Below are 57671 nucleotides of genomic sequence, written 5' to 3'. Positions count from 1 at the left end.
AGCATGCTATTGTCCGTGCCGTTCAGGATGCCCAGGAACCAGGTCTTTCCGCTTCTCCTGGCGAATAAGGCCAATTGTCCGATAGCGCTTGGAGCGAGCACGCGGGTTTCATCCCATACCGAAGGGATCGCCTTCAGTAGATCAAGCACGGGCCGGACAGACGAATCCTTGAGCAGAAATTTCGGATTTTCGGCAATCACCTGCATCGGAGAAGTGAATACAATGGCCGTTGCGAGCTGATGCGCATGCGTGGTGAGACCAGGGTTGGAAAAACCGACTGGCGTATAATCGCCATGCCCCGCCACAAACCGGGTGAACGGCAGCGCCGCATTATGCCAAGCCGGAATCGGCCCTTCCTTCATTTTGTTTAATTCAAGGCCGCGGATCCCTTCCCTGGAAATCTCGTTCGGATACGTTCTGGACTCGCCTGTCGGCTTCGATATCCCATGAAAGTTAATCATCAACTTGCGCTCCGCAGCCAGCTGCAGCGCGTTGATCTCGAAATCGATCGATGCTTTGGATTCGCAATCAATAAAATCGATTTTTACGCCTGCCACTCCCGAAGCGCGAGCTTTATCCAGAAAATCTCGCATATTGCGCCAATCGTTCGCCGGACTGTCGATTTCCTTGGACCTCTTCCAGACGAACACGCCGATGCTCCGATCCACCGCATAGTTTGTTACTTGCCGCAAGTCTTCCCATGGGTCCTGCCATAGCTCCCAACCTTCGTCTATCGTCGTATATTCGAAGCCGAGCTCCTCCGCGCAATCGATCATTTCCAGCTCTTGATCGGGCGCTCCCGTCCCTAAGCTCCACCAGCGCCATACGGAGCGGCCAGGTTTAATATATTCGGTCTCACTGAACAGCTCAGGAGAAGGAGAAGGATTAAGGTTCGTAAGCAAATCGCAATTAACGAGTCCATTCAAATCTGGGCTATAAAGCGTGACGCGCCAAGGCGTTACGATATCTCCCTCCAGTTGAAAGCCTGCGCTTCCTTCCGTAAAGTTAGCCTGCACCGCCCTATCCCCGGTTGCCTCCAGGCGCATGCCGCTGTAATGATACAAGGCGGCTTCCATAATCGCCGCATAGCCTTGCCCGTCCGGCAGCTCGATCACCATCGGGGTCCCCTGTACCGGACCTTGGCTGGAGACTGTCGAGAGCTGCTGGGCATCGACCTTGATAAACTCTCCCGCGTAGCTTTTCAGCTTCCAGTCATTGTTGCGTTCAAAGATCCATATCCCGCTTCCCTCCGGAATGCGCCAGCTTGACGCTTCGCCATGTACGGTACGGTTTCCCTTACCAGGGATCACGTACCGGTAAGCCGCCCCATCCTCATAAGCTCTGATCTGCAGCTCATACGCGGTTCCGCTTGCCTCATGCGACAGGGGAAGCTTAAGCTCGTTATAATGGTTGACGGCCTCCGTATGACACCCCCGGGTCGGATAAGTTTCCATCACCGTCTGCTGGCAGGGTTCACCCGCTATGCAGCCCGATCCTAAATCGTTGCCGTCAATTGTAATGCCCAGAGAGGATGTCTCGATGACAGCCGATTGTTTAATGCTGACGTCGTACTGCAATCGGCTGCCGCCGCCTGTATAAATGGCTATCTCCAGGCCGCCCTTTGGGCTTGCGAGGTTTATTTGCTTAATTGGACTAATATGCTGGACCATGTTCATTCTCCTTTGTGCCTATGTTGGTAATGTATTCGGTGCTTATGTGCCAAGTATAGTGAATCACTCGCATGGAAGACCATTCATAATCCCATGATAAATTCAATTATTTAACGATGCGCGAGCAGCCCGTTCAATCCTGCACAGGCACGAACATCACGGCGTCCGCTCTATGTGCCATCCCCTCGGTTACGGTCAATGTAACGCTGCCCGCCGAGCCTGCAGGGAATGAGTAAGTCCCGAGCGAAATCCACTGCTGGCCGCCGTAACCCTGATCCACAACCGCTTCATGGTTAGCGTCTTCGGCTGTCACCGTATACTTGGCATAATTGGTATTGTTATAAAAGGCAGGGTTCCAGACCCATACCTCATAATCGCCCGCCTCCGTCATATCCGGCATCCATCGCGCCCAGTCGCCGGGCGATGAGGAGAGGCGCGTTTCGCGGTCATCGCTGCCGAACGCTTCCGTTACCGTCGACCAGGAGCCGGAATCCGAATACCCCGCATCGCCATTATCTACGATGACCGAGCCGGCCGGGAACGGACCTTGGTCTTCTTTCTTGTAATACCTGAAGTAATCGAAGGTTACCTCGCCTGGCAAGCTCGCTTCATCCACCGGAAGGGTATAAGCGATCGAAGTGAGCCATACATTTTGACCCGCGGCATGCGGACCCGGGTAATCCATCACTCTAATCAATTCGCCATCGATAAAAAATTTCACATGCGTAGGCGTCCATTCCCAGCCATAAACATGATAGCCGTCTGCCGAGTTTACGCCACTGTATTCCTCATAGCTCCCGAATACTACATGCGCGTCACCCGGATACCAGTGATGTCCGGCTGTTCGGATCAATCCCGGATCATGCGAATCGATTTCAAATCCGTCGATTTCATTCACCTGATTATCGGAGGCGCCGTATACAACATCATCACCATCCAGGACGGCTACCCGTTCATTTAATCCCGCCTGCCAGAAAGAGGTGTGAAAGCCCGGATTGCCCCATAGCTTTGCTCTTGTTTCGTAATATCCATAGTCCATTTCCCGCTTGCTGATGACTCCGCCAGCCGTATACTCGGCTCCGTTCGAACGCTCCTTCTTCAATGCGATATGCAGCTCGCCATCGCTGACCGTAACGTTTTCCTTACGGTTGTCGCTGTACCGGGAGACCCCGTAACGGTAATACCACTCCTCTTCATTCACCCCGCTGCCCGAGAATTCGTCGGCAAACTCCAGCGCATAGCCCGAATCCGGTTCGAAGGGCGGCTGCTCCAAGCCTATCTCGTAAGCTAACGACCTTTGGCCGTCCTTCGACGTTACTTCCACTTTAACGGATTCCGGCATTGAAGCCCTGTCTATCGTAAGCGATTCCGTTAGATTTCCGTTGATCCTTATCGACTGCCCCTCATCCGCTTTAATTGCTGTGACCGTTACATCTGTATTGGCCGTGACGGTATAACGCTTCCGATACGGCTCAAATGCCAGCTTCCCTTCCGACACCTGAAGGCCGGCCAGCCTTTCATAATCGCTGGCTAAGTCTGGAGAAGGAGGCTCATCTCCGTACACTTCCAAGGAATATAATCCCGTATAAGCCAGTTCCCTCGCCTTGTCGGCGTAGTAGCGGACATAACGGGCTGTTACCGGCTCGAATGCAAGGATTTCCAATATTGCCGGCGAGCCGTTCCTGACGTATAGATCCGTCCACTGCTTGCCATCATCCGAGGCTTGTAGCTTGAAGCCGCTTGCATCCGCCGGATTGTAAAGCGTCAATACCGCTTCATCGAGCGTATAACGGTTCCCCAAATCCACCTCCAGCCATACATAGGGATGTGCGTCAAAGGATAAGTTTCTCCAGGCCGTTGTTCCGCTGCCATCCAAGGCGGCGCTAGCAGGAGCAAGCAAATAAGCTTGAGATGCCAACGCCGGCTTGCCTGCCGCATAATCGCCGCTTCCTGCATACACCGTGTAGGCTTTCGTTATCGAGCGGTCCTCCGCCTTCACAAGGACAGGAATAGTATGAACGCCAGGCGTTAACGCGATCGGAGACGAGGCCGTTCCGCTGTTAACCTTCTCGCCGGCTACGTAGATTTCCGCATGGGGATCGTGTGATGTCGGCACGAGCGTCATGCTGTCGGCTCCGTTCGGCGCGCCGTATGCATATTCCGTTACGGCAGGGTCGAACACCGGCGGATCCGCAGCCGGCGATACCAGGCCTGATGCTCCCGCCCTAAGATCGGCCAGCATCGCATCCGTTCGTTCGCGATAGAGATTTAAAGTGTACTGCTGAATGGTTGCCGCGTCGGGCGCGGTGACTCTTACGGCGATGGCATTGTTTCCTTCCTCGAGTGCAATCGGCACTGTTGCGGTGCCATTCTGCACATAAACGCCGTTTACAGTTACGAAAGCCTCCGGATGATTCGGCTTTACCGTTAAACGGACCGTCTCCGTGCTGCCCTTTACGCGATGCGTGAACACATCCAGCCCCTTGCTCCGCTCGGCTTCCGTTTCATCCACCAGCAGCTGGCGCAGCTTCGCATTGCTGCTGGAGGAGGTCGCGCGCTTCAAGGTAAGCGTATAACGCTTCTGAAATACTTGATTTTGCGCCGTAACGATAATCTCGACTTCGTTGTTCCCTCTTGCCAACAGGATCGGAATGGATTCGGAAGGGGGAGTGCTAACAATCATTCCGTTCACAGAAACCGAAATGGCAGCCGAATGATCTACGGCGATGGCGTCCAATGTGACCGTTTCCGTCTCACGAGGGAACAAGTAGGCATACGCTGCCCGGCCGTCTTCCAATATCGTCGTGTTATTGAGTGTCAGCGACGATAACGCGGCAATCCGTGAATGCAGCTTCTCGAATTTGACGGCATCCGCATGAACGAACGAACCGGCCGGGGAGGATGCATCCCGCTTCAATCGGACATATTCCTCGTGTCCTTTGCCCATAAAGTCGTATATGCCTAGCTCAACCCATTCACCTGAAATGCTTGTAATATCAGCCAAGTTGATTTCACGAGCTTCGGACTTGCCGTCCCGGTATACCTCTACCTCGGCAATGCCGTAAGCGGATGGGCGTTTCGGCACAAATACGGATACGCGGTACGTGCCGATGCCAAAGGATTGCCCGCTTTCTTGGGGCGTCCATTTCGCTTCCGCCGCGCTGGCGGAGGTGAAGTGCGATTTCCCTGCATAGCCGCTTACCGAGCTTGACGAGCTGTAACTGAATCCCGTCTGCTCGAAGCCCTGCACGGTCACCGGGAATCCGTCCTTCGTTCCATTCGTATCATTGTCGATCACGAAGGCAGCCAGCACCGCCTCCTCGGATGCGGCAGCCATCCCTCCCGATCCGCCAAACGGTGCGATTAGCAGCAGCAAGCTGCACGCCAAGTAACAAATGAACAGCTTTTTCTTCAGCCTTTCTATGCGCATGAGCCTCATTCTCCTTTTCATTCAACTGACTACACGGAAATTGGCCCGAATACAGGAAGCGGTATTCCGAGCGCATCGATAAGGTTGACAAGCGGATGAAAGCCTGAGCCGTGGAACAGCTTGGCAGCAGCAGGTACCTCGCGTTCGAAGCAAAGCTCCACTCCAAGCTTATCCGCGGTTAAAGCTGCTTTCGGCAGCCAAATCTCCCCATCCGCTTCCAGAAGAAATCCGAATGCCTGCTTCACCGGCAGCAGCGTCCCGTTAAGCTCGTTTGGATCCATACGCAGCGTAAGCGCCGTCCTTGCATGATCCCATTCGAAGCTTGCCGGGCGAGGTCCGCTACCGGAACGGATCCCATGAACCATGCTTAATGCCTGCCAAGCAAAACGTCTCCCGATCCGTCGTAAGGATGTGGCGTCCACATGGATAGGATCCGACAATACGGCATCGATCGCGGGAACCATGGCCGCATAAGAGTCATGAGCTACGAACCGGAACTGTTCGTCCTGAATCCGGTTCCACCATTGCGAATGTTTCTCCCAGGTGTGGTACCGGGACAATTGGGCATATAAAAACGGAAGCTCCGGGTTGTTCAGATCCTCTCTTAAGTGCCGAAGAAGCTGGGTTAACCGATCGGTGTAATGGGGAGTAGCCGTTTCATTCGCATCGCTTTCCCCTTGATACCAGAGGAGTCCGGCTATTTTTCCGCCATTTGCCCGTACTCTCCTTAATAAAGCGCCGTATAAGGACTTCCCTTCCGCCGACTTGAGATCCGGGTCCCATTGCTCCATACTGGTTCCGCCATGAGCGCACATCATTAGTCCGACAGGAATCCCCGTCTGCCGGAGCAGCTCCTTCCCGAAAGCGACGCCAAGCCCCGCTCCCTTCACCCGGTTCCTTCTCTCACCTGCTGCGGCCGCTTCGCGTTCCTCCGGCGGCACGCCCCAATTTACGGGATCGACGGATTCCTTCAGCCAGGTAAGCGGGTCCTTCGCTATGTCCCACCGGTCTCCCATATAAAAGCAGCTGACGCCTATTGCCGGCTCCTCTAAATCCGTCAAATAGCCGCAGCCCTCCATATTCGACTGACCGGCAAGCACCCACAAATCGCCGACAAAAAGAGGCTCCAAAGTCGTCTCCGCCATCACTTCCCCCGCTGCAAGACCGACGACCCGTATTTGCAGCACATGCTCTCCTGCCGGAACGTTTCGAATGACGCCATGGTACGTATCGGTGCATGCGAATGAGCCTAAGCTCGACCAAACAGACCTCGCGGAGTTCCCCTTCAACCGCGTCATGATTGCACCCGAAACGGATTCACTCAGCCGCAGCGTTACCGGAATGTCCGCTGCTTCCCTTTCATTCCGCTGATATACACGGTGAGGGACCGGGCCTTCCACCTGCAAATCGTACCGCATTCTTATCCTCCTTATCGCCTTGATACTTGAAGCTGTGTCAGATTATACGGGCTGCGGGAAACGGACAACATGAAGGATGCCACGATTTTTTCATGTATTTCATGAAGGCATCAGTCGGCAATCAACGAGCAATCAACTGAAACCCTCATGCTCGAACCACGCAAAAAAGCCAACCCCTCGTTACGGATTGGCTTCGTCGGATGAAGAGAACTCTCCTCCGTTCTATCGGTAAGGCTCGAGACCCGCGCAGTTACCGGCTGTCGGTCGTTAATAAATCCGAATTTCAATCACTTCGGCGCGAGGACCGCCGTTCATCGCTTCCACGACGCAGCGCAGCTTTGCGGCGCTGTTCGCAGCGGAATAAGCATCCTTGTCTGGCAGCGCCCGGAAACAGAAAGGTCGGCGCACCAGATTTTTCATTCCCCATAGCACAACCAACTCGTCATGGCGGTTATCCTCCAGCTCTATCGTAGCCCGCGCACCGGCCCCCCGTTCAAATGCAAGCACACCTGTTAGCGGATCATTCGAGAGATGGAGCCGCACATACTCATTTGCCTTGATGATGACAAATGCATTCTGAGCTTGCTCCGGTTTCCAGCTCGGCATTACGGAAATCCACTGCAGTTCACCGGCGCTTACCTCGGAAGCACCGCTCGCCTCAAGCCTGTGCGGGACATAGTTTTCCCGTGCTCCATACCTCCACCTGAAGCGTCGTCTTCTGCTTCACGTCAACCAGCAAATCAAGCTGCCGCAGCTCGGTGGATATGGGCAAGAGCAGACTGGCATTGCTCGCCAGCGGAAATGTCTCCGCAGGCGTTTCCACCGCCAACCTACGCAGCGTGCTTGATGCGCTGACCGTGGTTTGGCGTGCAATTACAGAGCTTCCCATCATTTGGACGAGTCTATGCAGCATACGGCGGAGTATTCGTTATTCTTGCTGTGCTGTGGGGATGGCTGGTCGATAAAAAAACACCCGATATGTACAATTGGATCGGAGCCGCTGTTTGTGTTGTAGGAGTCTCCATTATGCTTTGGGCTCCTAGAAGTTAATACGTTATTCTGCCCGTTAACTTGAAGCTCCGTCAGTCTAACACTTAATTTTTCTAGTCTAAGACTTTATTTTCTTTTGACATTTAGCAGATAAGTCAATTAATAAGCAATAAAAAAGCCAACTCGAAGGGTGGCTATMACTCAAAAAGAGTGCAAAAGTATAGATAGGAGTGGAGAGATTTATTGTCGAATTTTTTCGTATTTTGCGCAGCGCCACAGCCTGCAAAAACTAACATCATTGCCAGAACCATAGATAAAACCATATAACTTTAATCATCCTTAACATAAAACACCCTCCTTGGTTATAAACAGTTATAACTAAATATATCTAAATTTAATTATATAGTTAAACACTTTTGTAAATGCCATTAACAAAAAGGACGATATTCCGGATCGTCAAATGACGTCGGATATCGTCCTTTTTATAGGAAACTATCGCTTACAGGATGGCGGTAACGTTCAGCTGTTTAATGAACTTCCTCCACAAACAGATTCGTGAGCGAACCAAGCTTCTCGATTTCGATCGTAACCGTATCGCCTGGCTTCAGCCACACCCGCTTCGCCTCCGGGTAACCGAGTACGACTCCCTCGGGCGTTCCGGTAAGAATGATGTCGCCGGGGTATAAGGTCATATGCTGTGACACGTAGCTAACGATTTCATCACAGCGGAATACCATATCCGATGTATTCGACTGCTGGCGTACTTCACCATTGAGCGTGGTGCTGATTGACAGATTGTTAGGATCATCAATCTCGTCCCCAGTGACCAGATAAGGGCCGAGCGGACTGAACTTGTCCAKGGATTTGCCGAGCAGCCACTGCGGCGTGCGCATCTGCAGGTCCCGCGCAGACAAGTCGTTGACGCAGCAATAACCGAACACATGCTCAAGCGCCCGCTCTCTCTCTACGTACTTTGTTTCCTTGCCTATGACGATAACCAACTCGGCCTCGTAATCGACTTGGCCCGTTACCTTTGCCGGGAGAGGTATAGCTTCACCATGGGCAGCTAGGGTGTTATCAAATTTGTTGAACAGAATGGGATACTCTGGAATCGGTGCATTCGTTTCTAGCGCATGCTTGCGGTAGTTCAGCCCGACACAAATGATTTTTCGCGGAGCAGCAACGCACGGACCGAATGAAATATCTTCTTCACGATACAGGGCAGCGGAGAACTTTTCCGGCGAAGCGGCAGCTTCCTCAACGAACCGTCTCAACGCGAGCAGTGCATTCGCTCCTCCCTCGATGACTTCCATGACCTGCGTCGGTACGCGGGGCTCATCCTTAATTTTCAGAGCCTCTAGGACATCCAGCACGCCTGTATCCAATTTGATTCCTAAACGATCGCCATCTTCTTTTTGAATCACCAAAAGCTTCATATATAACTTCCTTTCGTATATGGATTATCCAAACGGCCGGCGGGCTAGGCGTTCTTGCCGAAAACGACGCCTCCGTCGACATAAAGCGGTGAGCCCATCATGAAGCTCGACTCTTCCGATGCAAGGAACAGCGCCGCCTTTGCCACATCTTCGGGTCGGCCCAATTCATTGCTGAGCTGCCGTGTTTTTAGAGACGCGATTGCAGCCTCAGGATCTTCATACGAGGTGCGGAGATAGTTTTCTACGAACGGCGTCAGAATGGTTCCAGGCAGAAGTGCGTTTACGCGGATATTGTACGGCGCATAATCGACCTGCATCGATTTGGTAAGCGCCAATACCGCTCCCTTTGTAGCTGAGTAGGAAGCACGTTTCGCAAGTCCAATTTCCGCAATGCAGGAAGACATGTTAATAATCGATCCGCTCGTGCGTTCCATCATGTGGGGAAGCACATATTTGCTAGGCAGATATACCCCGCGAATATTGACCCGAATGACACGGTCCCAGTCTTCCGGCTCCACCTCGTGGAGCGCCCCCACGCCGCTGATGCCGGCATTATTGAATAGTACATCGATACGGCTGTATGCCGCCAAAGTCTCGTTCACCATGGAGCGCACGGAATCCGGATCTGTAACGTCCGCATGCACAAACCAGGCCCGCCCCCCTTGCGACTTGATTTCTTCGACCGTTTCCCGGCCTTTGTCCGCATCCAGATCGTTGACGACGACAAACGCGCCTTCCCGCGCAAACAGCAGTGCCGAGCTCCTGCCGATGCCCGATCCGGAACCGGTTATGAGCGTCACTTTATTCGCTAATCTCATGTTTAAACGTCCTCTCTCCGATTGGATTCTATACTCCCAGCTGCCATGAAGACGAATCGGCCATTCCTAAAGGCTGGGGCCGATACGATTAATACTGAATTCTTGATGACCCAACGTTTCCGATTTCGTCCATTTCCCATCCGCTACTTCCACAATCTCGCGCCATATCCGTTCGCCCGCAGTCTCCAAGCTTATCGTTCCGTCCAGCATCGCGCTGACGTCGACGTCCATGTTGTCCTCCATACGTTCGAACATCCGCTTGTTGCCCGTTATTTTGATGACCGGCACGACAGCCGCTCCCGTAGGCGTTCCCCTGCCTGTCGTGAAGCAAACGATGTGGACGCCTCCCGCCGCCATGCCCGAAACGCATTCGATATCGTTGCCCGGCGAGTCCATGAAGTAAAGTCCTCCCTCCGGTATCTGTTCCGCGTATTCGATAACTCCTTTGATTGGGGCTTTTCCGCATTTGCTGATGCAGCCGAGCGATTTCTCTTCGATGGTGGATAGTCCGCCTTGGATATTGCCGGGACTCGGATTGCCGCCTCGCATGTCAGTGCCCATCCTCTCCACCTCTCGTTCGAAACGGCTGACAATGTGGTAAAGCATCTCTGCTGTATCCGGTGTTGCACAGCGCTGTGCAAGCACATGCTCGGCACCGATGATCTCCGTCGTCTCGCCGATGACGACCGTTCCACCCGTTGCGATTAGCGAGTCAGCAGCTGCGCCAAGCGCCGGATTCGACGCCAAGCCGGAAGTCGCGTCAGAGCCGCCGCATTTCACGGCTACTTTCAGTTTGGAGAGCGGGATTGGCACTTTTGGTTGGCGTTCAAGCTCCCCCATCATTCGTTTTGCTATTTCAGTTCCTTGCTGAATCGCTTTAACCGAGCCGCCGACCGATTGAATATCAATCACTTCTACGGGCTTGCCGGTCTTTCGGATCTCGTCCGCAAGCGCATAAGGATCAACTACTTCGCAGCCTAGACTTATGACGATAACCCCGCCTACGTTCGGGTTTTTGCCCGTCCCTGCAAGCACCTCGAAAGTACGTTCTTTATCTGCACCGATTTGGCTGCATCCATGCTGATGCGGAATCGCCACGGTACCAGGAACAAGCTGCATGATCCGGCTGCAAACCTGATTGGAACAAATGACCGTTGGAATGATGAGCAAATGATTGCGGATCCCGATATCCCCGTTCGGCCTTTCATACCCCATAAATGTATTCATGCCCCCGCCTTTCCGGCCTTATCGCCTCTGCCCCGTATTCCTTCAATATTATGGACATGAACATGCTGCCCGACCATGATTGCGGAGCTGGAACGACCAATGATTTCCCCGTATTTCCGCACGTCCTGTCCTGCGTCAATCGCATCAATCGCCAGCTTATGGCCAAACGGGATCGCATCAATCACCGTTATTTCATGAATGCCTTGATCATCTCTGTAGCGGACCGTTTCTCCTGACGTGACATCACGCAGCAGCGTAGCAACATGATCCCGCTTATCCCTGATCAATGCGTCGACGCCTTTTGCTATTTCTTGCATCATGCAGCATCCCCTTTGCTTTTATGATCGTTGACGATAAATCGCCTTATAAACAAGGTTTACAACAGTTAGGTTCATAATAATCGAGCTTCGAGGATATGAAAATAGCGAAAATACGCTTATGTGTACCTTATTTTGACTATTACTCTCCTAGCATTTACACTATAACCAAACACGATATGTTTTCTCAGCTTGTCAATCAGGGAGGGTCCGCCATTTGAAACCTATTCGTAAGCAATTCGATGCTTCCGCTCCTTTCCCGCTCGAATTCAACTACCTTGCATTAAAGGATTCGCATAACGAGCTACCCAATCACTTGCACGATTGGCATGAAATCGTCTATGTCCATGCGGGAAAGGGTGTTTTTTTTATTGACGGGTCTTTCTATGCCATGGAGCGCGGCGATTTATTCCTTCTGCCCGGCAACACCGTCCATCGCGCATTGCCGGAGGAAGAAGCTCCTTTGACGGTGAGCGCCATTTATTTTCATGGTCGTATCGCGCAGTGGAACTCGTTCGGCGATACCTTTTCTTACGTCCAATGCTTCGAGCAGGCAAACAAATGGAAGTGTCATAAACTGAGTGTGGATAATGCCGACCGTGACTTTATTGAGACCATTCTGGTTAATATCAACAGAGAGCTGTCAGTCGATAGACCGGGGCACCGACATGCCGTCGTGCTCCACCTGCTCCAGTTGCTGCTTCTGCTTAATCGGCAAATCCCCGTTCCAACGGCAGAAGGGAAAAATACGGGAGCTCCGGAGTGGATGAGGACGACACTGCGTACAATCGACGAGCACCCATTCGACGACATCGGCTTGTCCACTCTGTCCGCCAAAGCGGCAGTGAATCCTTCCCATTTTACACGTGTCTTCAAATTACTTACGGGAATGACATTAACCGAATATGTCACGGCTAAACGGATTAGCCGCGCCAAGGAGCTTCTCCTATCTTCGGATGCGCCAGTCTACGCAATCGCGAATGAGTGCGGCTTCGAGAGTCTGCCGCATTTTCATCGCACATTCAAAAAACTAACAGGCATGACCCCTTCCGGCTATAAACGAAGAAGCCAGGCGCCTGACATTCCTCACTTGTAATAAAAAGATTTTTCAGCGCGAGCCCACGTATGTTAGTTTTATGCAAGTTTCGCTTAGTTTCGTGTATGTCGTATTGGCTGCGCATCTCCTATAATCGGTGTAGAAATTCAAATCACCATTTTCCAGGAGGTTACCGATTATATGAGCAGCTCACCCATTTTACTGAATGACGAACAAATGAGACGATTTATTACGGAAGGTTTTCTAATTTTAAACACTGATTTCCCAGAAGCCTTTCACCGTGAATTGACCGATGAGCTCAATCGCGTATACAAGGAAGAGGGAAACCCGGGCAACAATTTACTGCCGCGCTTCCGCGAAATTCAACAAGTATTCGATCATCCCGTTATTACGGGCGCATTGACTAGCGTTCTTGGCCCGGACTATATGTTGCATGCTCACCGTCATGGTCATTACAATGCCCTGCCCTCTGCCGGCGGTTGGCATAAGGACAGCTACTGGGGCTATTCGAAAATGCGCAATCATCATCCATGGTGGGCGATGGTCATGTATTTTCCGCAGGATACCCCGCTTGAGCTAGGACCGACGGGCTTGATGCCTGGCACGCAAAATTATCAAACACGCACCTTTGCTGCAGACGAAACGCCAGGAGAAGCTTACGCTAGCGGGAAAGCCGGCACGTTCGCGCTCATCCATTACGATATTTGGCATCGCTCCACGCCTAATGTGCTCGGGAATGCCCGCTACATGTTGAAATTCGAGTTTATGCGTACTGTAGCTCCCACCGCGCCTTCTTGGAATAATCAAACTGCGGAATGGACGGAGCCAGCCGGTCTCAAGCTTCCGATCGGCCGTCACGAGACGATGTGGGAGGAAACGTGGAACTGGCTCTCCGGCAGCATCGGCAGCCTGGCCCATACGGCAGCTTCGGATGAAGAGCAAATCAGTCAGCTTGCCAAGGCATTAGAGGATACGTACGAGCCTAACGCGCTGAATGCGGTCTATGAACTAGCGAGGTATGGCGAGAAAGGGATCGAAGTGCTGTTGAAAGGACTCCATCATGAGCGTGTGGACGTATCACGCTTGTCCGCTTATGGCCTGGCTGCTGCGGGTGCCTCAGCAATTGATGGATTAAATGATGCACTATTAAGCGAACGCGAGGAAACCGTCAAACATGCGGCGTTTGCGATCGGGGAGCTGCGCCACTTGGCTGAAAATTCGCTTCCGGCGCTTGGCCGTCTCATATCTCACCCCTCCGCTTCGGTGCGAAGCACGGTGGCTGAAACGTTTGGCATGATTGGCGGTTCCAGCCAAGCAAGCGTCGATGGGTTGATTCGATGCTTGCAGGATGAGGATACTCAGGTTCGTTTTACAGCAGGCCTTTCATTATCACTCTTACGCTCCGCTGCCGCATCGGCCGTTCCCGCTCTAGCAGCTGCGCTTAATGATGAGAATCGCTACGTTAGGGCGCATGCGCTCGAAGCCCTCCGTTACATTGGCACGGAAGAAGCCAAGGACATTTTGATCAAGTCGTTGTTTAATGCCCGCTGGTGTACGACCACCACGCCGGCTAACGCTTTCTATCCTTAAAGCTAAGAGGTAATAGGCTATCCCACTTTTGGGATAGCCTATATTTTTTTAAGGGCTGCTTCTTTTATAAGTTTAGGAGAACCGCTTTTTCCGTGTATAATGTCGTTCATAGGCGGCGAGGTTATTCGTTCAAATACGCTTGCTCACCTCTTTCGCTGACTTTTGGCCGATCATGAATGATTCGAATTCCTCACTGGCGATCGAGACGACCTTGAAATCGCTGTTTAGCTTTTTTCCAGCCCCGTCCAGAAGCTTTTTGAATAGCCTGGGGGCTTTCTTCCACTGACTTAGCATCCGTCTTTCCTTTCGGCACCGGAAGCAAACCCTTCGTTATTTTTTGACCGACTTCCTTGAGATTTTTCTCTGTGATGCCTTTGTTTATTGGGAAGCCTAGCAATTCCGGGGAACTTTGCATGTCCACGGACAACAAAAACTTAACGAACTCCCAAGCTTCCCGCTGTGCCTTGGTCTTGCTGTTTATTCCGAGTATGAAAGGGGATATGAACTAGCCGCCAAGAAGATATCCACTGACTCAACTCAACCCCAAAGAGCTCCTGTCCGAAATCACCAATTACAACCTCCTTCTCACGGTCAACACATATATCTAGGTATAAATTTTCGATTTTCTCAATCTTTAGCTTCAATTTATCGACGTAATGATCTATGAACTTTGCATAAATCACCTTACTAGGAATAACATCAGGTCTACTCATTCAGCATTGTATCAAATAACCATCTGGAACTGTTCCCAACTGGACCAAGGAGCGCCATGGGTCGTTGAAACGAGCACAATAGATTGAATTCTAGTCGTTTTCGCAAAATCACGGAACTAAACTAAACAAAAGCCACGTCACAAAGACGTGGCCATTGACTCTACGATAGAATTTCTAAAGACTCTATTAACTATGACACGTTATCTCTTCGCCTTATAAAACTCATGATAAAGCTTCATCAACGCCCTTTTCTCAATCCGCGAAATCCCTAGCTCCTACGCAATCTCCCGTTGCGTCCGCTCATCCTCGCCATGCTCCAGCCCAAAGCAGTCAATCCCTTAAATAGATATTTTAAAGAAAGCTTCTAATTAGAGCTATTTGTACCATTCTGCTTTAATTTCATCGATATTCATTTCTTTCCATTTACCTTTCCATAGTTCCCAATATGGAATGTCGTTTGAAGATGAATTTCGACGATCTCGCCTGAAAGCTCATGACCTAATGTACGGGGATAGGTGAAATAAGGCTGATTCCCTTTGTAAGCGTGCAGATCCGTTCCGCATATTCCAATTCGCTTCACCTTGACGAGCGCTTCGCCTTCCCGTACAACCGGTACTTCCGATTCTCTCATTCTCAATACGTGAGGTTCTTCGCATACGATCGTTATCATCAAAATGCCCTCCTGTCAATAGGTAAATGAGGAAACCAGGAAGTGCATTCCACCGCTTCCTGGCTCTTTGACACCTTGTAATTTGGAAATTAACTCCCTGATACCGGACCGAACTGACACCGTACAACCGTGTTTGTCATGCGGACTCTCGAAACCTTTATGTCCATTTATGTGTTCTTGTGTACCTCATAATACAATACCATTGCACAATGAGGTTCTAGGCCGTTAAGTTTCATCGCGTTCGTGTAATACCCGACTTCCTCGTCCGTCCAAAAATCGTAAACCCGATAGCTCCCATCCAAACTTATCTCGATATCTTTAGGCTGGTCGTCAATATTGAAGACGCAAATGAGATATCGATCCTCCAATTTAATTCGTCCAATCGTATAAGTTTCATCGTCAAAGCTGGCGGCTTTGCCGGTTGGAGGCAAGAGCTTTTGCAATACCCGAACATTTTGCTCCGACAGAGATGGAATTAAGTCTCCGCTTAGGATCATCCCTCCGGATGCTAAGATAACGGCTTTATGAAATTCGAACTCTTGATCCGAAATATCCGATTTTTTCTCAATAACTTCACCGCTAATCGTCTGATTATGATACGTTACCCTTTCAAGGACTACGACATCCGGGTCGTTATACCACAAGGTATCGTTTTGCCAGTTTCGGGGAAATAGCTCCTTCGCATTGCCACTGACATGTTTCCAGTCCCTTGCAATATCATTGGTCACCCGGTTCCCGTGAACTAAACCAAGAAGCGGCCAGAAAGGAGCATTGCACCCAAGAATGAAGCTGTCGTGCCCGACTTCATCGACAATCGCCTTCATTCCACTGCGAAATGCTTCGATTCTTGTTGCTTGTTTGTCGTAACGGCATCCTGGCAAGGCACCGTATTGCAGAAAATCCAGTTTAAAATACCTCCAACCCCATTCATTATGCATAACCCTGACAGCTGACCTCAAATAGTTTTGAGCCTCAGGATGCGTTCCGTCCAGCATATACCATTGCTTTTCCGGCAGCTTCTTTTTCTGACCGATTCCATTGAACGGTTTGCCTTCCTCATCTTGAACCAGCCAATCCGGATGCTCAAGCATCAGCTTCGACCCCGGTTCTACAATAAAGGGAGAGATGTAACCTGCAGCTTCAATCTCGGTTGCCCGGATTCCTTCACTAATCGTTTTGACGTCTGCCCCAAGCGTGACACTCGGAATTAAGAAGTCGCCGTCGGCTGCTGCATAGCCCCCATCAATTTGAATTCGCTTCAGTTCAGGTATTCGCTGGACCATGCTGCGCGCATTCTCATAGAGACCCTCTGCAGTTATTGGGCGAAGGCAATAATAGGAACACCATCCCGTAGGAATTTCAGGGTAAAGCATTCGCGGGTGGTTCCGATTGAGGCATTCAGCCAATTCTTGAAAGAGCAGATCGCGGTTCGCTCCGGAAGCAAACATGAATTGTTCCAATCCCCACGACTGGCCTGGCCCCAGTTCTAAATCTTCTGTATCCATAATCACTTCTATATAGGAATTTCTGAATCGGAACTCGCCTGAAAAGCGATTGCATGAAGTAAAGGCCAACAGCAAATGCTCCTCATGACTGGGAGACAAGGCCAACAGATTGTATACCGTCCATAAGTTCTCATGAAACGGAGTTTCGGGGACTCGGAAGAAGTCACGATCTTTTCCGTATGCCCCGATCACATTGGGCAAAGAAAGAGTGCCACTGTATTGGGTAAGCATTTGAAAGCCTTCACCGTAAAATGGAGTATCAGGAGCGATAGGCATATCCCCAGAAAAAAGTACGACCTCTTTAATCCGCAGTGAATGATCGGACCGATTGACAACTCTAGCGTTTAAAAGATTATTCTCCCATGATTTCTCTACGGTAACCTCACGGTCAGTAGCTGTTGTGCAATCGGAAAGTCTCACACTAGATTTTATTTTTTTCATATCGTCCAAATTCAGCATATTGAACCTCTCTCTTCAAATAATTCACAATTCGAAATCGTCTTCATATAGCTGGAATTTCCCAGAGACTAAACCGAAATGAACTAATTCGATTCTTCTTTATCCCTCTCTTGACCTTTTCAAACATGTACCTCTCTCAGTGCTTCTTCCACGGAAAGCATTTTACCAATTCTCGACGATACGGCTGCAGCATGCACCAAGCATTGTGACTTCAAATAATCTCTTCCGTTGGGCCTTGGCTCTCGCTTTTCCTGCAACGCAGTTAGAAATTCATCGATCGACAGCATGTTTCCTACCCCGGCAAAGGTGTATTCTTCATCGGCCATCCCATCCTTTATAAGCTGCACTCGGTTGCTCGTCACCAAAATCGCGCCATCCGCTCCTTCGAAACGCCAATCTCCATACCATTCGGTCAGTTTTCCTTTGGCCATCAAGTTGCCGTGATAATCCACGACCGTCCCGCCGTCTAGCTCCATCCAAGCACTTAGGTGGACTGTCGTCGTTTCCGTCCAGCTGCCGGGCGGATTGCTGTTCATCGCGAACACTTTCACCGCTTCCTGGCCGGTAAAATAACGGATCATATCGAAATGATGAATCGTTACATCTTCCAGCAGTCCGTTTTCAAGCCAACCAAAATAAGGAACGGGTACGACATGATAGCGGTCGAATTCGATATGTACCGATGACAAATGTCCGATAACGCCACTGTCTAAAAGCTCCTTCGCCTTCAGAACCGGAGCGAAAAAACGGTAATTCTCTGAAATCATGAACGGGATGCTTTTCAGTTCGGCTTGGCCGACAATATATTGCGCATCCGTAATATCGTTGGAAATCGGCTTCTCGCAAAGAACTGGCAGACCATGCGCAAATGCGATCTCATTAATCGTAGTATGAATATGGGGAGGCGTAACATTTATGACGAAATCGGGGCGCTCGCTGATGATCGCATCTTCCAAAGACGAATAAAATGGGGTTTCCGGATCAATCGTTTCGCGCAGCTGAACGTTCGCCTCAACAACGCATACTTCCTCCACGCCAGCATGGCGTCTTAATTTCTTGTACCACCCTGAACCGAAGTTTCCTAATCCGACCAGAACAGCCTTCATATTGCTCATCCTCTCTTCACTTCTTATCCTTATATTCTGCTGTTTCACTTTTGCCCTCAGGATTAAAACTTTATCATTCGTTGTTCCTTAATCGATTCTACAGCTCTACACACGACTTCCCAGCTTCGGAGATTATCACCTATGTGGGTTAACGGCTTACGACCCTCCCGGATCGACTCCATCATATGGAACAATGAATACTTTAGTCCTGTATATGCCATGCTTGGAAGCGGAATATCCTCTCTAGAACCGTCCAATCTCACAATGCAAGGTGAGTCATTGTATACCTCGATTGCTCCGTCATTGCCAACCAACCGAAAATTGCCGATCCAAGGGGTATCCGTCCCCCGATTGACAAAGCTGCTGTAGTAGTGGACATGCACACCCGATTCAAAACCAAGAATTACTGAAACGCTTCCATTGCTATCCAGCCAACTCCAAGAAGGATTATGGCTTTGTGCATAAACGGAGACTGTATTACTGTTCAATATATACCTCATTAGATCGAAATGATGGACGCACATTTCTTTTAGAAACATTTCTTCCAATTCTTTGCGCCATGATACAAAGGAGCTCGTAGATGTATGATTGCGTGCAAAGCTCCATTCAATGGCTTCTATAGGACCGACGACGTTGGCCTCCATCGCATTTTTCACTGCCAAAACGGCAGGATTCCAACGGTAATTTTGGCTGATCATCACATAGTGGTCGCTTTGTGCGGCCAGTGCTGCCATCTCTACAGATTCATCCCAATCCAATGAAATGGGCTTTTCCAAAATGATATGAAGACCCGCCTCCAGCATTTCCTCCATTAGCTTTTTGTGAGTACCGGGGGGAGTAATCAACAACGCGATATTTGCGTCGGTTTCCTGCAGTGCCTGCTTGTAATCGGTAAATGCCGGAACCTGCCTGCCATCCAAAAGCTCTTTTGCCTTTTCCAGATTATCCGTGCTCATATCAACAATAGCAGCGAACTCCACTTTATCCTCCATCGCTATTATCGCTTTAATCCATTCTAATCCGTGCAATCCGGTGCCTATTTGAATAACCTTTGTCTTGTTCAACCATACCCTCTCCTATATTAAATTAGTCCCGATTCTGCTTTACATTTGATTTTTGTTTCGAGAAGATCCCGCATGGCACCAGACGACGACAATAGGATCTTCCACGCTTGAAATGAGATGATGGTCCTCTCCCGGCTCAATAATGACGACATCTCCCGTCTTTACTGGGTACATGTTTTCTTTGTTGATTTCAACCTCACCTTTGCCCTGCAGAATAAGGAAAGCTTCACAATCCTCGTGCACATGATAGTCGATACCGCCTGGACCGTCGTTCGTATGAGCGCGCGCACCTGGCTTCTCGAAGGCAAGTCCGCCGTAAGAGACGTAATCCCCTGGCATAATGTCTTTCAAAATATGTCCTTCCGTAACATCGGCCAACTGCTGTAAACGATAAGTTCTCATTTGAAATCATTCCTTCTTTCTTTTATTTTGCCATCTAGTCGGGCTTTAGGCTGACAACACAGCCTAAGCCCGAATGAGTTGCAGTTACTTCTTGAACAATTCGTCGTATTTTTGTTGGGCTTCCTTCATCACTTGATCTCCGCCCATTGCCTTCCATTCTGTAACGAACCCATCAAACTCGCTGATCGGCCGTTTCCCGGTAATGAAGTCAATGAAGGCTTTGACAGCAAATTGATCGAGACGATCTTTATACTCGTTATACAGAGGTCTAGATACGGGCTCCAGAATATCATATTTTCCTTTGCCGATATGCTCGACTTTTTTCCTCAAATTCATATATTTCGCATCGGTCATGAATGGAGTCTGGAATTCATAATCATTAAAGCTGCCCATAAACGGATATTGCGGTCCGATTCCAAACTTGATTCGTTCGCTTTCTTGGTCATAAGGCGGAATAAATTGATAGTCGCCCTCTGAAGTAATGTTATACGTTGTTCCATCCTCACCATAAATGACCGAGGCACGAACATCCTTGTTAAAGTTGTAGGCATCCATAACTTCAAGGTACTTTTTCAGTTTCTCTTGATCTTTTTCCAAGCTTTTGGCGAACTGTTGACCAGAATTGCCTACCGGATTTCTCTGTATTGCTCCGTAATCTCCATTGGGACCTTTTGGTCCGGCAAAAAGCGCCCAATCTACGTCAGGAATTTTCTCAAAGTATTTGCCTCCGGAGAACGCCCTTGCGGGGAGGAAGTTCCACCAGTTACTTTCAACGACGCCAAATTTCTCGGAAATGATTTTATCTTCTATGTTCGTTTTTTTGTTAATGGCAAACTCAATATCGATAAGGTCCTGTTTATACCATTTATTTAGTACGGTCAGAGCATCTTTGGCTCCAGGCTGAATCTCTCCTTTGACAATTTCTCCGTTTTCTTCAGTGAACGCTCCAGGATACACGCCGAAAGCGGCGAAGATCGAAGTGAACATATCCGAGAATGGCACCACCCCAGGCTGCAGCTCGGCTTTTGCGACCATGCCGTAAGTATCTTTCTTTCCGTTCTTATCGGGGTCATCGTTTCTAAATTTGAATAACGCTTCTTCCAGCTCGCCGAGAGAATCCGGCACTTTGGTGATCCCTACATTTTTTAACCAGTCGTTTCGGATGCCAACTACCGTGCCATCGCTGCCGAGTGTCCAAATAATCGGTAAAGAGTAAATTTTACCGTCTCGGCGTTGATAGATGAACGGGTCTTCTTGATCCGAATTTTTGACCAGCCAGTTATAATAATTAGGAGCGTTCTGCTTGATGAAATCCTCTGAAAGCTCGGCCGGAATACCCTGTGCGACAAATTTATCGTATTCGGGCATTTTCAAATCCACCCAATAATCGGGCATCTTTCCCGAAGCGATGTCCAAAAGCAGCTGCTGCTGATACGTTTCCCCCTTTTCCGGCTGAAAGGTAATGTCTACGTTAAACTTGTCCTCCATTGCTTTAACTGCGTAAGGCTGATCCGTCATTTTGGCGCCGTCCCAGGTTAGGAATGTCAGCTTAAGCCGTTCTTCCTTACTAGAAACACTAGACGCCGTCGTCTCCTCTCCTTTGGAGCTTTGATTGTCCTGACCGGCGCATGAGGTTAGGATCACAAGTGCAACTGCTATAATACCGCCTGCCCATGCTTTCTTCTTCAATTGAATCACACCCCTTTTATTATTTATTGGTAACGGCTCTACTTCTTCTACAACGGATTAGCCTTTAACAGCACCCAGCATAATACCCCGAACGAAAAATTTTTGCACGAACGGATAAATGACCAGCATAGGCAATATCGACAAGATCACGATAGTCGCATACAGCTCTCTGCCCAAATGCTTCGTCGTATCCGTCCTGTTGATTAATGCCTGCATCGAGTCAAGGTTGTTCTCGATCACGATTTTACGAAGCACGATTTGCAGCACATCCTTTCCAGGATCCTTAATATAGATCATTGCGTCAAACCATGCATTCCAATGGTAAACCGCCACCCATAACGCAATCGTTGCCAAAACAGGCTTCGATAAGGGGATTGTGATCCTGCAAAAAATCGTAAAATAACCCGCGCCATCCATCTTTGCTGACTCTTCCAGACTTTCCGGCAGCGACCGAAAAAAATTCCTCATGATGAGAACGTTGTACGTACCGACAAGTGACGGCAGCACCAGCGCCCATATCATATCCAACAGACCTAAATTTTTGATTAGTAGAAATGTAGGAATTAATCCACCGCTAAAGACCATGGTAAACAAGATGAACAACGTAATCGTTCTGTTAAGCGGTAAATCCAACTTGGAAAGAGGATAAGCCAGCATCGAAGTAAACGTGAGGCTTAAGGTAACTCCCAACACTGTCCGCACCAGCGTATTCCCATATCCGACCCACAAGCCTGTGAATTCCAAAGCAAGCTTATAAGCGGCTAAAGAAAAATTCCGAGGAACCAACATCAGTCCCGATGAATAAGCTCCCTTGCCCGAAGATAAGGAGATAACTAGCTGATTCCAAAACGGCAGCAAAGTAATGAATAGAATCCCTGTTACGAGCATATACAGCAGGACATCAAACCCTTTTTCACTTTTCGTCTTCTTCATATAGCCCTCCGCAAGATGCCGGTTCTACCATAATGAATGCTCCTTTCCACCTGCAGTCTTGATGATCCAGTTAACTGTTACAATCATGACTAAGGCAATGACCGATTTGAATAAACCTACCGCCGTTGCATAGCCATACTCCATCTCTATCATGCCTTTTCTGTACACATACGTATCAATAATGTCAGATACCTGATATACGTTAACACTATACATATTAAAAATTTGATCGAATCCGGCATCTAGAATTCCCGCCATCGACAAAATTAACAGGATGGCCATTACTGGAACGAGCATAGGGATCGTAATGTTAATGACCCTTTGAAATCTACTTGCCCCATCGATAATAGCCGCTTCATATATTTCACCGTTAATGCCAGATATGGCGGCGAAATAAACGATCGCTCCCCAACCGAAGCTTTTATAAATGTCCGTCAATACGAGAATAAGTCGGAAATACTTTTCATTTCCCATAAATAAGACAGGGTCCATCCCTAACAGCTTGACAATGGAATTGACTAAGCCGTCGATTGATAGGACGCTCATGAAAATGCCCGCCATCACTACCCACGAAATAAAATGTGGCAAATAAGATATCGTTTGTGCTATTTTTTTGAACTTTTCACTGGCTACTTCATTTAACAGCAGGGCAAACATGATCGGAACTGGGAAGCCGAATATTAATTTGTACAAGCTGATGATAATCGTATTTTTCAGCACCTGTAAAAAAACGGGATCTGAAAACGCATACATAAAATTGTACATTCCAATCCAAGGGCTGTTCCAAATTCCCTTCATAAGCTGAAAATCCTTAAAGGCTAATACGGCACCATACATCGGAACATAATGGAAAACAATGTAGTACGCTATTGCGGGCAGCATCATCACATATAGTACTTTATACTTCTTGAACCCCCTCATACTGTTTTCCAGATCATTCACCTCCTTGTATTTATTATAGGAGTTTCCATTCTCACCGACTATTTCGGATTCTTTTGATATACTTCAATAAATTTTGAGCTTTTCCCGATCGAAAACAAAAAACACGAATCCCACTATGACGTCCCGGGTATACGTGTTTTCATACAGTCATGTTCGTTTCACATACCCTACAATGGCTCCGCTCCTTTCGGAAAGCGAACGGCCATAACAGTTCCTTTCCCCAGACCGCTTTCAATAGTTATCCCATACTCCTCACCGAAAAATAATTTCAATCGGTCATTTACATTTTTCAGCCCGTAGCCTTGGGATTCCCGTGACAACACTTCACGGGCTTTCTCCTCCGTCATGCCTACTCCGTTATCCGCTACAGTGAACTCAATATACCCGTTACCACTTCGTCCTATTACAGTGATCTTTCCCCTCCCATCCGTTTTGCTGCTGAACCCATGCTGGATACAATTTTCTACTATGGGCTGCAAAATCAAATTAATAGTCACATAACGAAATATGTCTTCATCAAAGTCGTAATTAACATCGAAGCTGCTTTCTCTCAAAATCAGCATGATCTCCATATAGGATTTCATATTGATGACTTCTTCACATATGGGAATGGTATTATCCCCTTTGTTCAATGCCGTTCGATAAAACTTAGAGAGTGAGGTAACGATTTTGCYGATCTCATCCTGTCCAGACTGAACGGACTTCCACTTAATCGCAGACAGCGTATTATAAAGAAAGTGAGGATTTATCTGGGATTGAAGAGCCTTAAATTCCGCTTTCTGTTGATCGATCTTATTCTGATAACCGACCTGAATCAGCTCGTTAATTTTTTGCAACATTTGACCGAATCGGTTGGTCAGCATTCCGAATTCGTCGCTCGAATTGGAAGAGACAACGACATCCAAATTCCCGTTCTCGATCAGTTCCATTTTACTGATCAACCGTTTGATCGGTCTGGTTAACCTGTTGGAAAACATCCAAATCATCAGTAAGAGGATTGCAAAACATACGAGCACGATAAAGACTGTAGCTTTAATGATGCTCGTTGCATTGATAGATACCTCATTAAGAGGAATATAATACGATAATGACCAGTTCGTATGCTCAATATGCTCTTCGATAATGAAGTAATGTTTTCCGATCTTAGCGGAATTGCCCAAAGCACCCAGATGTGGGCGTAGTTTTAGGTAGGCAGAATTGCTGTAAACGACTTTGGAATTCTTATCTGTTACGACGATGCCGAAATTGTTCATTTCTTCGCCCTGCAAACCTTTGAACATTTTGCTATAAGTAAGATTCATAGAGACGGTGCTCGAATCCCGGAGTTGGAAAATATCCGGTATTTTCCTGGCTACAATCAAGTTTCCATCTTCCCAATACCATTCCGTATTGACGTTGGTCGAAGCACTCTGGTACCAACTCGTTTCCGCGACACGGCTGCTGTTTTGAATGAAGTCGCCGTATTCCGGCAGTTTATTTTGCGTGTAGACGGTAAGCTGTATAATTTCCTTGTTCAATCCCTTAATCGTACTGAACGTAGGATCCAGGTAGCTTCTTAAATCATTAGATAAATTGGATACGTCCGTATAATCGTTATTAAATATTTTGAGGATGCCAGTATTGTACACAATGGAATCCATAATCCGGTTATATTGATCCGCCTTATAGTCCATATTGTCAGAAATCGTTTGAATCGTCTCTCGTATTCCCTGTAAGACCTGCTCCTGGAGCAATAACTTGGACTGATAATAAGAATACCAGCCCAATATTACAATTGGGATCACGATTAGTAATATATAAGATAATAATAGCTTTTGCCTAATAGAAGTGAATTGAAAGGCATGAATCCGGTGGGCCCGCTTCATTCAACTCTCTCCCTATACTTTGCTGGGGTAAGACCGTAATAGTTCTTGAATAGGGTGTAGAAGTAAGGCAAATTGGAGAACCCCACTTCCTTGCTGATGTCGACGATCTTCATATTCGTATTCCTCAAGTAATCGCTTGCTTTCTTAAGCCTTATGCTTGTAATATATTTGACCATATTTTCACCTGTTTCTTTCTTAAACAGATGACTTAAATAACTTGGGGATAAATGAACACCGGAAGCGATCGTATCCAAGCTAATATCCTGATTGTACTGTTTGGCGATAAGGTCTACGACTTCCTTAATCACTTTACGATTCTGGTCGATATTGTCGCTAGTCGTATTGGTATCTTCATTATCTAGCAAAGCGTAAAGAATCTTCTTKATATCGGCGGGCGTCCGAATTAAATACACGTCTCGAATGACACTTTGAAATTTATGAGCGTGTATGGGGTAGATTAAGCAAATTTCTTTTATAATCTCCACGCACAGATGCTTGACGTAAATGCTRGAGAAATGATTGCTTTCCTGAAGTTCGTCAAAGAACAAGGAGATTCGCCGCTTCCCTTCTTTGAGATTCTGAAATCGGATCAAGCCCTTTATATCTTCCAGATCCCGGTTCAAGATGGAGGAAGAATGCTCTTCCTTATCATAGAACTGATCCACAAATAATAAACTCCCTTCTTCATGACCGAAGAGGTGGTAATCAAGCATCGTTTCCATATCCGCATATATATCATGAAGATCCTCGATTTTGTTCACCGATCTGCCGAATACGATCCACGCGGCAGTCAGGTCTTTACTAGTAAAAAACTGCTGCATTCGGTTACCAATCTCCAGCAATTCGGAATATGTGAGCATATGGTTTGATTTTAACAAGATCACACTTTGATATTCGTTCAGATTGACAAAGTCATACGGAGTTTGAATCATGATGCGTAAATCATTCTCCAACCGATATGCCATTGAATCAAATATTTTGAAGTTCATTTGGATCAATATCAATTGGAAACAGTTATATTGGTAATCGAAATCGGATTGCTGCATCCTTGTCATCATCGCCACGTCGGCGCTTGCCCCCTGGATGAGGTCCAGCATTATTTTTTCCTTCTCGTATTTGATGCTTCGATTATAACCCGCCAACAGTTTCTCTCTTTTTTCGTTCTCCATTCTTCCTGCTTCGCACGAGCTGAACACTTTTCGAATGACGTCGATAAATTCTTCGATGTCGACAGGTTTTAATATATAATGCTCTACGCCAAGCTCAATGGCTTTCTTCGCATATTCGAATTCGCCATATGCGCTGGAAATGACGATTTTCAACGATTCGTTATGCTTTCTAAGCGATTTCACCAAATCGATTCCATCCATGATCGGCATTCTAATATCTGTTATCAGAACATCTACTTCATGATGAAGAAGATAATCAAGCGCCTCTTTGCTATTTTGCGCCTCGGCAACGCTTACATTAAAGTTGTAGTTGGAGAGCAAATATTTGATCCCGTCACGTTCAAATTTTTCGTCGTCCACGATCAACACGTTAAACATTGGAATCCTCCTTCGTAAAATGGAGAAGAACAAGTCATTCTTATACATAAAAAGCCACGTTCTACGACGTGGCTTTCGCTTTCTTTGAATACCTAATCGTATTTTTTATAAATGTAATTATCTCTTCGCCTTATAAAACTCAGCTACTGCCGCTCAAAATACCCGGTTCGACCAGCCCTTTAGCTTGGCGATCGCCTCAACGTAGTAATAGTCCCCATAGATGAGGGATACATTGATATTTTGACCAGCAGGCTTGTTGCCCGTTCCTTCCCGCAGCAAGCCTTGGCAGCCCGGCTCATCCAGTGTCGCATAATTTTCCGTCAACGACTTTAAGATACGCTCAGCCGCTTGGCGATAGATCCTTCCTTCCTCCTTTTGCAGAAGCGCAGCAATCTCGATCAGGCCAGAAGCCGCACAGCTTGCAGCAGAGGTGTCTCTTGGCTCGTTTTGCGAATTCGGTGTCCGAAAATCCCAATGCGGGACATGATCCTCAGGCAGGCAGCTTAAAAAATAATGCGCCACCCGCTGAGCAGCGCGGAGGTAACGAATGTCGCCCGTATATCTATACGTATTGGCCATGCCATACAGCGCCCACGCCTGGCCTCTACTCCAAGATGAGAAAGGAGCGTAGCCTTGTCCGCCCAAATATTCGTTCACTTCTCCAGACTCTGGATCAAAAGCGACGATATGATGGACGGAGCCGTCCTCTCGGATAAAATGCTTTATTACGGTGTCTGCATGCGCACAGGCGATCTGTCGGAACCGCGGGTCTTTGCTTTCCTCGGATGCCCAGAAGAGCAAGGAAAGATTCATCATAGAATCGATAATCGCCCAGCCCGTCTTATCCTGATTCCAAGCGCGGAGGAAACGTCCGTTCAAATTAAACCGGCCAGTGAGGAAATTCGCCGCGGCGAGCGCTCTTCGGCGCGCATCCGTATCTCCCGTCAGATTAAACTTGGTTACCGAGGTCGGCAGAAATTGAAAACCGACATCATGATGAAGATTGCTTTCCGTTACAAAACATTGCTCCATACGAGCGTCCCATGTCCACGCCGCATGACGGTATCCGTCTTTGCCGGTCATATTGTGCAAAATCCACAGCATTCCCGGCCAGAAGCCGGAAGTCCACCAGTCAATTCGCATATCGTCGTACTCATTCGCAGCCGCGACATGAGGAGATTGATCACCAATTTCACTCATCATCCGCTCTGTCTTTCTCTGAATTTTTTCCCACCACGAAATCAACTGCGCTTCTTCTAAAATAAGAAGATCGGTCATATCATTATCCTCCTTTATTGATCTATTCGACTAATCTAATTACTCGGTATGTCTTGCCTTGTTCCAGTCTGAAGCTTGCGATATCGTCGTTAGCACTCTCTATTAAACGTCTATCACCGTCAAAAATAACGATAGTAGCAGCGCCGTACCTCAGGCAGCAGTCGCCGTTCTTCATTGCCGTAATATGTGCTTCTTTCAGCAATCCGTCCTCCCATTCGAGATCGACGGTCAGCGCCCCCCTTGCGCGCAGCCCTTTCACCTTCCCGCTGCTCCAAGGAGTCGGCAGAGCCGGCAGCAATGACAGCTCTCCTGCATGTGACTGCAGCAGCAGCTCGGCGATGCCGGCAGCGCCGCCGAAATTGCCGTCGATTTGAAACGGCGGATGCGCGTCGAATAGATTGGGATAGGTCGAGCTCGTCAATAGCTGCCGAAGATGAGAATAGGCTTCGTCGCCGTCCTCAAGCCGCGCCCAAAAATTGACGATCCAAGCCCGGCTCCATCCGGTGTGGCCTCCCCCATGCGCCAATCGGCGCTCGATCGTCCGTCTAGCTGCCTCTGCAAGCATCGGCGTCTGTCGTACATGAATCTGTTCGCCGGGATGCAGCGCGAACAGCTGCGAAATATGCCGATGCCCGATATCTACTTCGTCCCAGTCCTCCAGCCATTCCATAATTTGTCCATGCTTGCCGATCTCCGGCTGAGGCAGCTTGGCAAGCGCCTCCTCCAGCTCTTGGCGAAGCTCATCCTCCACGTCTAATATTCGCAGCGCCTCTATAAAGGAGCTCCACAGCGCATGAACAATTTGGCTGTCCATCGATGGCCCCATACAAAGTGTGCCTGTTTCGCCATTTGGTCTCCGAAAACGGTTTTCCGGCGAGAGCGACGGCCCTGTGACCAGCCGCCCAGAATCATCCTCTGTCATGTAACTGAGAAAAAATAGAGACGCTTCCTTCATTAAGGGGTAGGCGCGCTGCTTCAGAAACTCCTCATCGAGGCCATACCTGTAATGCTCCCATAAATGGAGAGATAACCACGCTGCTCCCATCGGCCAGATAGAGGACGAGACAAGTATGCCTTCGACATGGGTATCGCCCCACAAATTCGTGTTGTGATGAGCGACAAATCCTGGGCAGCCATACGTTTCTTGAGCGGTAATTCTGCCTGCAGTGAGCATGCTATCCGCGAGGTCGAACAACGGTGCATGGCACTCCGGAAGGCCTCCAGCCTCCGCCGGCCAATAGTTCATTTGCGTATTAATATTAATCGTATATTTTGACTCCCACGGCGGCGTGAAGCTTGCGTTCCAAATTCCTTGCAGATTGGCCGCAAGCGTACCCGGCCGCGAACAGGATAGAAGGAGATAGCGGCCAAATTGATAATACAAAGCGAACAGCCCCGCGTCATGCGCACCCTCTGCAAGTCTCCGCAAGCGAACATCGGTAGCCAGCTTTTCAGCTTGCTCCGCTTCTGCCATCGCGTCATTCCCTGAACCGCGCAGCTCCAGCTCTACCCTTCGGTAATACGACGAGTAATCGCCCACATGTCGTTCGCGCAGCTCCTCATAAGACATAAGACTCGCGGCATGCAGCTGATCAAGGCAAACCTGCCGCGGATCGTCATGCCGGAATGAGGTATTAGCCGCAAGCAGCAGCGTGACCGCATCTGCTCCTTCAATCGAGAGGAAATCTCCGATAATGTGTACAATTCCACCCTCTGCTGACGCGTGTACTGCCGCGGCATAATGGACGCCGCCTGGTCCGCATTGCCCACCCATCAGAATCGTCTTCTCGTCTGCCGCCTTCGTGCCTTCATCAAACGGACGGCGCATGAGATTGACCCCAACCGTTAACGCGCCGGGCACATTAGCTTTTAATCTAATCACCAATACTTGATCAGCCGCGCTGCTAAAGTACTCTCTCTCGTACAAGGTCTGTTCTCGTTCATATCGGACGCGGGTTATCGCCTCTTCCAGATCAAGCTCCCGCTCGTACCCGTCTACGGCGCCTTCATGACCTTGCATCCAAAGCAGCATTTCGCCGAGAGGCTGATAAGGATGAAGATATTTCGGATTCGACATCAGTGCCATTCGCGCCAAATGCTCGGCTTCGCTTTGCTTGCCTTGCTGAAGCATTTCCCGGATTTCCGGAAGCTTTGCACGCGCTTCCGTATTATTTCCACGAATCGAACCGCCGTACCAAAGTGAATCCTCGTTAAGCTGCACGGTCTCCTTGCCGATGCCGCCAAAAACCATGCCGCCAACTCGGCCGTTGCCGATAGGCAGCGCCTCTTCCCATCTGCTTGCGGGCGCTTCGTACCACAGTCGCTTCTTCATCTTCTCTATCTCCTTCCATCAGACCTCTGTCTGCTCATCATGAAGTCCCAGTCCCATTGTCGCAAAATGCCATTTCACACTAGAATAAGAAGCCGGAAGATCTTCTTCGCCTGATAGCTTGCCTTGAAAGCCACCATTATCCGTCTTCGTCACATCCGCCTTATACCATCCGCATGCTCCCCTTTCATGCTCCAAGGTTAACCCATCGTCATCATAAAACATGCACGCCCCTGCTTCAGAACCGAAGTGCACCAGCTCAAGCGGAACCTGCTCTCCGGGACGCAGCGCATGCGGCTGCGCTGGCATCATCGGAATGACCGCGCCGTTGCGCACGAATACCGGTATCGTCTCCAGCCCAGGGCGAACTTGAATGACGCCGCCCCCTTCATACCGCTCTCCCGTCTCCAATCCGATCCATGAGCCGGATGGCAGGAGCACCTCGCGTTCGAGCTCACCTTCAACGAGAGGAGCGACGAGCAGCGAATCCCCGATCATATATTGATCGTCCCATTGCAGTATCATGTGCTTTCCGTACGCTCCATCGGTCGTATTCAGCTTCTCCGCCTCTACCCTTTGCTGCTCGGCGCGGGCAATCTCCTCAGGCGTAACGACAAAAGGCATCGCTCGAAAAGGCGGAGTACCTTTTTCACGGTAGCTAGCGAATGCCGTATATAGATAAGGCTGCAAACGCATCCGCAGCTTGATGTAGCGGCGAATGATCGGTTCAACTTCAGGATAAGACCAAGGCTTTGTCCCGTCGCCCCAAGCGTTCAGCATAGCAAGCGGAGAGAAGCAGACGGTCTGCATTCTTCTGACCCAGTCCTCGGCGCTGCGTGCGCGGCGTACCTCTGGCGACCACAGCAGACCGCTGAAGGAGGAGTTGCAAAGCGCTCTAATGAACTGCTTGTGGTCATATAAATCCGAATAAAGCACATAGGGAAGCGATGATGCTGCCGCGTTGGATGCGCGGACTAGACCATAAGTTCTCTGGTTGTCCGCGCGGTACAGGTCATTTGTCATTTTCTGAAACATCAAGCCGTACATCTGTCTCATCTGCTCGCCGTCAAGCCCGGATGGGAAGCTTGCATGCTCTGGAAACATCCACGAATTGTTCGTCAGCTCGCTGCCATCGCATTCATCCAGCTTGTAGCCCGATATGCCGATCGCGACATGCTTTTCCTTATGCTGCTGTGCATACAATTCGCGTGCTTGCGGCAGCGCGTAATCAGGGGCAAGTCCTCCCCACACCGAATAATCGCCGGAAAGCGGCTTAAGGACAGGGTAAAGCTCGCTCTCTGGCGACACATACGGATGCTCCCACAAGTTGACGCGGAAGCCATGATCTGCGAGCTCGCGCACAAAACGTTCTGGAGCCGGGAAGCGCTCCTCATCCCATTCATACGTTACCGGATAGCTGCGGCTGTGCCAGCCAGGCTCCAGCCCAATGACGTCGCAAGGATAATCCCGGCGCCGGAGTTCCATCGCTTCCGCAAGCGCCTCTTCCCCGCTGAATAACGTTGGCACGCGATGCCAGAAGCCCAGTCCCCACTTCGGCGGCAGAGCGCCGCCGCCACAAAACAGGTTATAGCGGCTTACAGCATCGCTAAGGGTTGGTCCGCCAAAAACGTATACGTCTGCTCCTTCCTCCGGCAGCCGGATCTCCGTCCGCGCCGAAGGCAGCGTTGCCCGCCAGCTTTTATCGCGATTGCGGTCCTTCACGTCCTCCTCACTCGTCTCATCAAGACGAACAGCCGAACCGAGAAACATCGTAACCGCCCGTGCTGTATCGATCAGAACGCCATAGCCGCGGTCGCTTACATAAAATGGAACCGGCGCGTGAGTTTCACCCGTATCCTGCTTCGGATCGCTGTTCACGCGAAGATAGCGGGTCCGTCCTCGCTGATTCATTCGCATAAACTGCAAGCCTGTTCCATACAACTTTTCGTGGTCAGCAAGCGGAAGCGTGAGCATCCGTTGTCCGCTTACGGACTCCTCCACTCGAACATGCTTCCATTCGAAAGGCGAATTAGCGTGTTCCATTTGCCCAAGCGCTATGACCTTCGGATCGGCGCCGATCAAGGATAAAGGAGTAAGGGCCTGCGGATTTCCTACTCTAGTGCGCCAAACTCCCGGTGCAGCTTCCGTCCATGTCAGCAACGTCATCGTGTGATCCTCCTAAGGTCCGGCAAATCAATTTGCATCCTGTTGCCCGATTCACCAGCTAGGTTTGCATAGTGAACAAACGCTTGTGTCAATAAATAATCCTTGCCGCTAGATTCCGCTTCGCATCCTGTTTCAAGCGAAGTTAAAAATTCAGTTAAAATATCCGTCTCGCCCACATCCGAGAAGTCCGAAATAACGGTTACTCCTTCCCCCTTATAAATCCGAATTTCCTTGCCGGTCAACTCCAGCGCGCCAGTTGTCCCTTCGATTTGCCAATCGCCGCCCCAAAACGTCTCCTGGCCTCTCGATGCAATCGTTGCTGCATAACTTGCGATTATGCCGCCTTCCATCTCAATGATCGCATTTGCATTAATAAGCGCTCCTTCCTCTTGCCAGCAGCCAATCGGATTATATATTTTCGACTGAATGGCTTTTCCCTCTAGGCCGGTCAAATAACGCAGCATATCGAAGTGATGTACGCCGATATCGTCCAGAATACGGACCGCATACTTGCGGCTCACCTGATGATAACGGCGAAATTGAATGTCGATCGTCGAGATGGCGCCGATGACCCCTTCATCCAGCAGCTTCTTCATTTTGCGCACATAAGGAAATCGGCGGTAGTTTTCGGCAATCATGAACGGAATATTTTCCTTCTCTGCTCTGGCTACGATTTCTACCGATTCGGAGTAATCGAATGCGATTGGCTTCTCGCATAGGACGGGCAGCCCCTTGTCGAATGCAGCATAGTTCACCCGCGTATGTGCGGCAGGTGAAGTCACATTGACGAGGAAATCGACCTTCTCAAGAGCGAGTGCCTCCTCAAGAGACGTATAGAAAGGGTATGACGCACCTTCCAGCTTAGCTTTCATGGCCGGGTCCGTTTCAACGACAGCTGCAAGCAGCCCTCTGTCTCTCAATCTTTTGTACCAGCTGAAGCCTGCGCTGCCGAGACCAACTAATAGTGCCTTCATCGCTCATTCTCCTTCCGATTCCGCTAGCGGAATGACCATATTCCATGTATTTGATGCCTCACGGAAGCCGCCCGGCCCATCCGCAGTTGCTGTAAACAAATGCGTCGGTCTCCCGTTCTGAAACAACAAGAACGGACGCTCCTGGCTTCCCATCGTCTGAACCGTTCCGTCATCCCAGCGGACGGTGCGCGAATAAGCTTTTGGCCGCTCGCACAGCTCCCAATGAATGCCTTCCTTGGAGAAGGCTTGAATGCCGCCGTGTTTTTCTCCCCCCAACGTGCCGTCCATATCCTTGGCAATTAGCGAAAACCCGCTCTCCGTTCGCCAGATGAACGGATCCTCGATATGGAATTGCTCCGGCGGAAATACCGGATTCTCCGACATCACCTTGTAAGGCCCGCTCCAATGCTCCGCCTTGGCGGCTCCAATTGTCATTTGGCCGAATTCATTTCCTTCATAACGCCGCGCCTTGTAGATGAGCAGGACTGAGCCGTCCTCCCGCACGCAAGGAGCCGGATTAGACGTCAAGTAGCTGTCGAAGCGGCCTGGACGTGTCGGCAGAAGTGGAGCGTCGCTCCTTCTCCAAGGACCAAAGACGCTGTCCGCGACAGCAAGACCGACCCTCTTATTCGAGCGGGCAACGATGCAGCGCGGATCATCCAGTCCGTATCCATCACCGGCAGCCGGCTCCGAAAGCGGATGCGTCGTGCCCATATAATAGAGAAGATAGACGCCGTTATGCTTGACGATATGCGGATTATGCGTGCTGCGCCCATCCCAATATTCCGCTCCTCGTGCCGGAAGCACAACTTCTTGGAAGGCATAGGGACCTTCTGGCGTATCTGCTACCGCCCTTACAATCTCCGATGCCACCAGCCAGCCCGGATGCATGGGCAGGCTTTTCAGCCATCTGGAGGCAAACATATGGTAGCGGCCATCCTCGCCTTGGACGACGGAGCCGCACCAGATCCAGTAGCCTTCCATTTTGAAACCGCCATTCCTTGGCGCGGGCAGCATTCTTCCGGCTAATCCACTATTTGACATGGCGCTTCATCCTTTCATCGTCTGATGTTTTTCCTTGAAGGCGTAACGCTTAGCCGCACTGCCGTACAGCCATTGCTCTGCAGTATGCAGCGCGGTATCGTGATCGATCCATCCCGATTCCACTTGCTCCCACAAAAACTCTGCGGCCAGCTTCTTTACAAGCAATATTTTTCCAAAGCTCCATTCCATGCAGCGCGCATCGGATACGATGACTGAGCTCTTGCACGCTGGCAGCGCCTCAAGTCGGTACTGCATGCTGTCTCGGTAAGTGCTTCTGCGGAAGTTGAACCACCACATTCCTCCAATATGCACATTTGGGAAGTTCCAAGCTGCCTGTACCGCATCGAGGTTATTAAGCTCCGACGCGAGCACAAGCTCGAATTGACAGCTGTATTCCTCAAATAAAGCCGATAATTTCAAAATCCGCTGCGTATCGTTTACAGGAACAGCCGTTCCACACCACGAGCGTTCTACGCCAAGGAATAACTGAACGAGTAAGCCGTTTTGCTCTGCATCGGCGCATACGGCATGCATGAGCTCCATCAAAATTTCATCGCGGCTGCTGTTATGGCTAATTGTTCGGCGGATATGAGCGCTGGCCTCGTACGCTGGCAGCGTCGTCATAACGCCGGGTAAGCCAGCCTCTCTATAACCGTCCAGCTGCTGAGCGATCTCAGTCCGCGCGGCCAGAAATTCACTCGCTGGATCAGCCGAGCGGACGATGCGATCAACCCATTGACCAATTGCCCCGTCTATTCGCGGAATAAGTACAGCATGCTCGCGCATGCCCTCGAAAGCGGCATGCTCCGGATGATTCACGACGAACCTGAGGATATTCAGACGTTCGGCTGTCTGCTGTGCCCAGTCTTTATTTGCGCTGGACCGTTTAACTGCGGCAATCGCTTCCTTAATAGAATCGGCATCCTTTATTTCAATATCGTACAGCTCCCGCATAATCGAAGTAAAAGTCCAATTCATCAGCGTGCTTCTCGTTGCCTTATATGCGTCTAGAAATGCAAGGATACGCTCTTCTTCCGAAAGTGTTTCTGCATGTGCGGGATAACCGCCCGCCTGCAGCTCCCTAAACAACCAGAAGTAATGCGCGATCTCCCAGAAATCACGCGCGCCTAGACGGTCGCCTACCAAATGGGTATGCGTATCAAATACCGGCAGCGCCATCACGCGGTTCATAAATAGTGCTTTATTTCCGTTTTCGATCGAGCTCATCCGAACATCTCCTTTTATTTGGTTTTCAAGTTGACTCTCCTTAATCGGTAAAGCCTGCTCCGGAAATCACCCTTCCATATCGGAAGCTTTAAGCCGACTCTCATCAGCTCATCGCCGCCGAACAGCTCCTCGCCGTCCTCCGGCCGATCGGCATCGTATACAAGGTAGTCGTGATTGCTGTTAAGCCCGTTCAATCTTAGTTTCTTCAGCGGAGCGTTTGGCTCGGATAACACTTGGAAATAAGCGACCAGCGCTTCGGAGCCATCCTCCAGCACGAACATCCATGCCGTATCGTTTCCTTGGAAAGGGCTGCGCAGGCGGTAAAATTCGCCGCTCTGAATAAGAAAGCGCATATCCTTGTACAAGCTGATCTGCTGCTTCACCGCCAACTTCTCCTCGTCAGTCAGCAATGCGGGATTCAGCTCATAACCGAAATTGCCGGACATGGCTGCATGGCCGCGCATCTCGAGAGGCGTCGTCCGGTGCACCTGATGGTTAGGAACGGCCGATACATGGGCGCCCATTGCGCTTATTGGATAGACGATGCTCGTGCCATATTGAATCTTGAGCCGCTCGGCAGCGTCGGTGTTGTCGCTCGTCCATGTTTGCGGCATATAGTAGAGCATGCCAGGGTCAAAGCGGCCTCCCCCGCCAGAGCAGCTCTCAAACAAAATATAGGGAAAAGCTGAGGTGAGACGCTCCAGTACCTCATATAAGCCAAGGATGCAGCGATGCGCCGTCTCGCACTGCCTCTCAGGAGGCAGCAGCGCAGAACCGACTTCCGTCATATTGCGATTCATATCCCATTTCACATAAGTAATCGGGCAGCTATGCAGAACTTCCGATATCGTGTGAACCATATAATCCCGAACATCCTGACGGGAATAGTCGAGCACCAGCTGTTGTCTCGCCTCCGTTCTACGGCGGTCAGGCACGTGCAAGCACCAGTCAGAGTGGATGCGATACAGCTCGCTGTCCGGCGATACCATTTCCGGTTCGAACCAAATACCGAACTGCATGCCGAGCTTGCGAACCCGCTCGACTAAATGAGGAAGACCTTCCGGCAGCTTGCGTTGATCGACGAACCAGTCGCCAAGCGAGCTCTTATCGTTATCCCGCTTGCCGAACCAGCCATCGTCAAGCACGAACAGTTCCACTCCAAGCTCTTTCCCTTCCTGCGCGATCTCCTCGATCTTATCCGCGTCGAAATCGAAATACGTAGCCTCCCAGTTGTTCAGAAGGACGGGACGCGACCTGTCGCGGTATGCTCCGCGGCATAAGCGTGTGCGGTACAACTTATGATAAGTCCGCGACATGCCCCCCAACCCCTTCGACGAGTAAACAAGCACCGTTTCCGGAGTCTGGAACGATTCCCCTGGCTCAAGCAGCCAGCAGAAGTCAAACGGATTAATGCCCATCACGATCCGAGTCGTATGATAGGGGTCAACCTCAGCCTGCGCCATGAAGCTGCCGCTATATACGAGGCTGAAGCCATAAGCCTCGCCCTGCTCCTCGGTTGCGTCCTTCGAAAGAAGCGCAAGGAAGGGGTTCAGGGAATGGCTGCTCGCTCCCCTCCTACTCTCGATAACTGACCCGCCTGAAGCGAGCGGACGGCGTTCAACATGACGCTCTCTCGCCCAGGTTCCGGACAGCTGAAGCATATCGAAGTCGTCATGAGGGAGGTCGATTCCCATACTAAGAGCACGGAGCAGCTTCACCTTGCGGCCGCTCTCGTTTACATAACGAACCGAACGGGCAATGACATCCAGATCAGGGAATGTCGTGTAGGTCAGAATCGCTTTCAGACCGATCTGATTGTCGCTTAGGATGATATCAAGACTTTCAGCCTCGCTCGTCTCCATTGCATAAGTAGAAGGCAGACCTTCCAGAGCGGGCTTACCGGCATAAATTCGATGTGATCGTAGACGAGCTCGCTGACTGTCGTGCCGTTCTCGAGTTGTACTTGATACGCGGGAACACGGAAATCACTGCCGCCAAAGCCTGGCAGCTCCTGAGGGAGCGTATCGAGCGAAAGAGTTAGATCACTTGAATCCGTCGACGGGGAGAAAGAGCATCTTCGCCGAGTGGCAAGAAGCTGCCCGAGGTTCATGCCACGGACTTTGCCTCCCCAGTGTACATGCGCAAGATATTTGGATTTTATTAGCTGCATAATATAACTGGTTGTGCGGCTCTGCAGATGGAAGGTCTGCGATGCCTCATCATAGACGATGGTCATAGTTCTCCTCCGATGTGGACAAGCTTATGTCCTTTATTTCCGATTATTCGTGACAATTACGCCTTCTCCGCTGTTGTAGCGTTCTGTTGCCTCCTTGATAATGTCGAGACCGCCTTTCTTTTTGTATTCATCGATGACTTTAGGCCAGTCGGAGATAGGTTCCTTGCCGTAGATCATTTTCACCATGTGCTCGATGATCAGCTTCGGACCGACGTCATCTCCGAGCGGGGATGCGTCCGGGTATTTCGAAAAAGTCTCCAATGCGGGAGAGAATCGAACCGTTCCAAGCCCTTCCTTCGACAAGACTGTATCCAAATAGTCGATCATGTCTCGTCCGTCCACCGTCTGTTCCTCCCTTGCCTTGTTGTAGACCATGTCATGCACGAACCAGAACATGCTCCGGAACCGATCCTCGTCCATCGCTTCAGGGGCGGATGGCGGCGTAAACACAATTGAGCCATCCCCCTCCCTCGTATAGGTATCGCCCTCTATGCCAAATGAAAAATAAGTCTCCGCCTCCGGCGTCAGCATCCATTCGAAAAACTTGATAATGCTGATCGCCTTTTCCCGCGGCACTTTGCTGTTGATATAATACGAAGTGTTAATGCTTGAGTAGAGCAGGTGGCCGCCGACGTTCTCCGGTCCGCGCGGTGAAGGGATGATGTCCAGCTTCGTTCCAGGCACTGCATCATACAGCTTGCCGCGCAGCTCGGGCAGAAGCTGGGCATTGGCCGACCACATGCCGGACCTGCCGCTCTCATTGTTTTTGTTGTAATCGGACGCTGTCAGTGAAGCGAAGTCTTTTGGAATCAAGCCTTCGTCATACATCGTCTTGTAAGTCTCCAGCGCTCTCGTCATGTTCTCCACGTCAAAGAACTTCGGAACGACCTCCCCATTTTGCAGTTCAAATTGCGAAGGAAGCACGTCGTAAGCCCCAAGCACTGTGTCGGCGTATTTGAAGTTCTCCCGCATTTGATAAGGAAACTCAACTCCTACTTTTTTCATCGCCCGCATGACATTCATGAATTCCTCGACCGTCTTGGGAGCTGGCAAGCCCGTTTTCTCAAGCAGGTCGGATCGAATAAACAGCGCACGGCGGGACGGATTGGACAGCCAAGCGGGTATGCCGTAGATTTTGCCGCCATAGCTCGTTTCCTGCCAAGCTTCCTTCGGCACCGACTTCATTAAATTCGGGGCATGCTCCTTCAGCAAGTCGTCCAGCGGCATGAAGATGCCAGACTCTACGGAGCCGGACATGCCTTTGGATGTAGCCCCTCCCACGTTTTGAACGACATCGGGAATGTCGTTTGAAGCAAATAACAGTGACATTTTGCTGGCAAAGTCCTTCAACGGGAGCATCCTAATATCCAGATCCGTTTTCGTCAGCTCCTCCAGCTTGAGCACCCACTTCTCACCGTTTACATCAACCGAACGTTCCGCATGCTTATTGCCGCTGGTTGCCATCGATAAGGAGAAGGACGTTTTGCTGTCCGCCTGAGCGCTGTTACTCTCGTTAGACTTGCTGTTCGTTATTTTTGCGTCCGCGCATCCAGTTGAAGCCAAAGCGATTAACGCGCTAATCATTGTCCATTTTAAGCTTCGCCTCATCCTGCTCACCTCTCCCGAATGTTTTTTACCGCTTGATTGCCAAGACGCTCCATCAGCTGTTGTTTATACAGGCTGTCGATCTTAACATGTGTTCCCTCGTGATCCCAATAGGCGTCGTCTCTAGGGCGGGGATCATACGCAGATGGCACAAGACCATAAACCTTTGGGCCAATATGGCCGATCGCATAGTTTTGCGCCGTTGGCGGCTGCTGGCTCGTCAGATCGCCTTCCGTATTCCATGTAACATAATTTGCGCCAGACCAGCCATGCCCGCTGCCGAGCCATGCCCGGTCCCGAATCGAGATCGGACCTTTCACCCTGTCAAAAAGTCCGCCGACCGACCAGCGGTGATGCGGCTCACTCGTGTTGTAATCCTTCGTGGACTCGCTGTCCAAGAAGACGTTTGGTCCCATGACGTGGCTGTCTACGACGAAGGCGTGCCGCGCCGTTTCGGTGTAGATGCGCTGAGCTAAATTCAGCTGCCCCATGAAATGAATCACGTATCGTCTGCCACCCGTCACGATACCGACCATATCGTACATGCTGCAATCCTGTACTGTAATCCATTTCGCATAGCGCCCCACTTGGACTAATGAATAGGACAAATGGCAGCCCGTCACGTTCCGCACCCAACCGTTCTTAACACCGTCAAACACGACAAAACGTTCAGCATGGTTCTCGTCAGCACAATATGGATCAGTCGTATCATTATCCATAACCGTATCTATAACGCTCAGGTCAAAATCGCTGTCCACGCGGATATGCTCGACGCCTACCTGCTTAATGCGCTCATCATCGGCATATTTATATACCTCGCCTCCGCCCCACCTGCGTTCGATAGCGCTTGAGATCGGCGCGTCGATCGTTATTACATTTCCGTCGATTGCGGTAATGACCCGATCGAAGTCTAGGTTGAAAGGAGACCACTGGGTCGCACCGCCGCCTGGACGGTTATAGATATAATCCATTCCTATCTCATGAATCCAGCGAGCATTTTTGGCACGGCGGACGATGATTTGATCTCCGACCTTGTAGGAGGAAGCATCCGTTACCCGAAAGCTAATTCCGCTTGACGGTACATACAGATCCGCGATATCCACCTTTGACGCTGTGTCGATTTTGGGACCGGACGTATTGCCGATCTCGACCAGGTTACGCTTGATCGTTCCGGTTCCGTGAATGAGCGTCCCTCCCTCCTCGTCGCCTTCTCCGCGAAGAACGATTCCGCTTGCCCGGATATAAAGCGTACCGCCTATATGGAACTTTCCACGCTTCAGCAGTAACGCTCCGCGGAATCCATTTTGATCCATTGGCATCTGCGCGATTCGGTCGATCGCCACTTGAATGCGTGACGTATCATCACCCTCACCGGGCTCGACAATCGCCTTCGCTGGAATATCAGGAAGTTTCACTCCGCCGCCCATGTAGCCGGCGCTCGAGAAATCGATAATTTTATTGCCTTTATAGTCACTGACATAAATCATTTTGTTGTTTTTGCTAAGAAAAGCGGCTCGGCTATGCCCTATAGGAATGTCCTTCTCATTCCATACTGTGAAATAGTAAGAGTCATACACCGGCTCGGCATCTTCGCGCTCGATCGTTAAGCGAAGCTCGTATCTGCCCTGTTCGCTCGCCTTGCCTGGCAGCGACAGCTTAGTCGTATCACCCTTTTTTAGAGAAGACGCTGGTATTTGGCACACAACAATCGAACCGTCCAAAATCAACACGCCTGTCACAAGTCCATTTATATTCGAATGCAAAGATAGATTGGGATAATAATCTCCCGGCTCAATCATTGCGGACTGGCCAATTTTTGCGACCATCCTGGCATGCGTAACCGACACATGATAAAATACATATTTCTCCTTAAATATTTCATTTGGATCTTTAACAACTGCCCAAAGGTCATTCGTCCTCAACGACGCACTACCTGCCTTCACTTCCGCATAGATCAGAGAGGCTCCTGCTTGCTTCGCCGATAAATAACCCTCTGAATCGATCGACACCCCATCAGTTGAAGTAAGGAACGTTTTAGCGACGCTTCTCAGATCTACTTCCTCGTCAGACTCTAATCGGCCCTTGAGCGATAAGCTCATGAAATCGCCCTTGTTCAGCCTAATTTCGGCATTCACCCCAAACTCCTTACCCTCGCCATCCACAAAATAGATTCGTTTCAAATCCGGCGTTGCGATGGGGTCCGTGACGCCGTCCTTCGCCGCTGTATCCGTCGAGGATTTATTTCCGAGCGGCAATAAATCCGCTAACAACAACAGCACCGCCAGATTCAATCTGAATTTTCTCTATCCATGCCTCATCTCCCGCCTCTCCGCAGTTTATTGAAACGCCTTCATAATACCCCTGCTGCCTTCACATTGACATGTCATTTCTTCACATCGAAATGTGTTTTCCTACGCTGCGCTCGTTTATTTTGCTTAAAAACATAGCTTACGTCCGAAACCTATCATTCCGATTCGAAGCATTCATTCCATCTCATAGTTTTCGTTCCTTTGGTAGCAAAAATAAAAAACGCCTCTGTCTCATATCCGTCAACATTGACGATTAAGCATGATAGAGTCGTTTTTATAAAAAAGCTTCTTATTTCTTTTTAATTTGTCGTCCTTTTGGCATGAGCATCGTAATCTTCGTCCCCAGCTGTTCCTCGCTTTCAATGCGCAGACCAAACCGGTCGCCAAAAACCATCTGGATGCGCCGATGCACATTCAACACACCAATACCGCTCTTATGGCCGGCATCATCCTGCTCCTCGCCGTCCGCGAGCCTGTTCGCGCCCAACTTAAGGCGCAGCTCAACAATTCGGTCGCTCTTCATGCCGCAGCCGTTATCCTCAACGCTAACCCAGAAGACGTCGTTAACCTCGCCGCAATCGATGCGAATGAAGTGGTATTCCTCCACACCATCAGGGAAGGCATGCTGAAATACATTTTCCACAAGCGGCTGTAGCGTCAGCCGCACCATCGCTTGCAGTAAATACTCCGGCTTCAATGCTACATCGATCTCGAACTCTCTGCCGATCCGGTGCTGCATAACCTTCATATAATACATGACATGCTTCAGCTCGTTCGCCACCGTAATCTCTTCGAGATTCGTTTGCACCGAGTAACGAAGCATATAGGCGAGCGCTTGTACAATTTCGGCAATATCATCGGAATCCTGCACGGCTGCATAACAGATGATCGTCTCGAGCGTGTTGTACATAAAATGCGGATTGATCTGCAGCTGCAGCGACTGGAACTCGGCCCGTTGGCGTTCCATTTGGATTTCTTGATTGCTCAGTTCAACCTGGACAACCTTATCCACAGCATCAGACAATCGCTTAACCATGTGGTTATAGCGAAGCATCAGCTCTGCGATCTCATCGCGATGCTTAGGCAGCGGAATGGGCACCCAATTCCCTTTTTCCGTCTCCCTCATCCCAGACTTTAACGTTTGAATCGGCTTAGTAATCGATTTTCCGAAGCGGTATGCAAGATAAATAGCCAGCAGCAGCGTGAGCAATCCTACGGTAAGCGTCGAATTGCGAATATTGGTAACCGGCTTCCTCACCTCATCCACCGGCATGGAAACGATCAGCTTCCAGCGCGAGTAGTCCGACGTTCTTGCCATGTACATTCGTTCCTTGCCTTCGGATCCATCAGAGAAAGAATTATCGCCAGCCTTCTCAAGCTTATTGCGCACGACTTCCGGCAGTACCGTTCCTTCTTTAAGCTTCTCTGGATGGTAGATGACATTCCCATTTGCGTCCGCAATGAACAAATAACCATATTTACCCAGATCAACACCTTTCCAGAGAGCAGAAAGATCGGCTGAGCGGATTTCAATCGCAAGCAGCCCTTTCAGTTCTGGTGAGCTGTACCCGCGAATGCGGCGAACGAGCGTAACCATCTGATTTTCCTGACCGGTCAAAATACTGCTCTTTAAAATGCTTAATTGGCCCTGCGGGCTCGTATTGTCCATGAAATATTCCCGTTGCTTACGAATCTCCTTTGGGGTGAACGACTGCTCGTTCGCCTCATTGAAGTAGTAAACGGCATTTCCTTTATCGCTGATCAAATAAATAGAAGCGATTTTCGGATTACGGATGAACAACGGGTCCGCTGCCACCTCGCGAATCGTCTTGCGATAATAATAGTAATCGTACTCTTCGCGATCGGCTGGCAAATCCATAAACTCCATGACGTAGCGGAAAGTGAGCACGGAGACCATGGAGCGCTCGTAATCCTTTAAATACAAATCGGTATGGTGGACAGCATTGCTAGCGATTTGCTCCATCTGCTTCTCGAGCATTTCGTCAAGCTCGCGGGAAGAGGTTGTATAAGAAATGCCAACGCCGCTTAAGGTCAGTCCGATGACGACAAGAAAATAGAAAAACAGCTTCGCGTACAGGCTGCGGAATCTCATCTCATTTAATCCCCAACGCAGTCCGGTATTCGGAAGGCGTGATGCCGACGAGCTTCTTAAACGTCTTCGTAAAATGCGGATAGTCGTCGTATCCGACCTCAGACGCGATGTCGACAATACGTAAATGCGGCACAGCCAACAGCTCCTTAGAGCGGTCGATTCTTTTATTAATCCGATATTTCACGAACGTCTCGTTAGTCATTTTTTTGAATAGGGAGCTAAAATACGTCGGTGTAAGCCCGACCAATGCCGCTACCTGATCAAGCGTGATCTCCTGTGAAAGCTTGTTATCGATATAAGACTTAGCTTCTTCCATCGGATCTCGAAAGTTGCCGCTTCTCACCGACATCAATCCGTCCCGAATTCCTCGCAGCCCCGCTTCGAAAGCATCAAGCGCATCCTTCACCGTGCTTGCTTGCTGGAAGGATAAGTTCGTTTTAGGGGCAAAATTGCGGGCTTGGAACCGTTTCAGAAGCATCTCGTTGCAATCGCTCAGCAGCTCCTTCAATCTTGCAAGCGATAAATTTGCTGACAGACAGTACTCTCGCCAGCGTTCGCTGAGCCCGTCCAGCTCATCCGTCTGGAGTGACCAAATATGCTGCTCCATAAGATCAATCCATTCCATATATCGCGATGGCGCGATGTAACCGGCACTCTGCTTCTTGAGCAACCGTGCAAGCACTTCATGCACGTCTGGCTTTGTAATCGGTTTCAACAAATAATGTTTTACGCCGTAATCCACGCACTTCTGCGCGTAGGTAAAGTCGTTGTAACCTGAGATAACAACCGTCTTGATGTGCGGATATTGCTCATGAAGAATGCGGCATAACTCAAGTCCGTCCATTTTAGGCATTCGAATATCGGTTAACACAATATCTGGCTCCAAGGCCCGAATCAGCTCAAGTGCGGTTTGTCCGTTCTCCGCGGTTGATACTTTAGTGAATGCCGGAACATATTGCTCCGTCATCTTTGAGATTCCTCTTCGGATAACAGGCTCGTCGTCCACGATAAGCACATGCATAAATCGTTCCTCCTTGCTCGACTGTTATTCATATGGTTTCTTCCAATATCAATATCGGACTTGACCTTTGCTTCATGAAATGGCATAAGATTTGATAGCGCTATCATTATCATGACGCATAATCGTTTCCAGCGATAGGGTATTTTTTTGGTAAGTTGTGTTTTTTTACGTTTTTTTTTGCAGAGAACGCAAAGAAAGCCCCCTATTCTACTAGGGGCTTCCTCTTGAAGCCGATAACTTAATTATTCTCTTTCAATCAACACGGCGCCTTGTTTGTTGTTCCAGCGCTCTGTTGCTTCCTTAATAATTTCGTCTCCGCCCTTCGCTTTATATTCCTCGATAACTTTCGGCCAGTCCGAGATGGGTTCCTTGCCATAAATCATTTTGACCATATGGTCGATGATCAGTTTCGGGCCAACGTCTGGCTGCGGAGCAGCAAGATCTGGATACTTAGTGAAAGTGGTCAGCTCCGGATAGAAGCCGATGCCGGAAAGACCTTCCTGGGACAATACGTTGTCAAATGCAGCGAGCGTCGCTTTGCCGTCTTCATTGAGCTCCAGTCTCAGCTTGTTGTAAGTGGCATCATGCACAGCCCACATCGTTCCGCTTCTAAAACTCTCTTCCTCCTGTAGTTCTTTCGTGTCCGGGAACTTATAAGTGATAAGACCAGCCGCATCCTTTGTGTAAGTGTCTCCTTCGATACCGAATGTGAAGAACTCCTCCGCTTGCGGCGAAACCATCCAGTTGAAGAACTTCACGATTTCAACAGCTCTCGCTTCATCGACATTTTTATTAATGTAGAACGTACGAACGACCGGCGAATAAAGGAAGTAGCCGCCTTTGCCTTCTGGTCCCTTCGGCGATGGGATAATATCGATTTTCGATCCTGGCACAGCGCGACCTACGTTAGTACGGTAGCCCGGCATACCGGATGCGTTCTGCGACCACATACCCGGTTTTCCGGCATCAAGGCTCTTCGTGAAGTCCGTCGAAGAGATCGTCGCGAATTCCTTCGGAATAAGGCCTTCCTCATACATCGTTTTGTATGCTTGGAGCGCCTTCTGCATATTCTCAGAGTCAAAAAATTTCGGTACAACCTGACCATCGACAAGCTCGAACTGATCCTTGTAAGGAAGAACGTCATACGCGCCTAACATGATGTCCGCGTATTTGAAGTTTTCGCGCATTTGATATGGCGTCTCTACCCCGATCTTCTTGAAGGCGCGCAGCACGTCCAGAAACTCCTCAACCGTCGTCGGCGCCTTAAGGCCGGTCTTCTCAAGCAGATCTGTACGGATGTAGGTTGCTCTGCGCGATGGGCTTTTCAAAAACTCTGGAATACCGTAAATTTTGCCATCGTAGGATACGGTTTCCCAAGCTGCTTTCGGAATAAGTTTCATCAGATCCGGAGCATGCTCTTTGAGCAGATCGTCCAGAGGCATAAAGATTCCGCTCTCAACGGAGCCCGACATCGACTTGCTGCCCGGACCGCCGATGCTGCCAATGACGTCCGGAATGTCATTGCTTGCAAACATTACGCCGTACTTCGCATCCTCCATTACTTTAACGTCCAGATCGGTGTTCGTCAGTTCTTCCAGCTTTGTTACCCATTTGTCCTTGTTCAGATCCGGCACGCGAGTGTGATAACCTGAGCTAACCGTCGTCGGCAGGAGGAACGAGAATTTTGTCGGCTCTTTTTTACTATCGTCCGTCTGCGGCTTCTCCCCGTTATTCGTTTGCTCGTTAGCAGGCTTTTCGTTAGCTGGCTTCTCTTCTGTAGGCTTTTTGCTTGAACAGCCTGCTATAAGGCTTGTTGCCAGGACCAATGTTAATCCCGTGGTAATCCATTTTTTCATACGATAACCCCTCTTTCACATGATAATAATTTGTAAGCGTTTTCGTGCTGTATGAGGCTATTATAGGAACTTTTTACATTATCTTGTATGTCATAATTTAAGCCCGCTTGTATTTTTCAATGGTACCTTCTTCTCACCGAAGGATGAACGTGAGCCGTTACGATTTAATGGAGCCAACTAGCATACCTTGGATAAAATGCTTCTGCAAGAACGGATAAACCATCATAATGGGCACCGTCGCGACAACAATAACGGCCATCTTAATCCCCTCAGGCGAAAGCAGGAGCAGCAGCTCGGAGGTAACATCCGACTGACCGTATTGATCCGTGAAGACGATTTCCCGCAGCCGAACCTGCAGCGGAATCCAGCGCCGGTCGCTGATGTAAAATACCGCCTCTGCATATCGGTTCCAATGTGCGACCGCATAGATGATCCCCATCGTCGCCATTGCGGGCTTCGAGAGAGGCAGCACGATTTTCCAAAAAGTCCGAAACTCCCCACAGCCGTCGATCTTCGCCGAATCAATTAGCTCATTTGGTAAATTCATGAAGAACGAACGCATGATGAACAGGTTAAATGCGCTGATCGCCATAGGAAGCATTAACGCCCACAGCGTATCAAGCATTCCCAGCTGCTTCACCAATAGATAGTTCGGAATAAGCGGTGCGCTAAATACAAGAGTAAATAATACGAGAATAAGTACAACTTTACGGTACAAATATTCCGGGCGAGACAGCGGATAGGCAAGCATCGCCGTCATAAGCAGATTAATAAGCGTGCCGAACACGGTAATGAGTACGCTGTTGCGGAATCCAGCCCAAATGGACGGATCTCCAAGAATAAGCTTATAGCTACCGAGCGTAAAGCCAACCGGCCAGAAGCTGACCTTCCCTGCATTGATGGCGACAGCGTCGCTAAGCGATTGAGCCACGATATGAATCAGCGGCAGCACCATGCTCAGCCCGATGACGCCGAGAAAGAGGATATTGAATACGTTGAATATTTTTTGGCCTCTTGTCTTAATCATAATGATTTCCACCCCATTTCTCCAATAGCGTTAGTACAACCCGTCTCCAGTTACCTTCTTGCTAAATTTATTACCGACCATAATAAGCGCAAGGCCAACTACAGACTTGAACAAGCCAATCGCTGTCGTATAGCTGTATTGACGGTCCACGAGGCCTGCCCGATACACATACGTATCGATGATCTCCCCGTTCTCGCTGTTCAGCGGATTCAAAAATACGAATACGCGCTCAAAGCCAAAATCAAGGAAGTTGCCGATTTGCAGCAGAAACAAAATAACGATGGTTGGCAGAATGCATGGAATCGTAATCGAAGTTACCTGCCGCAGGCGGCTCGCACCATCCATTTGTGAAGCCTCGTACAAGTCAGGATTGATACCCGCGATCGCAGCGAGATAAATGATCGTTCCCCAGCCGCTGTCTTTCCAAATTCCTGATCCAATTAATATCGATCGGATAAAGGTGTTCTCTCCGAGGAAATAAATCGGTTCGATGCCAAACAACGACAGCAAATGGTTTACGATTCCGGTTGACGGAGACAGCACGCCGACCACAATTCCTCCGACGATGACCCATGACAGGAAGTGCGGCATATAGACCGCCGTCTGGACAATCCGCTTGTAGGCCATGATACGCAGCTCGTTCAGCAGCAGTGCCAGAATGATTGGCACCGGAAATGCGAAACAGAGATCATAGACACCGATAAGTATCGTATTTTTTAATATCGGAAGGAATTCCGCATATTCGAACATTCGTTTGAAATGGGCGAGACCTACCCAAGGACTTTCTTGTATGCCTTTGAAAATATTGTAATCCTGGAATGCAATGATAGATCCAAACATTGGAATATACCGAAAGATTAGAAAAAAAATGATGCCAGGTATCGACAGCACGTACAGCGGCCAATGCTTGCGCATGAACTTCAACTTCTGATCAGACGTCGCGAATTGATATGTGACGCTGTTGGAACTCTCGAGCTTGCTCGCCATGCTTTCCTCCCCTTCCTCGTTCGATTATTGTTTTGTCCCTACCATCATAGCCGGGAACTATGCAGGCAGCCATGGCGTAATTTAGAGGCAGGCTGTGTTTTTTTACGACTGGTCGATTCGAATCGACGCAGTGCCGGACGGCGGGATTGCCAGCTGATGCAGTCCTGCGCCGAGTTGAAGCACATACTCGCTAACGACGCTGCCGCAGCAATTTTTAATGAGAACATTCGCTGAGCTAAGCGAGGCCGTCGTCTCCGCATAGACGCCTTCCTTCAGCCTGCCGTTCACGATAATCCATTCCTGAGCTGCCTCACTTTCCTGAGGCGGAGCAAGCGGAACAATCGCATCATGATAGGTCGCGATTATCGTTTTAACTCCGCTTGTCGCTTGTACGACCGGATACAGAAGCTCTGGACTTACCGGCACCAGCTTCCCACCTTGCAGAACGTCTTGATGCTCCGAGCAAAATTCGAGCCAGTAACGTAGCATTTTACGATGTTCTTCTGGAAGCGCTTGCAACGACATTGAAATTTGAGGCACAGAAAATAACAGGTTGACTAGCTGCAGCGCCGCGCTCTCTACAGGCTCCTCGGGATGCCACATGATCATATCCGCATGAGCTGCCGTATCGCCGCAAAGCAGCCTAATGTCAATCGTGCGGACTCTGTTCTGAATGCCGTCGTACGGACAATCGGAGGCCCGGAACATATTGCCGTATTTGCGCATGGCTGGACCAACATAAGGCTGGCGGAACTCAACCATGATGTCCGGATTTATCGCTCTTAGGCGACTTAAGGAGTCGGTCAGCAAACGATCCACAGCTGCTGGAATCGACTCATAATCGCGGCCCGCAGCTGTCGATGGCTGCTGCAGTTCGGGTGAATAGAAAGCATCAATGAAGTCGAGCTTGAAGCCGTCCAGTCCCCAGTCCTTCACAGCATTCTCATAGGTGTTAATCATATACTCCCGTACCTCGGGATACCTCGGATCGAGCACTCCAGCGCTGCTGTTCTCGTTATAGCGAACAAGCTTATCCTTAAAGCGGTGCCATGCCTTACTGTGTTTGCCGACGTAAGGAACGGCGTACCAAAGCACAAATTTCATGCCGAGTTCATGAACCGCGCGCACATGGCCTGCCATATCCGGAAACTTGCTCTCGCAGGGCTCCCAATCGCCCGTGTACGCATATCCTCGGCGATTGTCCGCTGTCTGCCAGCCATCGTCGACGATTACGGCATCCATTCCGAGCGTGCGCGCGATTTTACATTCCGCTTCAACGCTCTCCGCCGTTACGTTCTGATGCATGCTGTACCATGTCGAATACATCGGACGCTTCGCCGCTTCCGGTACGACAGCCGGCGTAAACGCCGGCATCTCGCTCCACCATCGCTGCACATCCTGCAAACAATCGTAGTAAGGAAGATCCCTAGTGTCTACAAGCAGAGCTGCTTCGTAGAACTCAAGCGGCGCAGCAGGCTCCTTGAAAAGCTGCACGCTGCATTCAAATACCGCGGATTCCTCACGGATGCCACCCGCATAATGGCTCGTATGCAGCGCATCCGAGAAGGCAAAAGTCAGCCTGTTTTTTCCGTTCATATTAAAGAGTGAATAAACAGGCGCAGACGTCGCGGCATTGGCGCGCAGATTGCGCATCCAATCCGCTTTGAAGCTCTTATTCCGGTCTTGAGCCGGATGCCAGCTCGCCTGAATATCATCGGCAGGATGCCCCCAGCGCAGCGTCAGGACTGGCGGGTTAAGCTTTTGCTCCGCTTTCAGGCTTAGCCAGATCATGTCGATGCCGACACCTTTATTTTCAGCAGTTAAGGAGATTTGGAACCCGGAATCTGTCTCTTCCTCTCCTTCAATCGCCAGTAGAAATTGATGTTTCTTCGTCGACACGGTCATCAAACTGCATTCCCCCTAGCCTTGATTGTGATGGCGCTTCTCTCCGGCGTGGCACCAGACGGTTACGATCGGGTCATCCTCGCTGGAGCAAAGATGATGATCCTCTCCTGGCTCAGCGATTACGATATCGCCTGCTCCAACAGGATGATGCACGCCATCAATCTCCATCGTCCCGCTCCCTTGCAAAATAATAAATGCCTCCCGGTCACGATGAACGTGATAATCTCTGCCGTCGGGACCGTCATTTGTATGGCTGCGATCACCGCGCCTCGCGAACGAGAGACCGCCTGATGTGAGATAGGCACCCGGCAGAAGGTCGCCAAGAAAGTGTTCGCCGGACTTCGGGCTCTTTGCCAGCTCGCTTAAAGTAGTGCGAATCATAACGCATGACCTCCAAGGATTCTCTCGATTTGATCCATCTCTTCGTCGCTGAAGTCAGGCTTGCTAAGCGAGCCGACAATATCGTCGATTTGCTCTGCCTTGCTTACTCCTATCAATGCTGATGCGACCCGTCCCTGACGGAGCACCCAAGCAATAGCCATCTGCGCGAGCGATTGCCCCCGCTCTTCGGCCAACCGATTTAGCTCGCTCGACTTCGCCAGCTTTTCCTCCGTTATGTCCTCGCGATTCAAGAAGGTGCTCGCTCCCGCTGCTCGTGAATCGGCAGGTATCTCCTTTAAATATCGGTCGGTCAGCAGTCCTCTCGCAAGCGGGCTATAGGCTATCGTTCCAATGCCCTCTTGCTTCAGCGTTTCTTGCAGGCCCTGCTCCAATCTTCTCTCGTACATCGAATAGTGCGATTGATGGATGAGACAAGGGGTGCCCAGTCTTCGAAGAATATCCGCTGCCTGCTTGGTCTGCTCCGGCCCATAATTAGATATCCCTACATAAAGAGCTTTGCCTTGGCACACCGCCTGATCAAGAGCAGACATCGTCTCTTCGAGAGGAGTATCCGCATCAAACCGGTGCGAGTAGTAAATATCGACGTATTCCATATTCATTCGCTTCAAGCTCTGATCCAGACTCGCAAGCATGCTTTTTCTCGAGCCTCGCTCGCCATATGGTCCAGGCCACATTGTATAGCCGGCCTTAGTCGCAACGATTATCTCGTCGCGGTGTCCGGAAAAGTCACGCTTCCAAATTTGGCCGAACGATTCCTCCGCCGAGCCTGGAGGAGGGCCGTAATTGTTGGCAAGATCGAAGTGTGTGATGCCGAGATCGAAAGCCCGGTGCAAAATCCGTCTGCCGTTCTCCAGCGAATCGATCCCTCCAAAATTATGCCATAAGCCAAGCGATATAGCCGGCAGCTTAAGACCGCTATTGCCGCAGCGGTTGTATTTCATCATCTCGTAGCGGTTATCGGAGGCATAATAGGTTGTCATAGATTCCACCCCGGCAAATAAGATTTGGTTTGTTTCATCATCTTCTCGAACAGTTCCTCCGCTTCGTTCACGCCGATTATCACGAGCGGATCGCTCACAAAGGCATGGAATGCGAGGCTCTTGTCCCGTTTAAGCGCTGCTTGCAAAATGGTCTCCTGGTTCATCACATGCCGCAGCACAAGCGCGTTCACATCCACAGGCAGCTCTCCGGCATGGACAGGACTCAGCCTGTTTCCGGAGAAAGCAGCATTCGTCTCCACGACTGCCCCGAGCGGGATGCCTTTCATTTGTCCGACATTTGGCAAATTAACATTGGTGACGAACGGCTGCAGGCCGAGCAGCCCCTTCAGCTGGCGAACCTCTTCCTCGCCGGATGCCTTAAGGGGCAGCTTCTCCTCGCCGCTGATCAGCCTTGCGTAATAGGCAGCAGCCGCTTCGTTTTTCTCCACACGACTAGGCACAGTTGTTAGACCGAACATCCACGAGTCAATGGTCTTTATGTCCTTCACGTACCATGGCGGCATAAACTCAACGAGATGACGGTCACCGGCAGCTGCGATAAGTCCATATCTTCGGAACAAATCGAACTTCACCCGGTTGGCCGCCGTATACATATTCGTTCGCCAGCCATTTTTGCTCGTTACGAAGCCCGCTTCGTAATATTTATCAACAAACTTTCTGTAAAGCGGAAAAAGGTCGATGTTCCGGTAAGTCGCTTGATCAATCCATGTAAAGTGATTGATGCCCAGCACATTGACTTGGATATCGTCCCGCCCAACATTCTCGATGCCTTTTAAATCTTTCAGCATCCGGATCAGCAGACCTTGCGTCCCAAATATTTCATGACAGCAGCCGAACGCTTTAATTTTAGGGAACACCTCATAAAGCGTCCGCGTACACAGCGTCATGGGATTGGTATAATTGAAAACCCAAGCATCCGGTGCGTGGCGTTCAATCGCTTCGGCGAACTCCACGTACATGGGTATCGTTCTGAGCGCCCGAATCAGTCCTCCCGGCCCGGTCGTATCGCCTACGGGCTGATAGATGCCAACCGTCTCCGGCTCATGCACGTCAATTGCCATCTCCGCGAAGGTTCCGGGAAGAATCGAAATGAAGACAAAATCCGCTCCCGTCAATGCTTCCTGCAGCGTCTCGTATGCTTTATACTTCCAATGAGATTTGGCTTCCGCATAAGCGGACACCGAGTTTCCCAGCTTTTCATTATTTTTCGCTTTGCTATAATCCAAATCATATAATCGGATCGTCCCCGACAACTGCTCCTCCAGCGCCAGGTCCGCTATTAGGTTTTTCGCCCAATACATCGACCCTCCGCCGATATACGCGATTTGGATCTCACTCACCTTGCCGTTTGCATATTGCATGATGCTCCTCCTTCTGCTAACGATTCCACCTCAGTATAGGATTCAAATATAGACTGCGGTATGGAAAAACTTTGGCTCTGTTGTCGTTTTTTACTGCGGGGACAAAAAAAGGCCAACCAGCGGGGGCTGGTTGGCCTTCTTCAAAATCTCAAAAACATATTAATTCGCGTCGCCATATTCACAGATAGCTTACTTTTTGTCCACCTGAAGCAGCTTAACCGTCTTCGTGATGTAGGTATCCTTCAGCTTTTCCTCCGAAATGACGTTCAGCTTGAGCAGGCTCGTAATTTTCGACGAATCAGGCTCCGATAACAGCCGCCGCAGCTCGGGGTCCGGCAGCGCTCTGCGCAGCTGACGCAACCAAAAACTCCGAACTTTTTACGATAAAAAGCGTGCCAAGGGCAAGCCGTTTAATGTGGTTGTTATTGCCTGCGTAAATAAGCTAATTCACTGGATTTTTGCGATGCTTACCAATAAATATGCATTTCGATTGACCTAAGCAGGAGACACTATCCTCCTTAGGAAACCTCCCCCATCCACCTATGGTTGGTTATTTGACATGCTCTTTTTACAGGATAACATCATGGGCTTTATCCATTAAGTTTTAAATATTGACATGCTATTAGCTAGAATAGCTTAACGATTCATAAATATTTCTTTGATAAATCTTTTCCCATACAAATACTTTCTTTATTATTTACATAGGGTTCATAATTTGCTATTTGTTCATATCCTAATTTCTTGTATAATGCTATTGCTTCAGGTTGATTTATCCCAGTTTCCAATACCGCACTTATCTTCCCTTCTTCTAATGCCCATACTTCTAGTTCTGATACTATTGATTTGGCAATACCCGTTCCCCTTACTTCTTCTTTTACATACATTCTTTTAATTTCGACTATACTTTCATTTTCAGTGAATCTATAACATCCACAACCAACAGCACAGTCCCCATCATAAGCAACAATTGCCATTGCATTTAATTTAACTACGTTAAATGCAACAAAATTTTGTTGTGTTTCAGGGTATCTATTCCATAAATCTTTATCCAGTAATTCTATTAGACTTGAAAAATCAGGATTATCTGTAGTGGTTCTTTTTATGATAATCATAAATAATCAATCTCCTTATTTTTGTTTTTAATATATACCCATAAATGTACTCCAAAGACACCACAGATTGGTTCCAGTAACCAGTGATCATATCCCTTCTCCTTTCAGCATTGTGGGTTCTGAATCGAGGCACGGAAAGGCTATACGAGCTAGGTAGGTGTCCGGGACCCTTAAGTAACCTTTTTAATTCCAACACAGTTTTTATTGAAACATAACACATCTGAAAAAACATCGATACATCAATTTTTTTATAGATCATTACAGAATTTATTTATAGAGCAATCCTCCCTCTATGGAGAATCACTTTGCTCTTAAATGCTCACGTTTTATTAGAATATTGCCCTAGTGTTGATGAAACGGTTAATTGAATTCGATAGAATTAGAGAAGGCTTCTTTTTTGCCAGTGGGATGTGATAATATGAAAAAAACTGATTATCGGAGGCGTGTCTTGGAAAACGAAAAATGTGACTTGATACCCCAAAGCGGTGTTAAAGAAAAGAACTTTGATGTGATCGATGGCTACACGATCAAGTACCACGCTAATGGAAAAACGATGTGGTCTAAAGGGAAAATGATTGACAATCAACCGGATGGCTACTGGGAATGGTATCGACATGATGGAACGATTAAGCGTTCGGGTTATTTCGACCAAGGTGAGCCCGTTGGTGAATGGATCACTTACGACAGCAAAGGAAATAAGTACAAAGCCACTTCTCGCGATTAATAATCTAATGAAAAGAACTCTGCCCGAAGGAGTTCGGCCAAGTTTGAAGCTGCTTTACATTGATGCAGTGAATTCTTATCGTAATGTGAGTTTAACGAAGAAAGGAGCTGTTGCCGCAACAAACTGCTCCCTAATTGTTGAACTATCGTTTCTCGTTAGTTCAATGATTTTCTTTTCAAAATGGTGATGTAGTCCATTTCTAATCCAGTAATATTTTTGATTACTTCTTCTTCTATACCTTCTGCTAGTGCTTTTCGTGCAAATCGTAAGCGGTATTTGTATTTTGCCAACATAAGATTAAAGGTTGCCCTATTTTCAAAAGACAAGTAATCATCTGCTATTGTTCCATCTAACAGGAATTCCATATCGTAGGTCCCTATGAATGTTTGGAGATAATGCATTCGGAGTGAGCAAAAGATGGCGGCCCCTTCACGGTCATAATATTGTTTTAAGCTAATCGATACCACATCAATAATAATAAAGTCCTCATCCAACTTTCCTAAAAACAACTCATGATACTCATCTTTTTTTTCTTTTTTCCAGCTGCGAAAACCGTCCCAAAAACCTTCGACTGTTCGTTTCACGGCATTATGCTCTTGCTCCCATCTTAGGAGAAACCCTGCATCCATCATCCAACCCCCCATCCCTTTTTGAGCTTTCTTGACTAGAAATATATCACTTGATAACTTACCGACTATGATTTAATTTTGAAACGATACGATCACAATGAAATACCAATATATGGTATAATTTAGTTACGGTAATTACGATGATGAAAGAATGATTTTATATAAAGGATTTCGTTGGCGTTGAAAAAGAAAATGGAACATTTTTAATGGGGGAATACAATGTCAACCTATTATTATTTTCATTGTTTGAAATGTGAAGTCAAAGGAGGTTTTTTTTCTAGGCAGGCATGGGGATGGGAAAACTTTGATATTTTAGAGTCGTTCAAGTTCCTAACTTATCATACTGATAAATGTGGACATGAGCATTTAAGAGTTATTTCTGAACATGAAGAACAACTATATTGATATGCTCGATTCAGAGTACAATAATTATATAGAGAATACAAAAGAACATTTCCCCTTTTCTGATGATTGGAAGTTTATGAAGGATAATGTGGAGATGACTATTAAAGAAATAAAAGAACTTTGGGTCAATTCTAAACTAATAAAAAATCCTAATACTGAACAACTGAAGATTATAGGTGTTATAGAGGAAGTAACAATCATGGAGGAGAAAAAAAAGGCTACCTATACAAAGCAGTTTTAATATCTACCCAAAATATAAGGTTTCAAATAGTAGAAGTTAGTAAAAGGTTACCTACATAAGGTAAGAATTATATGGTGATTGGGAAACAAGTAAGTCATCAAGTTGAGGGCGAATTAGTGTTTGTTGAAAATATAAAAGAATTAAAATGAAACATGAATTTCATTGAGCATTAATTCTAGAAGTTCTAACAAAAGAAACCACTCCATTGTCGGGAGTGGCTTTGTCTTTATATACTGATGTAAATTTTGTGGTCAAACTGTACTTTGTGTATTTTCGCGATAAATGTTCAAACAGATTTGAATTCAACCGGTCCAGATCCTTGAGAAATTCTGTTTTTTCATAAAAATAATAGCATAAAAGCTGAAACAAAAACTGTGATAAAGTAACATTGCGTCTATTGGGGACTCGGATATGATATCGTAATCGGGCTCTATCTCGGTAATCTATTCCGCAATTAGACCTCTTGTACTATTATGTAGCCAATTTCCGGCCTCTAATAAAGCTAACGAGTAGAAAAATAATCGGAAAACCTACTATGAAAATCGGAAATATGAATTTAATCCAAACAAAATTCGCGTAATCCAACATCCCAACGATGTTTGGAGGTATTAAGGAAGTAGCAAAAATGACGGATGCAGCAAATCCGATCATTACCCGCCAGTTCTTGATGCCTAACAATTGTGCGGTTCCATAGCTGTTGATGAACAAGTAAATGKACAACTTTACGAATACGCTGAAAATCCAGATGAACACGATCCAGACATCCATATTTTGAATAAAATCTAGATAATTAATAAATCGAACCATACTAAAATACGGAAAGATTAAGGATGATCCGATATTTGTTCCGAATGTTGCAATAACCATAACC

46 protein-coding genes and 3 pseudogenes (1 of these 49 running past the window's edge) are annotated in these 57671 nt (G+C 48.9%); 6 read left to right on the top strand and 43 right to left on the bottom strand.

The annotated features are described in order from the left end of the window. The 5 genes from AC1DLI_RS24710 to AC1DLI_RS24690 all read right to left on the bottom strand — a co-directional run. Window positions 1-1670 carry the 5' portion of a glycoside hydrolase family 97 protein gene (locus tag AC1DLI_RS24710; RefSeq protein ID WP_477607131.1) on the bottom strand. 199 nt of this gene lie to the left of the window's left edge, so the window shows 1670 of its 1869 coding nt (coding positions 1-1670); its start codon is at window positions 1668-1670; its stop codon lies beyond the left edge, outside the window. Window positions 1671-1803: 133 nt separating this feature from the next. Then, window positions 1804-5100, bottom strand: coding sequence for a cadherin-like beta sandwich domain-containing protein (locus AC1DLI_RS24705; protein WP_477607130.1), 3297 nt, complete (start codon window positions 5098-5100; stop codon window positions 1804-1806). Window positions 5101-5129: 29 nt separating this feature from the next. Continuing rightward, entirely contained in the window at window positions 5130-6518 is a 1389-nt protein-coding gene (locus AC1DLI_RS24700) for a sialate O-acetylesterase (protein WP_477607129.1), read from the bottom strand. A 267-nt stretch (window positions 6519-6785) separates the two neighbouring features. After that, window positions 6786-7124: a hypothetical protein gene (locus tag AC1DLI_RS24695; RefSeq protein WP_477607128.1), complete on the bottom strand. Its 339-nt coding sequence runs from the start codon at window positions 7122-7124 to the stop codon at window positions 6786-6788. A 52-nt stretch (window positions 7125-7176) separates the two neighbouring features. After that, the gene (locus AC1DLI_RS24690; protein WP_477607209.1) at window positions 7177-7431 is read right to left on the bottom strand and encodes a hypothetical protein; all 255 of its coding nucleotides are present in this window, start codon (window positions 7429-7431) and stop codon (window positions 7177-7179) included. Here AC1DLI_RS24690 and AC1DLI_RS24685 point away from each other — a divergent pair. Beyond that, window positions 7392-7568: pseudogene (locus AC1DLI_RS24685) on the top strand (YnfA family protein); the annotation flags it as partial. The gene AC1DLI_RS24690 and the pseudogene AC1DLI_RS24685 overlap by 40 nt on opposite strands. Before the next feature lie 467 nt (window positions 7569-8035). Here the strand turns inward: AC1DLI_RS24685 and AC1DLI_RS24680 are convergent. From AC1DLI_RS24680 to AC1DLI_RS24665, 4 genes are all read right to left on the bottom strand, one after another. Further along, window positions 8036-8944: a fumarylacetoacetate hydrolase family protein gene (locus AC1DLI_RS24680; RefSeq protein WP_477607127.1), complete on the bottom strand. Its 909-nt coding sequence runs from the start codon at window positions 8942-8944 to the stop codon at window positions 8036-8038. A gap of 44 nt (window positions 8945-8988) precedes the next feature. Then, window positions 8989-9762, bottom strand: coding sequence for an SDR family NAD(P)-dependent oxidoreductase (locus AC1DLI_RS24675; protein WP_477607126.1), 774 nt, complete (start codon window positions 9760-9762; stop codon window positions 8989-8991). Window positions 9763-9828: 66 nt separating this feature from the next. Beyond that, entirely contained in the window at window positions 9829-10989 is a 1161-nt protein-coding gene (locus AC1DLI_RS24670) for a UxaA family hydrolase (protein ID WP_309000287.1), read from the bottom strand. Next, window positions 10986-11309, bottom strand: a complete 324-nt coding sequence (locus AC1DLI_RS24665) for a UxaA family hydrolase (RefSeq protein WP_477607125.1) — start codon at window positions 11307-11309, stop codon at window positions 10986-10988. The genes AC1DLI_RS24670 and AC1DLI_RS24665 overlap by 4 nt, the downstream gene beginning before the upstream one ends. 214 nt (window positions 11310-11523) lie before the next feature. Here AC1DLI_RS24665 and AC1DLI_RS24660 point away from each other — a divergent pair, with 214 nt between their 5' ends. Both AC1DLI_RS24660 and AC1DLI_RS24655 read left to right on the top strand, forming a co-directional pair. Then, window positions 11524-12402, top strand: coding sequence for an AraC family ligand binding domain-containing protein (locus AC1DLI_RS24660; protein ID WP_477607124.1), 879 nt, complete (start codon window positions 11524-11526; stop codon window positions 12400-12402). Between the two features lie 141 nt (window positions 12403-12543). Further along, window positions 12544-13953: a HEAT repeat domain-containing protein gene (locus tag AC1DLI_RS24655; protein ID WP_477607123.1), complete on the top strand. Its 1410-nt coding sequence runs from the start codon at window positions 12544-12546 to the stop codon at window positions 13951-13953. A 190-nt stretch (window positions 13954-14143) separates the two neighbouring features. Here AC1DLI_RS24655 and AC1DLI_RS24650 read toward each other — a convergent pair whose 3' ends face one another. The 31 genes and pseudogenes from AC1DLI_RS24650 to AC1DLI_RS24500 all read right to left on the bottom strand — a co-directional run bounded on the left by AC1DLI_RS24650 (window position 14144) and on the right by AC1DLI_RS24500 (window position 54049). Beyond that, window positions 14144-14383 (bottom strand): hypothetical protein, encoded by a 240-nt coding sequence (locus tag AC1DLI_RS24650; RefSeq protein ID WP_477607122.1) that lies wholly within the window; start codon window positions 14381-14383, stop codon window positions 14144-14146. Between the two features lie 692 nt (window positions 14384-15075). After that, the gene (locus AC1DLI_RS24645) at window positions 15076-15336 is read right to left on the bottom strand and encodes an alcohol dehydrogenase catalytic domain-containing protein (RefSeq protein WP_477607121.1); all 261 of its coding nucleotides are present in this window, start codon (window positions 15334-15336) and stop codon (window positions 15076-15078) included. 167 nt (window positions 15337-15503) lie between these two features. After that, window positions 15504-17300 (bottom strand): glycoside hydrolase family 36 protein, encoded by a 1797-nt coding sequence (locus AC1DLI_RS24640; RefSeq protein WP_477607120.1) that lies wholly within the window; start codon window positions 17298-17300, stop codon window positions 15504-15506. A 119-nt stretch (window positions 17301-17419) separates the two neighbouring features. Continuing rightward, on the bottom strand, window positions 17420-18415 hold the full coding sequence (locus AC1DLI_RS24635) for a Gfo/Idh/MocA family protein (protein ID WP_477607119.1): 996 nt from the start codon (window positions 18413-18415) through the stop codon (window positions 17420-17422). A gap of 53 nt (window positions 18416-18468) precedes the next feature. Further along, complete coding sequence (locus tag AC1DLI_RS24630) at window positions 18469-19470, bottom strand: Gfo/Idh/MocA family protein (RefSeq protein WP_477607118.1); 1002 nt, start codon at window positions 19468-19470, stop codon at window positions 18469-18471. A 39-nt stretch (window positions 19471-19509) separates the two neighbouring features. Further along, window positions 19510-19872: a cupin domain-containing protein gene (locus AC1DLI_RS24625; RefSeq protein ID WP_477607117.1), complete on the bottom strand. Its 363-nt coding sequence runs from the start codon at window positions 19870-19872 to the stop codon at window positions 19510-19512. Window positions 19873-19956: 84 nt separating this feature from the next. Then, complete coding sequence (locus AC1DLI_RS24620; protein ID WP_477607116.1) at window positions 19957-21561, bottom strand: extracellular solute-binding protein; 1605 nt, start codon at window positions 21559-21561, stop codon at window positions 19957-19959. A gap of 57 nt (window positions 21562-21618) precedes the next feature. Continuing rightward, window positions 21619-22494 (bottom strand): carbohydrate ABC transporter permease, encoded by an 876-nt coding sequence (locus AC1DLI_RS24615; protein WP_477607115.1) that lies wholly within the window; start codon window positions 22492-22494, stop codon window positions 21619-21621. A gap of 24 nt (window positions 22495-22518) precedes the next feature. After that, a complete protein-coding gene (locus tag AC1DLI_RS24610; protein WP_477607114.1) occupies window positions 22519-23292 on the bottom strand; it encodes an ABC transporter permease in 774 nt (257 codons plus the stop codon). A gap of 311 nt (window positions 23293-23603) precedes the next feature. Next, complete coding sequence (locus AC1DLI_RS24605) at window positions 23604-25301, bottom strand: sensor histidine kinase (RefSeq protein WP_477607113.1); 1698 nt, start codon at window positions 25299-25301, stop codon at window positions 23604-23606. Next, window positions 25298-26848: a response regulator gene (locus tag AC1DLI_RS24600; RefSeq protein WP_477607112.1), complete on the bottom strand. Its 1551-nt coding sequence runs from the start codon at window positions 26846-26848 to the stop codon at window positions 25298-25300. The genes AC1DLI_RS24605 and AC1DLI_RS24600 overlap by 4 nt, the downstream gene beginning before the upstream one ends. A 153-nt stretch (window positions 26849-27001) precedes the next feature. Next, a complete protein-coding gene (locus tag AC1DLI_RS24595; RefSeq protein WP_477607111.1) occupies window positions 27002-28126 on the bottom strand; it encodes a glycoside hydrolase family 88 protein in 1125 nt (374 codons plus the stop codon). Window positions 28127-28148: 22 nt separating this feature from the next. Next, complete coding sequence (locus AC1DLI_RS24590) at window positions 28149-30458, bottom strand: glycoside hydrolase family 95 protein (protein WP_477607110.1); 2310 nt, start codon at window positions 30456-30458, stop codon at window positions 28149-28151. Window positions 30459-30476: 18 nt separating this feature from the next. Next, window positions 30477-32621, bottom strand: a complete 2145-nt coding sequence (locus tag AC1DLI_RS24585) for a TIM-barrel domain-containing protein (RefSeq protein ID WP_477607109.1) — start codon at window positions 32619-32621, stop codon at window positions 30477-30479. Further along, window positions 32618-33595: a Gfo/Idh/MocA family protein gene (locus AC1DLI_RS24580; RefSeq protein WP_477607108.1), complete on the bottom strand. Its 978-nt coding sequence runs from the start codon at window positions 33593-33595 to the stop codon at window positions 32618-32620. Before AC1DLI_RS24580 ends, AC1DLI_RS24585 begins: the two co-directional genes overlap by 4 nt. Before the next feature lie 3 nt (window positions 33596-33598). Beyond that, complete coding sequence (locus tag AC1DLI_RS24575) at window positions 33599-34639, bottom strand: glycoside hydrolase family protein (protein WP_477607107.1); 1041 nt, start codon at window positions 34637-34639, stop codon at window positions 33599-33601. Window positions 34640-34645: 6 nt separating this feature from the next. Next, window positions 34646-35866, bottom strand: a complete 1221-nt coding sequence (locus AC1DLI_RS24570) for a glucuronate isomerase (RefSeq protein WP_477607106.1) — start codon at window positions 35864-35866, stop codon at window positions 34646-34648. A gap of 14 nt (window positions 35867-35880) precedes the next feature. Continuing rightward, window positions 35881-36147, bottom strand: a complete 267-nt coding sequence (locus AC1DLI_RS24565; protein ID WP_477607205.1) for a GH36 C-terminal domain-containing protein — start codon at window positions 36145-36147, stop codon at window positions 35881-35883. A gap of 108 nt (window positions 36148-36255) precedes the next feature. Next, window positions 36256-37976 (bottom strand): annotated as a pseudogene (locus tag AC1DLI_RS24560) (alpha-galactosidase); the annotation flags it as partial. A 159-nt stretch (window positions 37977-38135) separates the two neighbouring features. Then, the gene (locus AC1DLI_RS24555; protein ID WP_477607105.1) at window positions 38136-39710 is read right to left on the bottom strand and encodes an extracellular solute-binding protein; all 1575 of its coding nucleotides are present in this window, start codon (window positions 39708-39710) and stop codon (window positions 38136-38138) included. 5 nt (window positions 39711-39715) lie between these two features. After that, entirely contained in the window at window positions 39716-41998 is a 2283-nt protein-coding gene (locus tag AC1DLI_RS24550; RefSeq protein WP_477607104.1) for a hypothetical protein, read from the bottom strand. A 307-nt stretch (window positions 41999-42305) separates the two neighbouring features. Beyond that, window positions 42306-44129, bottom strand: a complete 1824-nt coding sequence (locus tag AC1DLI_RS24545) for a sensor histidine kinase (protein ID WP_477607103.1) — start codon at window positions 44127-44129, stop codon at window positions 42306-42308. A gap of 1 nt (window position 44130) precedes the next feature. After that, entirely contained in the window at window positions 44131-45150 is a 1020-nt protein-coding gene (locus AC1DLI_RS24540) for a response regulator transcription factor (protein ID WP_477607102.1), read from the bottom strand. A 242-nt stretch (window positions 45151-45392) separates the two neighbouring features. Continuing rightward, window positions 45393-47006 (bottom strand): extracellular solute-binding protein, encoded by a 1614-nt coding sequence (locus AC1DLI_RS24535; RefSeq protein ID WP_477607101.1) that lies wholly within the window; start codon window positions 47004-47006, stop codon window positions 45393-45395. A gap of 157 nt (window positions 47007-47163) precedes the next feature. After that, entirely contained in the window at window positions 47164-48033 is an 870-nt protein-coding gene (locus tag AC1DLI_RS24530; RefSeq protein ID WP_477607100.1) for a carbohydrate ABC transporter permease, read from the bottom strand. Between the two features lie 30 nt (window positions 48034-48063). Beyond that, the gene (locus AC1DLI_RS24525; RefSeq protein ID WP_477607099.1) at window positions 48064-49020 is read right to left on the bottom strand and encodes an ABC transporter permease; all 957 of its coding nucleotides are present in this window, start codon (window positions 49018-49020) and stop codon (window positions 48064-48066) included. 102 nt (window positions 49021-49122) lie between these two features. Beyond that, window positions 49123-50925, bottom strand: a complete 1803-nt coding sequence (locus AC1DLI_RS24520) for a glycoside hydrolase family 36 protein (RefSeq protein WP_477607204.1) — start codon at window positions 50923-50925, stop codon at window positions 49123-49125. 15 nt (window positions 50926-50940) lie between these two features. After that, a complete protein-coding gene (locus AC1DLI_RS24515) occupies window positions 50941-51306 on the bottom strand; it encodes a cupin domain-containing protein (protein ID WP_477607098.1) in 366 nt (121 codons plus the stop codon). Further along, window positions 51303-52307, bottom strand: coding sequence for an aldo/keto reductase (locus tag AC1DLI_RS24510; protein WP_477607097.1), 1005 nt, complete (start codon window positions 52305-52307; stop codon window positions 51303-51305). The genes AC1DLI_RS24515 and AC1DLI_RS24510 overlap by 4 nt, the downstream gene beginning before the upstream one ends. After that, window positions 52304-53689 carry a family 4 glycosyl hydrolase gene (locus AC1DLI_RS24505; RefSeq protein WP_477607096.1) on the bottom strand — a complete coding sequence of 462 codons (1386 nt, stop codon included), beginning with the start codon at window positions 53687-53689 and terminating at the stop codon, window positions 52304-52306. Before AC1DLI_RS24505 ends, AC1DLI_RS24510 begins: the two co-directional genes overlap by 4 nt. A gap of 189 nt (window positions 53690-53878) precedes the next feature. Further along, window positions 53879-54049 carry a hypothetical protein gene (locus AC1DLI_RS24500; RefSeq protein WP_477607095.1) on the bottom strand — a complete coding sequence of 57 codons (171 nt, stop codon included), beginning with the start codon at window positions 54047-54049 and terminating at the stop codon, window positions 53879-53881. Between AC1DLI_RS24500 and AC1DLI_RS24495 the strand changes: the two are divergent. After that, window positions 54045-54188, top strand: a pseudogene (locus AC1DLI_RS24495) (IS110 family transposase); the annotation flags it as partial. The gene AC1DLI_RS24500 and the pseudogene AC1DLI_RS24495 sit on opposite strands and share 5 nt — an antisense overlap. Window positions 54189-54333: 145 nt before the next feature. On the opposite strand, the gene AC1DLI_RS24490 reads toward AC1DLI_RS24495, so the two are convergent. Next, window positions 54334-54801, bottom strand: a complete 468-nt coding sequence (locus AC1DLI_RS24490; protein ID WP_477607094.1) for a GNAT family N-acetyltransferase — start codon at window positions 54799-54801, stop codon at window positions 54334-54336. A gap of 448 nt (window positions 54802-55249) precedes the next feature. On the opposite strand from AC1DLI_RS24490, the gene AC1DLI_RS24485 reads away from it, so the two are divergent. Further along, a complete protein-coding gene (locus tag AC1DLI_RS24485; RefSeq protein WP_477607093.1) occupies window positions 55250-55525 on the top strand; it encodes a toxin-antitoxin system YwqK family antitoxin in 276 nt (91 codons plus the stop codon). 155 nt (window positions 55526-55680) lie between these two features. Here AC1DLI_RS24485 and AC1DLI_RS24480 read toward each other — a convergent pair whose 3' ends face one another. Beyond that, window positions 55681-56157 carry a hypothetical protein gene (locus tag AC1DLI_RS24480; RefSeq protein WP_477607092.1) on the bottom strand — a complete coding sequence of 159 codons (477 nt, stop codon included), beginning with the start codon at window positions 56155-56157 and terminating at the stop codon, window positions 55681-55683. 382 nt (window positions 56158-56539) lie between these two features. On the opposite strand from AC1DLI_RS24480, the gene AC1DLI_RS24475 reads away from it, so the two are divergent. Next, window positions 56540-56800, top strand: coding sequence for a hypothetical protein (locus AC1DLI_RS24475; protein ID WP_477607091.1), 261 nt, complete (start codon window positions 56540-56542; stop codon window positions 56798-56800). A 471-nt stretch (window positions 56801-57271) separates the two neighbouring features. On the opposite strand, the gene AC1DLI_RS24470 is transcribed toward AC1DLI_RS24475, so the two are convergent. Then, the coding region (locus AC1DLI_RS24470) for a GerAB/ArcD/ProY family transporter (RefSeq protein WP_477607090.1) at window positions 57272-57671 on the bottom strand (400 nt) is incomplete at its 5' end.

The organism is Paenibacillus sp. 01T443, assembly GCF_056398325.1.
This window is presented reverse-complemented; position numbering and strand designations above follow the sequence as displayed.

What these genes read in the sequence shown, in the direction of transcription:
- AC1DLI_RS24705 (WP_477607130.1), bottom strand. Translation starts at nt 5,100, where the DNA reads ATGCGCATAGAAAGGCTGAAGAAAAAGCTGTTCATTTGTTACTTGGCG.
- AC1DLI_RS24700 (WP_477607129.1), bottom strand. Translation starts at nt 6,518, where the DNA reads ATGCGGTACGATTTGCAGGTGGAAGGCCCGGTCCCTCACCGTGTATAT.
- AC1DLI_RS24695 (WP_477607128.1), bottom strand. Translation starts at nt 7,124, where the DNA reads ATGCCGAGCTGGAAACCGGAGCAAGCTCAGAATGCATTTGTCATCATC.
- AC1DLI_RS24690 (WP_477607209.1), bottom strand. Translation starts at nt 7,431, where the DNA reads ATGCTGCATAGACTCGTCCAAATGATGGGAAGCTCTGTAATTGCACGC.
- AC1DLI_RS24675 (WP_477607126.1), bottom strand. Translation starts at nt 9,762, where the DNA reads ATGAGATTAGCGAATAAAGTGACGCTCATAACCGGTTCCGGATCGGGC.
- AC1DLI_RS24670 (WP_309000287.1), bottom strand. Translation starts at nt 10,989, where the DNA reads ATGAATACATTTATGGGGTATGAAAGGCCGAACGGGGATATCGGGATC.
- AC1DLI_RS24665 (WP_477607125.1), bottom strand. Translation starts at nt 11,309, where the DNA reads ATGATGCAAGAAATAGCAAAAGGCGTCGACGCATTGATCAGGGATAAG.
- AC1DLI_RS24655 (WP_477607123.1), top strand. Translation starts at nt 12,544, where the DNA reads ATGAGCAGCTCACCCATTTTACTGAATGACGAACAAATGAGACGATTT.
- AC1DLI_RS24645 (WP_477607121.1), bottom strand. Translation starts at nt 15,336, where the DNA reads ATGATAACGATCGTATGCGAAGAACCTCACGTATTGAGAATGAGAGAA.
- AC1DLI_RS24640 (WP_477607120.1), bottom strand. Translation starts at nt 17,300, where the DNA reads ATGCTGAATTTGGACGATATGAAAAAAATAAAATCTAGTGTGAGACTT.
- AC1DLI_RS24635 (WP_477607119.1), bottom strand. Translation starts at nt 18,415, where the DNA reads ATGAGCAATATGAAGGCTGTTCTGGTCGGATTAGGAAACTTCGGTTCA.
- AC1DLI_RS24625 (WP_477607117.1), bottom strand. Translation starts at nt 19,872, where the DNA reads ATGAGAACTTATCGTTTACAGCAGTTGGCCGATGTTACGGAAGGACAT.
- AC1DLI_RS24615 (WP_477607115.1), bottom strand. Translation starts at nt 22,494, where the DNA reads ATGAAGAAGACGAAAAGTGAAAAAGGGTTTGATGTCCTGCTGTATATG.
- AC1DLI_RS24610 (WP_477607114.1), bottom strand. Translation starts at nt 23,292, where the DNA reads ATGAAGGGAATTTGGAACAGCCCTTGGATTGGAATGTACAATTTTATG.
- AC1DLI_RS24595 (WP_477607111.1), bottom strand. Translation starts at nt 28,126, where the DNA reads ATGACCGATCTTCTTATTTTAGAAGAAGCGCAGTTGATTTCGTGGTGG.
- AC1DLI_RS24590 (WP_477607110.1), bottom strand. Translation starts at nt 30,458, where the DNA reads ATGAAGAAGCGACTGTGGTACGAAGCGCCCGCAAGCAGATGGGAAGAG.
- AC1DLI_RS24585 (WP_477607109.1), bottom strand. Translation starts at nt 32,621, where the DNA reads ATGACGTTGCTGACATGGACGGAAGCTGCACCGGGAGTTTGGCGCACT.
- AC1DLI_RS24580 (WP_477607108.1), bottom strand. Translation starts at nt 33,595, where the DNA reads ATGAAGGCACTATTAGTTGGTCTCGGCAGCGCAGGCTTCAGCTGGTAC.
- AC1DLI_RS24575 (WP_477607107.1), bottom strand. Translation starts at nt 34,639, where the DNA reads ATGTCAAATAGTGGATTAGCCGGAAGAATGCTGCCCGCGCCAAGGAAT.
- AC1DLI_RS24570 (WP_477607106.1), bottom strand. Translation starts at nt 35,866, where the DNA reads ATGAGCTCGATCGAAAACGGAAATAAAGCACTATTTATGAACCGCGTG.
- AC1DLI_RS24565 (WP_477607205.1), bottom strand. Translation starts at nt 36,147, where the DNA reads ATGTTCGTGCTGGAGGATGGCTCCGAAGCGCTGGTCGCTTATTTCCAA.
- AC1DLI_RS24555 (WP_477607105.1), bottom strand. Translation starts at nt 39,710, where the DNA reads ATGAGGCGAAGCTTAAAATGGACAATGATTAGCGCGTTAATCGCTTTG.
- AC1DLI_RS24545 (WP_477607103.1), bottom strand. Translation starts at nt 44,129, where the DNA reads ATGAGATTCCGCAGCCTGTACGCGAAGCTGTTTTTCTATTTTCTTGTC.
- AC1DLI_RS24540 (WP_477607102.1), bottom strand. Translation starts at nt 45,150, where the DNA reads ATGCATGTGCTTATCGTGGACGACGAGCCTGTTATCCGAAGAGGAATC.
- AC1DLI_RS24535 (WP_477607101.1), bottom strand. Translation starts at nt 47,006, where the DNA reads ATGAAAAAATGGATTACCACGGGATTAACATTGGTCCTGGCAACAAGC.
- AC1DLI_RS24530 (WP_477607100.1), bottom strand. Translation starts at nt 48,033, where the DNA reads ATGATTAAGACAAGAGGCCAAAAAATATTCAACGTATTCAATATCCTC.
- AC1DLI_RS24525 (WP_477607099.1), bottom strand. Translation starts at nt 49,020, where the DNA reads ATGGCGAGCAAGCTCGAGAGTTCCAACAGCGTCACATATCAATTCGCG.
- AC1DLI_RS24520 (WP_477607204.1), bottom strand. Translation starts at nt 50,925, where the DNA reads ATGACCGTGTCGACGAAGAAACATCAATTTCTACTGGCGATTGAAGGA.
- AC1DLI_RS24515 (WP_477607098.1), bottom strand. Translation starts at nt 51,306, where the DNA reads ATGATTCGCACTACTTTAAGCGAGCTGGCAAAGAGCCCGAAGTCCGGC.
- AC1DLI_RS24510 (WP_477607097.1), bottom strand. Translation starts at nt 52,307, where the DNA reads ATGACAACCTATTATGCCTCCGATAACCGCTACGAGATGATGAAATAC.
- AC1DLI_RS24505 (WP_477607096.1), bottom strand. Translation starts at nt 53,689, where the DNA reads ATGCAATATGCAAACGGCAAGGTGAGTGAGATCCAAATCGCGTATATC.
- AC1DLI_RS24490 (WP_477607094.1), bottom strand. Translation starts at nt 54,801, where the DNA reads ATGATTATCATAAAAAGAACCACTACAGATAATCCTGATTTTTCAAGT.
- AC1DLI_RS24480 (WP_477607092.1), bottom strand. Translation starts at nt 56,157, where the DNA reads ATGATGGATGCAGGGTTTCTCCTAAGATGGGAGCAAGAGCATAATGCC.
- AC1DLI_RS24475 (WP_477607091.1), top strand. Translation starts at nt 56,540, where the DNA reads ATGAAGAACAACTATATTGATATGCTCGATTCAGAGTACAATAATTAT.